Source organism: Pseudomonas sp. MF6767, from assembly GCF_016405475.1.
Classification (GTDB): Bacteria; Pseudomonadota; Gammaproteobacteria; order Pseudomonadales; family Pseudomonadaceae; genus Aquipseudomonas; species Aquipseudomonas paracarnis.
Genome location: NZ_JAEKCY010000001.1, coordinates 565912 through 622487, shown reverse-complemented (window position 1 = coordinate 622487; position 56576 = coordinate 565912). Strand labels below are relative to the sequence as shown.

General features: G+C 59.7%; 55 protein-coding genes (2 of these 55 only partly in view). 35 read left to right on the top strand and 20 right to left on the bottom strand.

Annotated features, from left to right (window positions below):
- Positions 1 to 680: the final stretch of a tRNA uridine-5-carboxymethylaminomethyl(34) synthesis GTPase MnmE gene (mnmE, locus tag JFT58_RS02830; protein WP_014720595.1), read on the top strand. It extends 691 nt beyond the left edge of the window; 680 of the gene's 1371 nt are visible here — the last part of the coding sequence; the start codon falls outside the window, past its left edge; its stop codon occupies positions 678 to 680.
- An 18-nt stretch (positions 681 to 698) separates the two neighbouring features.
- On the opposite strand, the gene JFT58_RS02825 is transcribed toward mnmE, so the two are convergent.
- The 3 genes from JFT58_RS02825 to JFT58_RS02815 form a co-directional block, all read right to left on the bottom strand.
- Entirely contained in the window at positions 699 to 3089 is a 2391-nt protein-coding gene (locus tag JFT58_RS02825; protein ID WP_371262602.1) for a TonB-dependent siderophore receptor, read from the bottom strand.
- Positions 3090 to 3224: 135 nt separating this feature from the next.
- A complete protein-coding gene (locus JFT58_RS02820) occupies positions 3225 to 4169 on the bottom strand; it encodes a FecR domain-containing protein (protein ID WP_054898309.1) in 945 nt (314 codons plus the stop codon).
- Positions 4169 to 4675 carry a sigma-70 family RNA polymerase sigma factor gene (locus tag JFT58_RS02815; RefSeq protein WP_054898308.1) on the bottom strand — a complete coding sequence of 169 codons (507 nt, stop codon included), beginning with the start codon at positions 4673 to 4675 and terminating at the stop codon, positions 4169 to 4171. Before JFT58_RS02815 ends, JFT58_RS02820 begins: the two co-directional genes overlap by 1 nt.
- A 541-nt stretch (positions 4676 to 5216) precedes the next feature.
- On the opposite strand from JFT58_RS02815, the gene mnmG reads away from it, so the two are divergent.
- The 17 genes from mnmG (at position 5217) to JFT58_RS02730 (ending at position 21489) form a co-directional block, all read left to right on the top strand.
- Positions 5217 to 7109, top strand: coding sequence for a tRNA uridine-5-carboxymethylaminomethyl(34) synthesis enzyme MnmG (gene mnmG / locus JFT58_RS02810; protein ID WP_054898313.1), 1893 nt, complete (start codon positions 5217 to 5219; stop codon positions 7107 to 7109).
- Positions 7106 to 7750 carry a 16S rRNA (guanine(527)-N(7))-methyltransferase RsmG gene (gene rsmG, locus JFT58_RS02805; protein ID WP_003195893.1) on the top strand — a complete coding sequence of 215 codons (645 nt, stop codon included), beginning with the start codon at positions 7106 to 7108 and terminating at the stop codon, positions 7748 to 7750. Before mnmG ends, rsmG begins: the two co-directional genes overlap by 4 nt.
- Positions 7751 to 7768: 18 nt before the next feature.
- Complete coding sequence (locus JFT58_RS02800; RefSeq protein ID WP_054898307.1) at positions 7769 to 8566, top strand: ParA family protein; 798 nt, start codon at positions 7769 to 7771, stop codon at positions 8564 to 8566.
- Positions 8567 to 8575: 9 nt separating this feature from the next.
- Positions 8576 to 9448 (top strand): ParB/RepB/Spo0J family partition protein, encoded by an 873-nt coding sequence (locus JFT58_RS02795; RefSeq protein WP_003195890.1) that lies wholly within the window; start codon positions 8576 to 8578, stop codon positions 9446 to 9448.
- Between the two features lie 148 nt (positions 9449 to 9596).
- Entirely contained in the window at positions 9597 to 10004 is a 408-nt protein-coding gene (locus JFT58_RS02790) for a F0F1 ATP synthase subunit I (RefSeq protein ID WP_010565865.1), read from the top strand.
- A gap of 16 nt (positions 10005 to 10020) precedes the next feature.
- Complete coding sequence (gene atpB, locus JFT58_RS02785) at positions 10021 to 10890, top strand: F0F1 ATP synthase subunit A (protein WP_003195886.1); 870 nt, start codon at positions 10021 to 10023, stop codon at positions 10888 to 10890.
- A gap of 133 nt (positions 10891 to 11023) precedes the next feature.
- Positions 11024 to 11281, top strand: coding sequence for a F0F1 ATP synthase subunit C (gene atpE, locus JFT58_RS02780; protein ID WP_002555987.1), 258 nt, complete (start codon positions 11024 to 11026; stop codon positions 11279 to 11281).
- 56 nt (positions 11282 to 11337) lie between these two features.
- Positions 11338 to 11808: a F0F1 ATP synthase subunit B gene (locus tag JFT58_RS02775; RefSeq protein ID WP_003195835.1), complete on the top strand. Its 471-nt coding sequence runs from the start codon at positions 11338 to 11340 to the stop codon at positions 11806 to 11808.
- A 12-nt stretch (positions 11809 to 11820) separates the two neighbouring features.
- A complete protein-coding gene (locus JFT58_RS02770; RefSeq protein WP_003195833.1) occupies positions 11821 to 12357 on the top strand; it encodes a F0F1 ATP synthase subunit delta in 537 nt (178 codons plus the stop codon).
- Between the two features lie 21 nt (positions 12358 to 12378).
- The gene (gene atpA, locus JFT58_RS02765) at positions 12379 to 13923 is read left to right on the top strand and encodes a F0F1 ATP synthase subunit alpha (RefSeq protein WP_003195831.1); all 1545 of its coding nucleotides are present in this window, start codon (positions 12379 to 12381) and stop codon (positions 13921 to 13923) included.
- Between the two features lie 50 nt (positions 13924 to 13973).
- Positions 13974 to 14834 (top strand): F0F1 ATP synthase subunit gamma, encoded by an 861-nt coding sequence (gene atpG, locus JFT58_RS02760; RefSeq protein WP_003233565.1) that lies wholly within the window; start codon positions 13974 to 13976, stop codon positions 14832 to 14834.
- Positions 14835 to 14861: 27 nt separating this feature from the next.
- Positions 14862 to 16238: a F0F1 ATP synthase subunit beta gene (gene atpD / locus JFT58_RS02755; RefSeq protein ID WP_003195827.1), complete on the top strand. Its 1377-nt coding sequence runs from the start codon at positions 14862 to 14864 to the stop codon at positions 16236 to 16238.
- A gap of 44 nt (positions 16239 to 16282) precedes the next feature.
- Positions 16283 to 16699: a F0F1 ATP synthase subunit epsilon gene (locus JFT58_RS02750; protein ID WP_003195825.1), complete on the top strand. Its 417-nt coding sequence runs from the start codon at positions 16283 to 16285 to the stop codon at positions 16697 to 16699.
- 123 nt (positions 16700 to 16822) lie between these two features.
- The gene (gene glmU, locus JFT58_RS02745) at positions 16823 to 18190 is read left to right on the top strand and encodes a bifunctional UDP-N-acetylglucosamine diphosphorylase/glucosamine-1-phosphate N-acetyltransferase GlmU (protein WP_054898304.1); all 1368 of its coding nucleotides are present in this window, start codon (positions 16823 to 16825) and stop codon (positions 18188 to 18190) included.
- Positions 18191 to 18428: 238 nt separating this feature from the next.
- On the top strand, positions 18429 to 19196 hold the full coding sequence (locus tag JFT58_RS02740) for a DeoR/GlpR family DNA-binding transcription regulator (protein ID WP_003195822.1): 768 nt from the start codon (positions 18429 to 18431) through the stop codon (positions 19194 to 19196).
- Positions 19197 to 19206: 10 nt separating this feature from the next.
- Positions 19207 to 21039, top strand: coding sequence for a glutamine--fructose-6-phosphate transaminase (isomerizing) (glmS, locus tag JFT58_RS02735; RefSeq protein ID WP_054898302.1), 1833 nt, complete (start codon positions 19207 to 19209; stop codon positions 21037 to 21039).
- A gap of 84 nt (positions 21040 to 21123) precedes the next feature.
- Positions 21124 to 21489 (top strand): hypothetical protein, encoded by a 366-nt coding sequence (locus JFT58_RS02730; RefSeq protein WP_054896099.1) that lies wholly within the window; start codon positions 21124 to 21126, stop codon positions 21487 to 21489.
- 168 nt (positions 21490 to 21657) lie between these two features.
- On the opposite strand, the gene JFT58_RS02725 is transcribed toward JFT58_RS02730, so the two are convergent.
- From JFT58_RS02725 to JFT58_RS02700, 6 genes are read right to left on the bottom strand one after another with little or no spacing between them, the layout of a single operon-like run.
- Complete coding sequence (locus tag JFT58_RS02725; RefSeq protein WP_034129176.1) at positions 21658 to 22590, bottom strand: phosphatidate cytidylyltransferase; 933 nt, start codon at positions 22588 to 22590, stop codon at positions 21658 to 21660.
- Position 22591: 1 nt separating this feature from the next.
- On the bottom strand, positions 22592 to 23212 hold the full coding sequence (locus tag JFT58_RS02720; RefSeq protein WP_034129175.1) for a lysophospholipid acyltransferase family protein: 621 nt from the start codon (positions 23210 to 23212) through the stop codon (positions 22592 to 22594).
- Between the two features lie 9 nt (positions 23213 to 23221).
- Positions 23222 to 23665 (bottom strand): hypothetical protein, encoded by a 444-nt coding sequence (locus tag JFT58_RS02715; RefSeq protein ID WP_054896098.1) that lies wholly within the window; start codon positions 23663 to 23665, stop codon positions 23222 to 23224.
- Positions 23655 to 24953, bottom strand: a complete 1299-nt coding sequence (locus tag JFT58_RS02710) for a phosphatase PAP2/dual specificity phosphatase family protein (protein ID WP_054896097.1) — start codon at positions 24951 to 24953, stop codon at positions 23655 to 23657. Before JFT58_RS02710 ends, JFT58_RS02715 begins: the two co-directional genes overlap by 11 nt.
- Before the next feature lie 2 nt (positions 24954 to 24955).
- Positions 24956 to 26704, bottom strand: a complete 1749-nt coding sequence (locus JFT58_RS02705; protein ID WP_054896096.1) for a bifunctional alpha/beta hydrolase/class I SAM-dependent methyltransferase — start codon at positions 26702 to 26704, stop codon at positions 24956 to 24958.
- A 10-nt stretch (positions 26705 to 26714) separates the two neighbouring features.
- Positions 26715 to 27335 carry a CDP-alcohol phosphatidyltransferase family protein gene (locus JFT58_RS02700; protein ID WP_014720578.1) on the bottom strand — a complete coding sequence of 207 codons (621 nt, stop codon included), beginning with the start codon at positions 27333 to 27335 and terminating at the stop codon, positions 26715 to 26717.
- Positions 27336 to 27765: 430 nt separating this feature from the next.
- Between JFT58_RS02700 and JFT58_RS02695 the strand changes: the two genes are divergently transcribed.
- The 9 genes from JFT58_RS02695 to cfaB all read left to right on the top strand — a co-directional run bounded on the left by JFT58_RS02695 (position 27766) and on the right by cfaB (position 39605).
- Complete coding sequence (locus JFT58_RS02695; RefSeq protein WP_052200009.1) at positions 27766 to 30288, top strand: RHS repeat-associated core domain-containing protein; 2523 nt, start codon at positions 27766 to 27768, stop codon at positions 30286 to 30288.
- 134 nt (positions 30289 to 30422) lie between these two features.
- Positions 30423 to 32348: a protease modulator HflK gene (gene hflK, locus JFT58_RS02690; RefSeq protein ID WP_054896112.1), complete on the top strand. Its 1926-nt coding sequence runs from the start codon at positions 30423 to 30425 to the stop codon at positions 32346 to 32348.
- Between the two features lie 9 nt (positions 32349 to 32357).
- On the top strand, positions 32358 to 33359 hold the full coding sequence (gene hflC, locus JFT58_RS02685) for a protease modulator HflC (protein WP_161793234.1): 1002 nt from the start codon (positions 32358 to 32360) through the stop codon (positions 33357 to 33359).
- On the top strand, positions 33356 to 34390 hold the full coding sequence (gene hflK, locus JFT58_RS02680; RefSeq protein ID WP_003195796.1) for a protease modulator HflK: 1035 nt from the start codon (positions 33356 to 33358) through the stop codon (positions 34388 to 34390). Before hflC ends, hflK (JFT58_RS02680) begins: the two co-directional genes overlap by 4 nt.
- Complete coding sequence (locus tag JFT58_RS02675) at positions 34387 to 36273, top strand: cation-translocating P-type ATPase (RefSeq protein WP_054896095.1); 1887 nt, start codon at positions 34387 to 34389, stop codon at positions 36271 to 36273. The genes hflK (JFT58_RS02680) and JFT58_RS02675 overlap by 4 nt, the downstream gene beginning before the upstream one ends.
- Before the next feature lie 116 nt (positions 36274 to 36389).
- A complete protein-coding gene (bufA2, locus tag JFT58_RS02670) occupies positions 36390 to 36641 on the top strand; it encodes a BufA2 family periplasmic bufferin-type metallophore (RefSeq protein WP_003195792.1) in 252 nt (83 codons plus the stop codon).
- A 67-nt stretch (positions 36642 to 36708) separates the two neighbouring features.
- On the top strand, positions 36709 to 37554 hold the full coding sequence (gene bufB / locus JFT58_RS02665) for an MNIO family bufferin maturase (protein ID WP_054896094.1): 846 nt from the start codon (positions 36709 to 36711) through the stop codon (positions 37552 to 37554).
- Positions 37545 to 38333, top strand: coding sequence for an HvfC/BufC N-terminal domain-containing protein (locus tag JFT58_RS02660; protein ID WP_054896093.1), 789 nt, complete (start codon positions 37545 to 37547; stop codon positions 38331 to 38333). Before bufB ends, JFT58_RS02660 begins: the two co-directional genes overlap by 10 nt.
- Before the next feature lie 87 nt (positions 38334 to 38420).
- Positions 38421 to 39605, top strand: coding sequence for a C17 cyclopropane fatty acid synthase CfaB (gene cfaB, locus JFT58_RS02655; RefSeq protein WP_014720571.1), 1185 nt, complete (start codon positions 38421 to 38423; stop codon positions 39603 to 39605).
- A gap of 134 nt (positions 39606 to 39739) precedes the next feature.
- Here cfaB and cls read toward each other — a convergent pair whose 3' ends face one another.
- Complete coding sequence (gene cls / locus JFT58_RS02650; RefSeq protein WP_034129166.1) at positions 39740 to 41179, bottom strand: cardiolipin synthase; 1440 nt, start codon at positions 41177 to 41179, stop codon at positions 39740 to 39742.
- A gap of 130 nt (positions 41180 to 41309) precedes the next feature.
- Here cls and JFT58_RS02645 point away from each other — a divergent pair, with 130 nt between their 5' ends.
- Positions 41310 to 41831: a DUF3617 domain-containing protein gene (locus tag JFT58_RS02645; RefSeq protein ID WP_198834287.1), complete on the top strand. Its 522-nt coding sequence runs from the start codon at positions 41310 to 41312 to the stop codon at positions 41829 to 41831.
- Here JFT58_RS02645 and JFT58_RS02640 read toward each other — a convergent pair.
- The 6 genes from JFT58_RS02640 to folE2 are packed head-to-tail and all read right to left on the bottom strand — an operon-like array spanning position 41828 to position 47036.
- Positions 41828 to 43165, bottom strand: a complete 1338-nt coding sequence (locus JFT58_RS02640) for a dihydroorotase (protein WP_054896091.1) — start codon at positions 43163 to 43165, stop codon at positions 41828 to 41830. The two genes, JFT58_RS02645 and JFT58_RS02640, sit on opposite strands and share 4 nt — an antisense overlap.
- A 3-nt stretch (positions 43166 to 43168) precedes the next feature.
- Positions 43169 to 43729 (bottom strand): gamma carbonic anhydrase family protein, encoded by a 561-nt coding sequence (locus JFT58_RS02635; protein ID WP_054896090.1) that lies wholly within the window; start codon positions 43727 to 43729, stop codon positions 43169 to 43171.
- Positions 43726 to 44604: a metal ABC transporter substrate-binding protein gene (locus tag JFT58_RS02630; protein ID WP_054896089.1), complete on the bottom strand. Its 879-nt coding sequence runs from the start codon at positions 44602 to 44604 to the stop codon at positions 43726 to 43728. Before JFT58_RS02630 ends, JFT58_RS02635 begins: the two co-directional genes overlap by 4 nt.
- 9 nt (positions 44605 to 44613) lie before the next feature.
- Entirely contained in the window at positions 44614 to 45480 is an 867-nt protein-coding gene (locus JFT58_RS02625) for a metal ABC transporter permease (protein WP_054896088.1), read from the bottom strand.
- Positions 45481 to 46149 (bottom strand): metal ABC transporter ATP-binding protein, encoded by a 669-nt coding sequence (locus tag JFT58_RS02620; RefSeq protein ID WP_054896087.1) that lies wholly within the window; start codon positions 46147 to 46149, stop codon positions 45481 to 45483. It lies immediately after the preceding gene.
- Positions 46146 to 47036 carry a GTP cyclohydrolase FolE2 gene (gene folE2 / locus JFT58_RS02615; RefSeq protein ID WP_054896086.1) on the bottom strand — a complete coding sequence of 297 codons (891 nt, stop codon included), beginning with the start codon at positions 47034 to 47036 and terminating at the stop codon, positions 46146 to 46148. Before folE2 ends, JFT58_RS02620 begins: the two co-directional genes overlap by 4 nt.
- Positions 47037 to 47164: 128 nt before the next feature.
- Between folE2 and JFT58_RS02610 the strand changes: the two genes are divergently transcribed.
- On the top strand, positions 47165 to 48376 hold the full coding sequence (locus JFT58_RS02610; RefSeq protein WP_054896085.1) for an N-acetylmuramoyl-L-alanine amidase: 1212 nt from the start codon (positions 47165 to 47167) through the stop codon (positions 48374 to 48376).
- Here the strand turns inward: JFT58_RS02610 and JFT58_RS02605 are convergent.
- Positions 48373 to 48741, bottom strand: a complete 369-nt coding sequence (locus JFT58_RS02605; protein WP_034129159.1) for a hypothetical protein — start codon at positions 48739 to 48741, stop codon at positions 48373 to 48375. The two genes, JFT58_RS02610 and JFT58_RS02605, sit on opposite strands and share 4 nt — an antisense overlap.
- Positions 48742 to 48867: 126 nt before the next feature.
- Here JFT58_RS02605 and dksA point away from each other — a divergent pair, with 126 nt between their 5' ends.
- From dksA to JFT58_RS02585, 4 genes are read left to right on the top strand one after another with little or no spacing between them, the layout of a single operon-like run.
- Complete coding sequence (gene dksA, locus JFT58_RS02600; protein ID WP_034129158.1) at positions 48868 to 49272, top strand: RNA polymerase-binding protein DksA; 405 nt, start codon at positions 48868 to 48870, stop codon at positions 49270 to 49272.
- Between the two features lie 27 nt (positions 49273 to 49299).
- On the top strand, positions 49300 to 50505 hold the full coding sequence (zigA, locus tag JFT58_RS02595) for a zinc metallochaperone GTPase ZigA (RefSeq protein WP_054896084.1): 1206 nt from the start codon (positions 49300 to 49302) through the stop codon (positions 50503 to 50505).
- Positions 50505 to 51149, top strand: a complete 645-nt coding sequence (locus JFT58_RS02590) for a DUF1826 domain-containing protein (protein ID WP_054896083.1) — start codon at positions 50505 to 50507, stop codon at positions 51147 to 51149. The genes zigA and JFT58_RS02590 overlap by 1 nt, the downstream gene beginning before the upstream one ends.
- 44 nt (positions 51150 to 51193) lie before the next feature.
- Positions 51194 to 52156 carry a CobW family GTP-binding protein gene (locus JFT58_RS02585; RefSeq protein ID WP_054896082.1) on the top strand — a complete coding sequence of 321 codons (963 nt, stop codon included), beginning with the start codon at positions 51194 to 51196 and terminating at the stop codon, positions 52154 to 52156.
- Here the strand turns inward: JFT58_RS02585 and JFT58_RS02580 are convergent.
- Positions 52150 to 52545, bottom strand: coding sequence for a DUF3301 domain-containing protein (locus tag JFT58_RS02580; protein ID WP_003195752.1), 396 nt, complete (start codon positions 52543 to 52545; stop codon positions 52150 to 52152). The two genes, JFT58_RS02585 and JFT58_RS02580, sit on opposite strands and share 7 nt — an antisense overlap.
- A 117-nt stretch (positions 52546 to 52662) precedes the next feature.
- Here JFT58_RS02580 and pdxY point away from each other — a divergent pair, with 117 nt between their 5' ends.
- A complete protein-coding gene (gene pdxY, locus JFT58_RS02575) occupies positions 52663 to 53535 on the top strand; it encodes a pyridoxal kinase PdxY (protein WP_198834286.1) in 873 nt (290 codons plus the stop codon).
- A gap of 133 nt (positions 53536 to 53668) precedes the next feature.
- Here the strand turns inward: pdxY and JFT58_RS02570 are convergent, their stop codons facing one another.
- Positions 53669 to 54154, bottom strand: coding sequence for an acyl-CoA thioesterase (locus JFT58_RS02570; RefSeq protein WP_003195747.1), 486 nt, complete (start codon positions 54152 to 54154; stop codon positions 53669 to 53671).
- Between the two features lie 282 nt (positions 54155 to 54436).
- Between JFT58_RS02570 and JFT58_RS02565 the strand changes: the two genes are divergently transcribed.
- Positions 54437 to 56197, top strand: coding sequence for a cation:proton antiporter (locus JFT58_RS02565; protein ID WP_054896081.1), 1761 nt, complete (start codon positions 54437 to 54439; stop codon positions 56195 to 56197).
- 82 nt (positions 56198 to 56279) lie between these two features.
- Here JFT58_RS02565 and JFT58_RS02560 read toward each other — a convergent pair whose 3' ends face one another.
- A protein-coding gene (locus JFT58_RS02560; RefSeq protein WP_034129154.1) for an SMI1/KNR4 family protein crosses the window boundary here: on the bottom strand, positions 56280 to 56576 show its 3' portion. 111 nt of this gene lie beyond the right edge of the window; only the last 297 of its 408 coding nucleotides appear in the window; its start codon lies off the right edge, out of view; its stop codon occupies positions 56280 to 56282.

The following is a 56576-nucleotide window of genomic DNA, read 5'->3' as shown; positions in this document are numbered from 1 at the left end:
GCCTACTCAATGCTCTGGCAGGGCGCGAGGCGGCCATCGTCACCGAGATCGCCGGCACTACCCGGGATATCTTGCGTGAACATATCCACATCGACGGTATGCCGCTGCACGTGGTCGACACCGCAGGTCTGCGCGATACCGACGACCAGGTGGAAAAGATCGGCGTGGAACGTGCGCTCAAGGCGATCAGCGAAGCCGATCGTGTGTTGCTGGTGGTGGATGCCACTGCACCTGAAGCTGTGGATCCTTTTGCCTTGTGGCCGGAATTTCTTGAACAACGGCCAGACCCGGCCAAAGTCACCTTGATTCGTAACAAGGCCGACCTTACGGGTGAAGCCATCGCCCTGGAAACCAGTGAAGATGGCCACGTCACTATCAGCTTGAGCGCGAAATCGGCCGGCGAGGGTCTGGAATTGCTGCGCGAGCACCTTAAAGCATGCATGGGCTACGAACAGACCTCGGAAAGCAGCTTCAGTGCGCGGCGCAGGCACCTGGAAGCGCTGCGTCATGCCAGCGCGGCCCTGGAGCACGGGCGGGCCCAGCTGACCTTGGCGGGGGCTGGGGAGCTGCTGGCTGAAGATTTGCGTCAGGCGCAGCAGCTGCTGGGTGAAATCACCGGCGCTTTCAGCTCGGATGATTTGCTGGGGCGGATTTTCTCCAGCTTTTGCATTGGCAAATAGCCGAGTTATCCACCTCGTCTACCAGTTGTAAGACACCGTACCGAGCAAGGTACGGCTGTCACCCCAATAGCAACGCCCCGCATCGTTGCAACCGGATACATATTCCTTGTCGAACAGGTTCTTGGCGTTCAGGTCCACCGACCAGTGTGGGTTGATCTGATAACCCAGTGCCGCATCCACCAAGGTGACGCTTCCTGCGTCCAGCTTCCCGTAGAGCGTAGGCGGGGTGTAGGAAAAGGTACTGTCGAAATAGCGCACCCCGCCGCCCAGGGAGAAACCCTTGAGTTGGCCGTCGAGAAAGCGATATTTGCCCCACACCGAAGCCTGGTTACGCGGCACGCCTGTCATCTGACGGCCTTCTACCAGCGAAGTGGCCGAATCCTTGGTTATCCGGGCGTCAGTGTAGGTATAGGCCGCCGTCACGTTGAAGTTGGAGCTGATGTTGCTGTTGACCTCGACTTCCACGCCCTTGGCGCGACTTTCACCGACTTGGCGATAGCTGTTGGTGGTGGCATCGAGGTAGGTATCGTCCTGCTTGCGCAGGTCATACACCGACACGGTCATCGCCGTATCCCAGCCGATCGGTTCGTACTTAACGCCCACTTCATATTGGCTGCTGGTGATCGGTTTCAACGGCGAGCCGGCGTTGGAGATCTGCTGCACGGGGACAAACGCGGTGGAATAGCTGACATACGGCGTAAGGCCGTTGTCGAACTGGTACATCACCCCGCCCTGGTAAGTGAATTTACGATCCTGTGAGTTGATATTGCTCGATGGCTTGACCTTGTCTCGGTAATTGCTGTCGACCCAATCCTGGCGGCCTCCGAGCAGAAAGAGCCAATGGTCGTATTTGCTTTGGATCTGTGCATAAACCCCTTTCATCTGCTGTTCAAGCAAAGTGTTTTGCACTGCCAGGGGAGTGAGCGGGTCGCGCAGGTACACCGGGTTATACACATCGATGGTGCCGGCGAAACCCGCATCCCAGTCTTGATTGAACGAGGTTCGGTCATAGCTGGCGCCCAATAGCACTGTGTTTTCCACACTGCCCAACTGGAACTTGCCTTCGAGCTGGTTATCCAGGGAATAGACCATCGATTTGTTGTAGCGGTCATAGGCGTTCATGTTCAGCCGGGTGCCGAAGCCACCGTTATTCAATGAGCCAGGCCAGGTTTCGTGCCGGTTGATGCGTGACTGCATATAGCGCGAGTTCTGACGGAACTGCCAGTCATCATTGAAGCTGTGGCTGAACTCATAGCTGGTGCTCCACGCTTCGCGTTCAAATGTGTTCCAGTCCGGATTGCCCAGTAGGGTGTGTTTGGACAGCTTCCCGTTGGGATTTGTAAGCAGCGTACCGGCGGCGGGTAGGCCAAGTTCCAGGTTGGTATGGTCTTTCTGGTAGTTGGCCAGCAGCGTCAGGGTGTTGTAGTCGTCGAAGTTCAGGGTCAGGGATGGCGCGATATATAGACGATCGTCCGGGACGTGATCGGTCTGTGTGTCGGATTTACGCCCCAGCATCACCACCCGGCCCAGAATATTGTCACTGTCGTTGAGCGGGCCCGAGATATCCACACCCAACTGGCGTCGATTATTCGAACCATAATTCACCTGCACCTCGCCTTGCGGGGTTGCAGTCGGGTGTTTACTCACCAGATTAACCAAACCACCGGGTGCGTTTTCACCGTAGAGCAGGGAAGACGGGCCGCGGAAAATCTCGACCCGTTCCAGGCCGTAGGGTTCGCTGGTGGTGTCGTATCGATTGCCTTGAACTCGCAGGCCATCTCGCAGCAGGCCGTAGCCGTAATCCGTGGCATTGAAACCGCGAATGAAAAACAGATCGCCTGCCAAGCCGTCGCCCGCAGCGAACGGTGGGGCGAAGATTCCCGGTACGTAGCCCAACACGTCTGTCAGGGTTTGAGATTTCTGGTCCTTGATACGCTGGCCAGTGACAACGGACACCGAACGCGGAGTCTCGGACAGCGGTGTGCTGGTCTTCGTGCCGATCCGGCTGTTCTGCGCCTTGTAGCCTACATCCCCGGCGATCTCTTGATTGAAGCCGCCCTGTTGATAAGTGCTCACAGTGGTGGGTGCCAACGTGAGTCGGCCAGCAGGGGCCGCCTGTAATACATAGCTGCCGGGAGCTTGTGCGACCGCCTGCAGGTCCGAGTTCTGCAGCAGCAGCGCAAAGCCCTGGTCCACCGAATAGTCACCTTGCAGCCCCGGCGTATTCAAACGCGCGGTTTGCTGGGGGGAGAAGGACAGAATCACATTGGCCCTGGCAGCAAACTGGCTCAACGCATTGTCCAGCGGGCCAGCGGCAATTGCATAGTATTGCGTTGCGCTGGCGGCCGTGACGGCGGTGGCTAACAACACACCGGTGGTAGCGGTGATGAACTGCAGACCGTAGGTCATGCTGTGGCAGGAAAGTCGTTTGCGGAGCGGGGTGGGAAGGCGCATAGGTGAGTAAGCCCTGAAGGTAGCGTCGTGATTACCTGTAGGGCCGCACCAGGTCAAAAAAAGATAACCCTCTGTGGATTATTTTTTCGATCAGCCGATTCGGGTGACCGACACCCAATAGCGCGTAAAGTATTTCACTTGAATCGGCAGGCTCGCTTGCAGGTTAGTGAGGACGGCATCGGTTGAGTCCAGACGGAAGGTCCCGGAAACGCGTAGGCCTGCAGAGGCTGGGTCGCAGTGCAATACGCCCGGCCGATAGCGCGCCAACTCATCGATAACTTCTTCCAGCCGAGCATCGAGCACGATCAGTTGGCCATCGACCCAGGCGGCCTGTACTCCGCCATATCGCTGGGCAGCGCGCACATTGCGCCGATCAAACTCTGCGCTCTCACCCGCGCCAATAGTGCGGCGAAGTTCGGGTTGGTCGCCGGGGGATATCTCAACCCGTTCTTCCAAGACACCAACCCGCGTGGCGTCCGGCAGTTGGCGCACAGTAAACCGAGTGCCCAGCGCCTGGACCCGGCCTTGGCGAGTTTCGACATAAAACGGTAAGTGCCCACCCCGTGTGCCGGTGTGGATAAGCACTTCACCCTCGCGCAGACGGATCAAACGTTGTCGCCCATCAAATGCCACATCGATAGCGGTATGAGTATTGAGATTGATCTGCGTGCCATCCGCCAGCTCGATGCGTCGCCTCTGGCCCACCGACGTGCGGTAATCAGCCCATATGTTGCCCAGCGACGTATGTTGCTGGACGTTCCACCCCAGATAGCCACTGCCGCCGAGCACCAGCATCCACTTGAGGACCTGGCGCCGCTGTTGCGTGGTGGACAACGCGCGGCGTGTGAGGTCAGGGGACAGGGCTCCAAGGCTGCGCTGCAACTGCTCCATCTGGTTCCAAGCCGCCTGGTGGGATGGGTCACGATTAAGCCACTGCTGCCAGGCTTGATGTTGTGCGGGCGTCGGTGGTTGCGACTGAAATTGCACGTACCAACTGGCAGCGGCCTCGAACGTCTTGCGGTCGGGGCTGACCATTACCGGCTGGCCATGATCAGGGAGCATTCGGTGAGGGCGCGGATCATGTGTTTCTTCACCGTGGTCAGCGATACCTGCAGTTGATCGGCGATCTTTTGATAAGTCAGCCCTTCAATCTGTGCGAGCACGAAAATTCGCCGTGCCCGCTCACCCAGGCCAGACAGCGCTTTATCCACAGCCACTAGGGTTTCGATGATGATTGCCTTGTCTTCTTCACTGATAGCTGTGGTTTCGGGACGCTCTGCCAGGGTTTGCCTGTAGGCCTGCTCGATGGCGTGCCGCCGATAGCGGTCAATCACCAGACCCCTGGCGATGGTCGTCAGATAGTCCCGTGGTTCACGGATCTGCGCTGCGTGACATCCACCGAGCATGCGCACGAACGTATCGTGGGCCACATCGGCTGCATCGCTGGCGTTATGCAATTTTCCCTTGAGCCATCCGCGCAACCACGAATGGTGCTGTTCATAGATGTGCTGGACCGCTGCGGTATGTGAGGAGGAAGGCATAGGCGCGACAAGGTAGGTTAATGATAATCGCTATTATTAACTGGCCCAGTGTTTTCCCACAATAGATCTGTTTTTGTCCCACCCGGGATTAATTCCCAGCTTTGCCGTGGACGAAATCGGCCGTTTCTGTGGATTAAGCCCTGTGAATAACCGCGGTTGTGCCCAGTTGATAACAGGGCCTGAAACCTGAGTAAAAACCCACCTGTGGATAACCAGTCGTTTAATCCACAGGCTTAAAGCACTTATCCAAGGGCCTCATCGACAGATGACCACAACGTTTTGAATCGCTGTACACATTGAAAATAAAGGCCTGCAGAGATCTATCCACAGAAATTTTGCTCAGTATAAATAAACATAAAAACAAAGATTTAATAAATTTCTCTCTTTTAATTTCTATTGTCTGTGATTCATCCACAGCTGGTTAAGTTTTGTGCAAAGGGTTCTTTAGGAAGGGCGAAGTCCCTATACTTGCCGCCAAAGCTGTAGAACCCTTTCAACAAACAATTCCTGATTACCTACATAAGCAGGCACGAGGTGCGTGGTGGATTTCCCTTCCCGTTTTGAAGTGATCGTCATCGGCGGCGGTCATGCCGGTACCGAGGCAGCACTGGCGTCAGCACGCATGGGCGTAAAAACCCTGTTGCTGACGCATAACGTGGAAACCCTCGGTGCCATGAGTTGCAACCCCGCAATTGGCGGGATTGGCAAAAGCCATCTGGTCAAGGAAATCGATGCCCTTGGCGGGGTAATGGCGATGGCCACCGACAAGGGTGGTATTCAATTTCGCGTGCTCAACAGCCGCAAAGGCCCGGCCGTACGTGCTACCCGGGCTCAGGCCGACCGCATCCTGTACAAGGCAGCGGTACGCGAAACCCTGGAAAACCAGCCGAACCTGTGGATATTTCAGCAGGCCGCCGATGACTTGATCGTCGAGCAGGACCAGGTACGCGGTGTCGTTACGCAAATGGGTCTGCGTTTTCATGCAGATTCGGTCGTACTGACCACGGGCACGTTCCTCGGCGGACTTATCCACATCGGTATGCAAAATTATTCCGGTGGTCGTGCCGGTGACCCGCCGTCGATTGCCTTGGCAAAACGTCTGCGTGAACTACCGCTGCGCGTCGGCCGTTTGAAAACCGGAACCCCGCCACGCATTGATGGGCGTTCTGTGGATTTCTCGATGATGACCGAGCAAGCCGGCGACACGCCGATCCCGGTCATGTCGTTCATGGGTTCCAAAGAACTGCACCCGAAACAGGTCAGCTGCTGGATTACCCACACCAACGCCCGAACCCACGAAATCATTGCCGCGAACCTTGATCGTTCGCCGATGTATTCCGGGGTGATCGAAGGCATTGGCCCGCGTTATTGCCCGTCGATCGAAGACAAGATCCACCGCTTTGCCGACAAGGAAAGCCACCAGGTCTTTATCGAACCCGAAGGCTTGACCACCCACGAGCTGTACCCCAACGGAATTTCCACTTCGCTGCCGTTCGATGTGCAAATCCAGATCGTGCAGTCGATTCGCGGTATGGAAAACGCGCACATCGTGCGTCCGGGCTACGCCATCGAGTACGACTACTTCGACCCGCGCGACCTGAAATACAGCCTGGAAACCAAAGTGATCGGCGGCCTGTTCTTCGCCGGCCAAATCAACGGCACTACCGGTTATGAAGAAGCCGGGGCCCAAGGTTTGCTGGCCGGGACCAACGCAGCATTGCGTGCACAAGGCAAAGACAGCTGGTGCCCGCGTCGCGATGAAGCCTACATCGGCGTATTGGTCGACGACCTGATTACCCTGGGTACCCAGGAACCGTACCGGATGTTCACATCTCGGGCGGAATACCGTCTGATCCTGCGCGAAGACAACGCCGACCTGCGCTTGACCGAAAAAGGTCGCGAGCTGGGCCTGGTCGATGACGCCCGCTGGGCGGCCTTCTGCAAAAAACGCGAAAGCATTGCGCTCGAAGAACAGCGTCTGAAAAGTACCTGGGTTCGCCCGGGCACGGAGCAAGGCGACGCCATTGCAGAAAAATTCGGCACGCCGTTGACCCATGAGTACAACTTGCTCAACCTGCTTTCCCGCCCGGAAATCGACTACGCTGGTCTGGTTGAAGTGACTGGCCAGGGCGCAGAAGACCCACAGGTTGCTGAACAGGTTGAAATCAAGACCAAATACGCAGGCTACATTGATCGCCAGCAGGACGAGATCGCCCGGCTGCGAGCCAGTGAAGACACCAAACTGCCTGTGGATATCGACTACAGCGGGATTTCCGGGTTGTCGAAGGAAATTCAAAGCAAGTTGGGGATAACTCGGCCGGAAACCCTCGGGCAGGCTTCACGTATCCCTGGCGTCACTCCGGCAGCCATCTCGCTGTTGATGATTCATTTGAAAAAACGCGGCGCGGGCCGTCAGTTGGAGCAAAGCGCTTGAGTTCGTTGGTCACCTCGCAACACGCCGAAGAGTTATCCACAGGAGCGCGTCAGTTGGGCGTAGCCCTGACCGAAGCCCAGCATGAGCTACTGCTGGGCTACCTGGCCCTGTTGATCAAATGGAACAAGGCTTACAACCTGACAGCAGTGCGTGACCCAGACGAGATGGTGTCGCGGCATTTGCTCGACAGCCTCAGCGTGATGCCGTTTATCGAAAATGGCCGTTGGCTCGATGTGGGCAGCGGCGGCGGCATGCCTGGCATCCCGTTGGCGATCCTGTTTCCCGAGTCCCACGTGACCTGCCTGGACAGCAACGGCAAGAAAACCCGCTTCCTGACCCAGGTCAAACTCGAACTCAAGCTGGATAACCTGCAAGTTATCCACAGTCGTGTCGAAGCATTCACGCCTGAACTGCCTTTCAACGGGATCGTGTCTCGGGCGTTCAGCAGCATGGAGAACTTCAGCAACTGGACACGCCACCTGGGCGACCGTGATACCCGCTGGTTGGCAATGAAGGGCGTTCATCCAAGCGACGAGCTGTTAGCATTGCCGGCAGACTTCCACCTCGATAGCGAACACGCCTTGGCCGTACCTGGTTGCCAAGGCCAACGCCATCTGCTGATACTGCGCCGCACGGCATGATTGGGAACACAAGCAAGAATGGCTAAGGTATTCGCGATAGCGAACCAGAAAGGTGGCGTGGGTAAAACCACCACCTGTATCAACCTCGCAGCATCCCTGGTCGCGACCAAGCGTCGGGTGCTGTTGATCGATCTCGATCCACAGGGCAACGCCACCATGGGTAGCGGTGTGGATAAACACGGCCTGGAAAACTCGGTCTACGATTTGCTGATTGGCGAATGCGACCTGGCCCAGGCCATGCACTATTCCGAGCACGGCGGTTACCAACTGCTGCCGGCCAACCGCGATCTGACCGCGGCGGAAGTGGTGCTGCTGGAAATGCAGATGAAAGAAAGCCGTCTGCGCAGCGCCCTGGCGCCCATTCGCGAAAACTACGATTACATTTTGATCGACTGTCCACCGTCGCTGTCGATGCTCACGCTTAACGCGCTGGTTGCCGCCGATGGGGTAATTATCCCCATGCAGTGCGAGTACTTCGCTCTCGAAGGCTTGAGCGACCTTGTGGATAACATCAAGCGAATTGCCGAGTTGCTCAACCCGAACCTGAAAGTCGAAGGCCTGCTGCGTACGATGTATGACCCGCGCCTGAGCCTGATGAACGATGTGTCGGCGCAGCTCAAGGAACACTTTGGCGATCAGTTGTACGACACCGTGATTCCACGCAACATCCGCCTGGCCGAAGCGCCAAGCTATGGCATGCCCGCGCTGGCGTACGACAAATCCTCGCGTGGTGCCATTGCCTACCTGGCATTGGCTGGCGAGATGGTTCGCCGCCAACGCCGTAATTCACGCACCGCTGCAGCCCAGCCAAATTAAGGAATCCCCATGGCCGTCAAGAAACGAGGTCTCGGACGTGGACTGGATGCACTGTTGAGTGGTCCGACCGTCACATCGCTTGAAGAACAAGCGGTGCAGGCCGACGAGCGCGAGCTGCAGCACTTGCCGCTGGACCTGATCCAGCGGGGCAAATACCAGCCACGTCGGGACATGGACCCCCAGGCCCTGGAAGAACTGTCCAACTCGATCAAGGCCCAGGGCGTGATGCAGCCCATCGTGGTGCGCCCCATTGGCGGTGGCCGCTTTGAGATCATCGCCGGGGAGCGCCGCTGGCGTGCCAGCCAGCAGGCCGGCAAGGAAACCATCCCGGCGATGGTGCGCGATGTGCCGGATGAAACCGCGATCGCCATGGCGTTGATCGAGAATATCCAGCGTGAAGACCTCAACCCGATCGAAGAAGCGATTGCGTTGCAGCGTTTGCAGCAGGAATTCCAGCTCACCCAGCAACAAGTGGCCGAGGCAGTGGGCAAGTCCCGCGTCACCGTGTCCAACTTGTTGCGTTTGATCGCGCTGCCGGAAGTGATCAAGACCATGTTGTCCCACGGCGACCTGGAAATGGGCCATGCCCGTGCGTTGCTCGGTTTGCCGGAAAATCAACAGGTTGAAGGGGCGCGACACGTTGTCGCACGAGGCCTGACCGTGCGTCAGACTGAAGCGCTGGTGCGCCAGTGGCTCAGCGGCAAACCTGCACCGGTCGAAACCGCCAAACCTGATCCCGATATCGCACGACTCGAGCAGCGCCTGGCCGAGCGCCTGGGCTCTGCGGTGCAAATTCGTCACGGCAAGAAGGGCAAAGGGCAATTGGTCATCGGATATAACTCCCTTGACGAGCTTCAAGGTGTCCTTGCCCACATCCGCTGAAACATTTGCTTATGTAGCGCGTGATCGGAAATCACTACCCGACAGTTGAATAGGGGCTGAACCGCCCCTATACTCTGCGCGCATTTTGTCGGCACAAATTATGCCAAGTTATTGATTTCCGGCAGCCGACCATTGAGGAGCAAGAGTGATGGAAACCCGCACGCCAAACACGTTGCCGTTCCATCGCTTGGCTGTTTTTCCGGTTCTACTGGCTCAATTTGTCATTTTGCTGATCGCCGCATTGGCGCTTTGGTATTGGCATGGAGTCGTAGCCGGGTATTCAGGACTCTGCGGAGGCCTGATAGCCTTGCTGCCCAATATGTATTTTGCTCACAGGGCCTTTCGGTTTTCCGGCGCCCGAGCAGCCCAGGCTATCGTCCGGTCTTTTTATGCCGGCGAGGCGGGGAAACTGATTTTGACGGCAGTGCTGTTTGCACTGACCTTTGCAGGTGTGAAGCCATTGGCGCCGCTGGCTGTATTCGGCGTCTTCGTGTTGACCCAACTGGTCAGCTGGTTCGCTCCCCTGCTAATGAAAACAAGACTTTCGAAACCTTAGGGCGTTTGAGGCAACCATGGCAGAAACAACCGCTTCGGGCTATATCCAGCACCACTTGCAGAACCTGACCTTCGGTCAGCTTCCTAATGGCGGCTGGGGCTTTGCCCACACCGCAGCAGAAGCCAAAGAAATGGGTTTCTGGGCTTTCCACCTGGATACTCTGGGTTGGTCGGTCGCATTGGGCCTGATCTTCGTTCTGATTTTCCGCATGGCGGCAAAGAAGGCGACTTCCGGTCAGCCAGGTGCTTTGCAGAACTTCGTTGAAGTATTGGTCGAATTCGTCGATGGCAGCGTGAAAGACAGCTTCCATGGCCGTAGCCCGGTGATTGCACCGCTGGCACTGACCATCTTCGTCTGGGTGTTCCTGATGAACGCCGTCGACCTGATTCCGGTGGACTGGATTCCTCAGTTGGCCATGGCGATCTCCGGCGACCCGCACATTCCATTCCGCGCCGTATCCACCACTGACCCGAACGCCACACTGGGCATGGCTCTGTCGGTATTCGCGCTGATCATTTTCTACAGCATCAAGGTCAAGGGCATCGGCGGCTTCATCGGCGAACTGACCCTGCACCCGTTCGGCAGCAAGAACATCTTCGTTCAAGCCCTGCTGATCCCGGTGAACTTCCTGCTGGAATTCGTCACCCTGATCGCCAAGCCGATTTCCCTGGCTCTGCGACTGTTCGGCAACATGTATGCCGGCGAGCTGGTGTTCATTCTGATCGCTGTGATGTTCGGCAGCGGTCTGCTCTGGCTTAGCGGCCTGGGCGTAGTTCTGCAGTGGGCGTGGGCTGTGTTCCACATCCTGATCATTACCCTGCAGGCCTTCATCTTCATGATGCTGACCATCGTCTACCTGTCGATGGCGCACGAAGAGAACCATTAAGACCAGTCTCGACTAGTCTGATGTCCTTCCCGGTCAAACGGGAAGGTGGCCCAACAGGGCTATGAAACGATTTGTTTTACCGCTTTAAAATCTAAAAAACCTAAACCATACGACGTAAAAGTCGGGAGGAAAGATGGAAACTGTAGTTGGTCTAACCGCTATCGCTGTTGCACTGTTGATCGGCCTGGGCGCCCTGGGTACTGCCATTGGTTTCGGCCTGCTGGGCGGCAAATTCCTGGAAGGCGCAGCGCGTCAGCCAGAAATGGTCCCAATGCTGCAAGTTAAAATGTTCATCGTCGCCGGCCTGCTCGACGCCGTGACCATGATCGGCGTTGGTATCGCACTGTTCTTCACCTTCGCGAACCCCTTCGTTGGTCAACTCGCTGGCTAATCACTCGACTTTTCGAGTGATTGGGGTGATGGACAACGAATGAGCGAGGTGTTGGCGTGAACATTAATGCAACCCTGATTGGCCAATCCGTTGCGTTCTTCATTTTTGTAGTGTTTTGCATGAAGTTCGTGTGGCCTCCGGTCATCGCGGCTTTGCACGAACGTCAGAAGAAGATCGCGGATGGTTTGGACGCTGCCAGCCGTGCAGCTCGCGACCTGGAGTTGGCCCACGAGAAAGTGGGTCAGCAACTGCGCGAAGCTAAAGCACAGGCAGCCGAGATCATTGAGCAAGCCAAGAAACGCGGTAACCAGATCGTCGAAGAGGCTGTTGAAAAAGCCCGCGTCGAAGCTGACCGTGTGAAGGCTTCGGCTCATGCCGAGATCGAACAGGAACTGAACGGTGTCAAAGACGCGCTGCGTGCCCAACTGGGTGCTCTGGCCGTTGGCGGTGCTGAGAAGATCCTCGGTGCCACAATCGATCAAAACGCGCACGCGGAGCTGGTTAACAAACTGGCTGCTGAAATTTAAGCGAGGGCGATCATGGCAGAACTGACCACGTTGGCCCGACCTTACGCTAAGGCAGCCTTCGAGCACGCCCAGGCCCACCAGCAGCTGGCCTCTTGGTCAGCCATGCTCGGCCTGGCTGCAGCAGTGTCGCAAGACGACACCATGCAGCGCGTGCTCAAGGCCCCGCGCCTGACGAGCGCAGACAAGGCCGCCACTTTTATTGAAGTGTGCGGCGACAAGTTTGATGTGAAGGTGCAGAACTTCATCCACGTCATTGCCGAAAACGACCGTCTCCCGCTATTGCCGGAGATCGCCGCTCTGTTCGACCTGTACAAGGCCGAAGCAGAGAAATCGGTAGACGTTGAAGTGACCAGTGCTTTCGCATTGAACCAAGAACAGCAAGACAAACTCGCCAAGGTTCTCAGTGCACGACTCAATCGGGAAGTGCGCCTGCAAGCTTCGGAGGACGCATCGCTTATTGGTGGTGTTGTTATCCGTGCCGGCGACCTGGTTATCGATGGCTCGATTCGCGGCAAAATCGCGAAACTTGCCGAAGCATTGAAATCTTGAGTTTGAAGGGGCAGCAGAGCAATGCAGCAACTCAATCCTTCCGAAATAAGTGAAATTATCAAGGGCCGCATCGACAAGCTCGATGTGACCTCCCAAGCCCGTAACGAAGGCACTGTCGTCAGCGTATCTGACGGCATCGTGCGGATTCACGGTCTGGCCGACGTAATGTACGGCGAGATGATCGAGTTTCCGGGCGGCGTCTACGGTATGGCCCTCAACCTGGAGCAAGACTCCGTAGGTGCCGTTGTATTGGGCGCGTACACCAGTCTGGCTGAAGGCATGAGCGCCAAGTGCACAGGCCGCATCCTGGAAGTTCCGGTTGGTAAGGAACTGCTGGGTCGCGTAGTCGACGCACTGGGTAACCCTGTTGACGGTAAAGGTCCACTGGGCAACACCGAGACCGACGCGGTCGAGAAAGTTGCTCCAGGCGTGATCTGGCGTAAGTCGGTAGACCAGCCTGTACAGACTGGCTACAAGGCTGTCGATGCCATGATCCCAGTCGGCCGTGGCCAGCGTGAGCTGATCATCGGTGACCGTCAGATCGGTAAAACCGCTCTGGCGATCGACGCGATCATCAACCAGAAAGACAGCGGCATTTTCTGCGTCTACGTAGCCATCGGTCAGAAGCAATCGACCATCGCCAACGTAGTTCGCAAGCTGGAAGAAAACGGCGCCCTGGCCAACACGATCATCGTGGCTGCCAGTGCTTCGGAATCTCCTGCGCTGCAATTCTTGGCACCGTACTCCGGCTGCACCATGGGTGAATTCTTCCGCGACCGCGGTGAAGACGCGCTGATCGTTTATGACGATCTGTCCAAGCAAGCAGTGGCCTATCGCCAGATTTCCCTGCTGCTGCGCCGTCCACCAGGCCGTGAAGCTTACCCAGGCGACGTGTTCTATCTCCACTCCCGTCTGCTGGAGCGCGCATCCCGCGTTTCCGAAGAGTACGTAGAGAAGTTCACCAACGGCGCAGTGACCGGCAAAACCGGTTCCCTGACCGCACTGCCGATCATCGAAACCCAGGCTGGCGACGTTTCCGCGTTCGTTCCGACCAACGTGATTTCCATCACTGACGGTCAGATCTTCCTGGAATCGGCCATGTTCAACTCGGGCATCCGCCCTGCAGTGAACGCCGGTGTTTCGGTATCCCGTGTGGGTGGTGCCGCTCAGACCAAGATCATCAAGAAGCTCTCCGGTGGTATCCGTACCGCTCTGGCTCAGTATCGTGAACTGGCGGCATTCGCCCAGTTCGCTTCTGACCTGGACGAAGCGACCCGTAAGCAACTTGAGCATGGTCAGCGCGTTACCGAGTTGATGAAGCAGAAGCAATACGCCCCAATGTCGATCGCTGACATGGCGTTGTCGCTGTATGCCGCTGAGCGTGGGTTCCTGACCGACGTTGAAATCGCCAAGGTCGGCAGCTTTGAACAAGCGCTGATTGCTTACTTCAACCGCGATCACGCCGAATTGATGGCGAAGATCAACGTGAAGGGTGACTTCAATGACGATATCGACGCTGGCATGAAAGCCGGTATCGAGAAGTTCAAGGCCACCCAAACCTGGTAAGCCGCAGCGGGAGCCGCAAGGCTCCCGCTTGCTAACCTGATAGGTGTTACATGGCAGGCGCAAAAGAGATTCGCAGTAAGATTGCGAGCATCAAAAGCACGCAAAAAATTACCAGCGCCATGGAAAAAGTGGCGGTCAGCAAAATGCGCAAGGCACAAATGCGCATGGCTGCTAGCCGTCCTTATGCGGAGCGTATCCGCCAGGTAATTGGGCATCTGGCCAACGCCAACCCGGAATACCGCCACCCGTTCATGATCGACCGCGCCGTCAAGCGTGTGGGTTATGTGGTAGTGAGCAGTGACCGTGGTTTGTGCGGTGGTCTGAATACCAACCTGTTCAAGGCCCTGGTCAAGGACATGGCGGTAAACCGCGAAAACGGCGTCGAGATTGATCTGTGTGTTGTTGGTAGCAAGGGTGCGGCCTTTTTCCGCAACTTCGGCGGTAACGTCGTTGCAGCTATCAGCCACCTGGGTGAAGAGCCGTCGATCAATGATTTGATCGGCAGTGTGAAGGTGATGCTGGATGCGTACCTGGAAGGCCGTATTGACCGCCTCTCCGTGGTATCCAACAAGTTCATCAACACCATGACCCAGCAGCCAACCGTGGAGCAATTGATTCCACTGGTGGCGACTCCGGATCAGGAACTCAAGCACCACTGGGACTACCTCTACGAACCAGACGCCAAAGAGCTGCTTGACGGCTTGATGGTGCGCTACGTGGAGTCGCAGGTGTACCAGGCGGTGGTCGAGAACAACGCAGCTGAACAAGCGGCGCGGATGATCGCGATGAAAAACGCTACCGATAACGCCGGTGATCTGATCAGCGATTTGCAGCTGATCTACAACAAGGCGCGTCAGGCTGCGATCACCCAAGAGATCTCGGAAATCGTCGGCGGCGCTGCCGCGGTTTAACGGTTCAAATATTCAGAGGATCCAGCTATGAGTAGCGGACGTATCGTTCAAATCATCGGCGCCGTTATCGACGTGGAATTTCCACGCGACAGCGTACCGAGCATCTACAACGCGCTGAAAGTACAAGGCGCGGAAACTACCCTGGAAGTTCAGCAGCAGCTGGGCGACGGCGTAGTTCGTACCATTGCGATGGGTTCCACCGAAGGCTTGAAGCGCGGTCTGGACGTTGTCGACACTGGCGCTGCCATCTCCGTACCGGTCGGTAAAGCGACTCTGGGCCGGATCATGGACGTACTGGGCAACCCTATCGACGAAGCTGGCCCGATTGCCACCGAAGAGCGCTGGGGCATTCACCGCGCAGCACCTTCGTTCGCAGAACAAGCGGGCGGCAACGACCTGCTGGAAACCGGCATCAAGGTCATCGACTTGGTTTGCCCGTTCGCCAAAGGCGGTAAAGTCGGTCTGTTCGGTGGTGCCGGTGTTGGCAAGACCGTAAACATGATGGAACTGATCCGTAACATCGCCATCGAGCACAGCGGTTATTCCGTGTTCGCAGGTGTTGGTGAGCGTACTCGTGAGGGTAACGACTTCTACCACGAGATGAAGGACTCCAACGTTCTGGACAAAGTGGCACTGGTTTACGGTCAGATGAACGAGCCGCCGGGAAACCGTCTGCGCGTAGCCCTGACTGGCCTGACCATGGCCGAGAAGTTCCGTGACGAAGGTAACGACGTTCTGCTGTTCGTCGACAACATCTACCGTTACACCCTGGCCGGTACTGAAGTATCCGCACTGCTGGGCCGTATGCCTTCGGCAGTAGGTTACCAGCCGACCCTGGCTGAAGAGATGGGCGTTCTGCAAGAGCGTATCACTTCGACCAAGGAAGGTTCGATCACCTCGATCCAAGCGGTATACGTACCTGCGGATGACTTGACCGACCCGTCGCCAGCCACCACCTTCGCCCACTTGGACGCCACCGTTGTTCTGTCCCGTGACATCGCTTCCCTGGGTATCTACCCAGCGGTCGATCCACTCGACTCGACTTCGCGCCAGCTGGACCCGAACGTGATCGGCCAGGAGCACTACGACACCGCTCGCGGTGTTCAGTACGTGCTGCAGCGTTACAAAGAACTGAAGGACATCATTGCGATCCTGGGTATGGACGAGCTGTCGGAAGCCGACAAGCAGTTGGTAAACCGTGCTCGTAAGATCCAGCGTTTCTTGTCGCAGCCGTTCTTCGTGGCTGAAGTCTTCACCGGTGCCTCGGGTAAATACGTTTCCCTGAAAGACACCATTGCTGGCTTCAAAGGCATCCTCAACGGTGACTACGACCACCTGCCAGAACAAGCGTTCTACATGGTCGGCGGCATCGAAGAAGCGATCGAGAAAGCCAAGAAACTGTAATCCTGGCGCCCGGAAACGGGCGCTCATCAGGTTGAGGCAATCAGATGGCTATGACAGTCCATTGCGATATCGTCAGCGCGGAAGGAGAAATTTTCTCCGGTCTGGTCGAGTTTGTAACAGCGCACGGTGACCTGGGTGATCTTGGTATCGCCATGGGTCACGCCCCGCTGATCACAAGCTTGAAGCCAGGTCCGATCACTCTGACCAAGCAAGGCGGGGAACGTGAGGTGTTTTACATCTCCGGTGGTTTCCTCGAGGTTCAGCCGAACATGGTCAAGGTACTTGCCGACACCGTGCAACGTGCTGGCGACCTGGATGAAGCCTCCGCTCAGGAAGCCGTCAAGGCTGCCGAGAAGGCGCTGAACGAAAAAGGCGCAGACTTCGACTACAGCGCTGCTGCAGTCCGTCTGGCCGAGGCCGCAGCCCAGCTGCGTACTCTCCAGCAGATCCGCAAGAAGTAAGCGGCGTCGCCGTTTTGTTTCATGCGTGATTGATTAAAAAGGGTAGCCTCGGCTACCCTTTTTCTTTTTTTGCAAAACACTTCTTTGGTCTGAACCCGGACCGCCCAGGATTGGTAGCCATTCATGTCTCTTGAAATCGTCATTCTCGCCGCAGGCCAGGGCACCCGCATGCGTTCAGCCCTGCCCAAGGTACTGCATCCGGTTGCCGGCAACTCCATGCTGGGCCATGTTATCCACAGTGCCCGCCAGTTGGACCCACAACGTATTCATGTGGTGATTGGCCACGGTGCCGACGTGGTCCGTGAGCGTCTGGCTGCGGACGATCTGAATTTCGTATTGCAAGACAAGCAACTGGGCACCGGCCACGCGACCGCGCAGGCTGTGCCTTTCATCACTGCGGACACGGTATTGATCCTCTACGGCGATGTCCCGCTGATTGAAGTGGAAACCTTGCAACGCCTGCTCAAGCACGTGGTGCCTGGCCAGATGGGCCTGCTGACCGTTGAGCTGGATGACCCTACGGGCTACGGCCGCATTGTGCGCAACGCCGACGGCAAGGTGGCTGCCATCGTTGAACACAAAGATGCCAGCGAAGCCCAGCGCGCGATTACTGAAGGCAATACCGGCATTCTCGCCGTGCCTGCCAACAAGCTCGCCGACTGGATGAGCCGCCTGTCCAACAACAACGCTCAGGGCGAGTACTACCTCACCGACGTCATCGAGATGGCCGTCAGCGATGGCCTGCTGGTCGCCACCGAGCAGCCCCACCATCCGATGGAAGTGCAGGGCGCCAACGACCGCAAACAACTGGCAGAGCTGGAACGTCACTATCAACTGCGCGAAGGCCTGCGCCTGATGGCCCAGGGCGTGACCCTGCGAGACCCGGCGCGTTTCGATGTACGTGGCGAAGTCACGGTGGGCCGCGACGTCCTGATCGATATCAATGTGATCCTCGAAGGCCGCGTGATCATTGAAGACGGTGTGGTCATCGGTCCGAACTGCGTGATCAAGGACAGCACCTTGCGCAAAGGCGTGGTGGTCAAGGCCAACAGCCATATCGACGGTGCCGTGATGGGTGAGGGCAGCGATGCCGGGCCGTTTGCGCGCTTGCGTCCGGGTAGTGAGCTGGGGGCCCAGGCCCATGTGGGTAACTTTGTCGAACTGAAAAACGCTCACCTCGGCGAAGGCGCCAAAGTCGGCCACCTGACTTATCTGGGGGATGCCGTCATCGGCGCACGCACCAACATCGGCGCTGGCACCATCACCTGCAACTATGACGGTGCCAACAAGTACCAGACCACCATTGGTGAAGACGTGTTCATCGGGTCCAATAACTCGCTGGTTGCTCCCGTGACCATCGGTGATGGTTCCAACACCGCAGCGGGCTCGACCATCAACCAGGATGTGGATAAGTCCCAACTGGCCGTTGCCCGCGCCCGCCAACGCAACATCGACGGCTGGAAACGCCCGGTCAAGATCAAAAAGAGCTGAGTTATCCACAACTCGATAGGTTGAGACTCACTCCTGTGGAAGCTGGCTTGCCTGCGATAGCGGTCTGACATTCATCATGATGTCGCCTGACACGCAGCTATCGCAGGCAAGCCAGCTCCCACAGTTGTTTAGTGGCATGTCCGAAAGCTCTACAAAAATGCCTTCCGCCTCTTGACGATCTTTCCCCAATAGGTTTTGATTGCCTTCGTTATCTTTCGAAACGAAACTTATCACTACCATGTCGAAACGAAACACCCCCCAGCGACGCCACAATATCCTCACCTTGCTCAACGAGCAGGGCGAAGTCAGCGTGGACGAGTTGGCCAAACATTTCGAAACTTCGGAAGTGACCATCCGCAAGGACCTTGCTGCCCTCGAAAGTAACGGCTTGCTCCTGCGTCGCTACGGCGGTGCAATCACTATGCCCCAAGAGCTGGTGGGCGACGCTGCCCAGCCCATCTCGGCCTACAAGCGCGCCATCGCCCGTGCGGCCGTGAAGCGTTTGCGTGAACATGCGCGCATCATCATCGACAGCGGCAGCACTACCGCCGCGATGATCCCCGAACTGGGCCATCAGCCGGGCCTGGTGGTGATGACCAACTCCCTGAACGTGGCCCGCGCCTTGAGCGAATTGGAACACGAGCCGGTGCTGTTGATGACCGGGGGTACCTGGGACCCACATTCGGATTCGTTCCAGGGCCAGGTCGCTGAGCAGGTGCTGCGTTCCTATGACTTTGACCAGCTGTTCATCGGTGCCGATGGCATCGACCTGCAGCGCGGTACCACTACCTTCAACGAACTGCTGGGCTTGAGCCGTGTGATGGCCGAGGTCGCCCGTGAAGTGGTGGTGATGGTCGAATCCGACAAGATCGGCCGCAAGATTCCCAACCTGGAACTGCCCTGGAGCAGCGTCCATACCCTTATTACCGATGATCGCCTGCCGCTCGAGGCCCGCGACCAGATCCAAGCCCGCGGCATTACGCTGATATGCGCGGCAATCATCTAGGAGAAACACCATGTGTGGAATTGTTGGCGCAGTCGCCGAACGTAACGTTACTGCCATCCTGATCGAAGGCCTCAAGCGCCTCGAATACCGCGGCTACGATAGCGCCGGTGTGGCCGTCTTCACCAACGCCGGCAAGCTGGAGCGCATGCGCCGCCCGGGTAAGGTCAGCGAACTGGACCAAGCCCTGGCCGGTGAGCCGCTGGCAGGCCGCCTGGGCATTGCCCACACCCGTTGGGCCACCCACGGTGCACCGTGCGAGCGTAACGCTCACCCGCACTTCTCCGGCGACCTGGCCGTGGTGCACAACGGCATTATCGAAAACCATGAAGTGCTGCGTGAACAACTCAAGGGCCTGGGCTACGTCTTCACCTCGGACACCGACACCGAAGTGATCGCCCACCTGCTCAACCACAAGCTCAAGGATCAAAGCGACCTGACCACCGCCCTCAAGGCCACGGTCAAGGAACTGCATGGCGCCTACGGCCTGGCCGTGATCAGCGCCAGCCAGCCTGACCGCCTGGTTGCCGCACGCAGTGGCAGCCCATTGGTGATCGGCCTGGGCCTGGGCGAGAACTTCCTTGCCTCCGACCAACTGGCCCTGCGCCAAGTGACCGACCGCTTCATGTATCTGGAAGAAGGCGACATTGCCGACATCCGCCGTGAAAGCGTGCAGATCTGGGATGTGAATGGTCAGTCCGTCGAGCGCGAAGCCGTGCAATACCGCGACGGTGCCGAAGCCGCCGACAAAGGCGAGTTCCGCCACTTCATGCTCAAGGAAATCCACGAGCAGCCGTCCGTGGTACAGCGCACCCTGGAAGGTCGCCTGAGCCAGAACCAAGTATTGGTGAACGCTTTCGGCCCGCAAGCCGCCGAACTGTTCGCCAAAGTGCGCAATGTGCAAATCGTCGCCTGTGGCACCAGCTACCACGCCGGTATGGTGGCGCGTTACTGGTTGGAAGAACTGGCCGGCATCCCCTGCCAGGTCGAAGTCGCCAGCGAGTTCCGCTACCGCAAGGTGGTGGTGCAGCCCGACACCCTGTTCGTGACCATCTCCCAGTCCGGTGAAACCGCCGACACCCTGGCTGCCTTGCGCAACGCCAAGGAGCTGGGCTTCCTCGGCAGTCTGGCGATCTGCAACGTCAGCATCAGCTCCCTGGTGCGTGAATCCGACCTGACCCTGCTGACCCAGGCCGGTCGCGAAATCGGCGTGGCCTCCACCAAAGCCTTCACCACCCAACTGGTGGGCCTGTTGCTGCTGACCCTGTCCTTGGGCCAAGTGCGCGGCACCCTCGCCGAAGGTGTCGAAGCCACCCTGGTGGAAGAACTGCGTCGCCTGCCGACCCGCCTGGGTGAAGCCTTGGCCATGGACAGCACCGTGGAAAAAGTCGCCGAGCTGTTCGCTGACAAGAACCACACCCTGTTCCTGGGCCGTGGCGCGCAATACCCGGTGGCGATGGAAGGCTCGCTGAAACTCAAGGAAATCTCGTACATCCACGCCGAAGCCTACCCGGCCGGCGAGCTGAAGCACGGCCCGTTGGCCCTGGTGGACGACGACATGCCGGTGGTTACCGTGGCGCCGAACAACGAACTGCTGGAGAAGCTCAAATCCAACCTGCAGGAAGTACGCGCCCGTGGCGGCCAACTGATCGTTTTCGCAGATGAAAAAGCCGGCATGACCAACGGTGAAGGCACCCACGTCATCAACATGCCGCATATCCACGACACGCTGTCGCCGATCCTCTACACCATCCCGCTGCAGTTGCTGTCGTACTACGTGGCCGTGCTCAAAGGCACCGACGTTGACCAGCCGCGTAATCTGGCGAAGTCGGTGACGGTGGAATAAGCCTTACTGACGTACCCAATAGGGGCTGTTTTAAACAGCCCCTTTTTTTCGTTCTGGATTCGCTCAATTCAAGGATGCGTATTGATGCAAAGCCCTTCTGCTACCGTCCACGCACGTCTGCACAATCGTCGGTTTGTGGTCGCGAATAACGCGCAAGGCTTGTCCGGTACCGGCACCGTGTTTCATTACAAAGTCGAAGACGGGGTGATTTCGAGCATTTATCAGGGTGGCCGAATTCGCCTGGGAACGCAGGTCGGGCGGGTCACCGGCCCAGATACTATCGAGCTGCTTTATCAGTGCGTCACCCTGGACGGGGAGCTGCTCGCAGGGTGGTCACGAGGCACGGTAGGTGTTGATCACGCAGGGCGCACTACCCTGAGTTTCGTTTGGGGCTGGCTATCGGGTGCGACCGGAGGCGGAGAGTCTAGCTATATCGAGATCACTGGCTAGAGGCATTGAAAGCACCATAAAACCTACAGGCAGGCGCATATCCCCTGTGGGAGCGGGCTTGCCCGCGAAGGCGGCGTGTCAGTCGCTGCATCTGTTACTGCACTACCGCTTTCGCAGGCAAGCCAGCTGCCACATTTTGATCTCCATCGGGTTTGAGAAAGGTGTGGGTCAGGTCCACCAGTAGCGCACGAGATGAAAGAAGATCGGCGCCGCAAAGCACACCGAATCCAGCCGATCCAACATCCCGCCGTGTCCTTCGATCATGTGCCCCCAGTCCTTCACACCGCGGTCACGCTTGATCGCCGACATCACAATCCCTCCCGCAAACCCCAGCAAGTTGATCAGCAGCGCGATCAGAAACGACTGCCAGGGATTGAACGGTGTGGTCCACCACAGCGCCGCGCCGATCAAGGAGGACAGCAGAATTCCGCCCACAAACCCTTCCACGGTTTTCGATGGCGACAGGTTGGGCGCGATCTTGCGTTTGCCGAACAGCTTGCCGCACACGTACTGCAATACGTCCGACAGTTGCACCACGATCACCAGATAGGCGATCAGCAGCAGGTTGCGGCCTTCGTAGCCCGGTATGTCCAAGGTCAGTAGTGCCGGGACGAAAGACACGCAGAACACGGCGATCATCAGCCCCCATTGCACCTTCGATGCCCGTTCCAGAAAGTGCGTACTGTCGCCGCCCAGGGAGGCGAGGATCGGCAGCAGCAGGAACACGTACACCGGGATGAAGATCGAGAACAGCCCGTACCAGTCGGCGTAGATCAGCAGGTATTGCAGCGGCAGGGCCAGGTAGAACGCGGCCACCAGGGCCGGGTAGTCGCTGCGTCGGGTGGGCGTGAGGGTGAGGAACTCGCGCAGGGCGTAGAACGACACCGCGTAGAACAGCAGGATCACCGCGCCGGTGCCGAGCCAGAACGCGATGCCGATCACCACCACCATCACCCACCAGGCGTTGATGCGGGCGTTGAGGTTGTCGATCACGGCATTCGGGCTGCCACGGGTGCGCAGCTTGAGGATCAGGCCGATCAGCGAGGCGATGACCAGGATCGCGCCGATGCCGCCAAATAACATCAGGGTTTGGCTATCCATCTCAGGAATGCTCCGGGGCAAGGGCGAGCAGGGCGTCGCGGCTGCGGGCAAGGAAGTCGGCTTTGTCTTCGCCTTCTTCCAGTTGCAGGGGGGCACCGAAGCTGGTGGTGCATAACAAGGGCAGTGGCAATACGCGGCCCTTGGGCATAACCCGGTTCAGGTTGGCTATCCACACCGGGACCAGCTCGGCCTGTGGGTAACTCTTTGCCAGGTGGTACAAACCGCTTTTGAACGGCAGCAAGCCATCCTCCAGATTGCGCGTGCCTTCGGGAAAAATGATCAGCGAATCGCCGCCCTCCAACGCCGCAAGCATGGGCTGCAATGGGTTGTCCACAGGGTCCTTGCGCTCACGGTCGATCAGCACGCCATTGAACACTCGATTGATGATGTAGCGGCGCAGCGCACTCTTGTTCCAGTAATCACTGCCAGCCACCGGGCGTGTGAATTTGCGCAGGTTCTGCGGCAGTGATGCCCACACCAGGACGAAGTCGCCGTGGCTGCTGTGGTTGGCGAAGTAGATCCGCTGCACCGGGACCGGCGCGCACCCCAGCCACAGGCTGCGGGCGCCAGTGACGGTGCGGGCCATGGAAGTAATCAGCGTGGCGACCACGGGTTCGAACATGGGAATTCCTTATCCGGCGAAAGGTAGCCAAGGGCTGGCGAGAATGACGCCCAGGGTCAACAGCGCTTGCGCGCCCAGCAGCCAGGCTTGTTTACGCAGCAGTTTGAGGGCGCCGCGACGGCGTTCAGTCCATGGCCGACCGGCTCGCTTGGGCGATTGCAGGCCAAGGGTTTGCAGGGCCTGGTCCAGGTCTGGCGTGCGGGTGGTGTCGCGAGCGAGCAGGGCGAACAGGTCGGCGTCGAAGGCCACCCGCAGCGCCCAATACTTTTGCAGCAGGCCCAGCACGATCATCCACAGGGCCAACAGCAGACAAATGGTGGAAATGCTGGCCAACAGCAGCTGGGCGAGGCCAAACAGCACGCCTAGCAACGTCAGGCCTGTGGATAACTGATCCAGGGAGCGGCCGCGGCGCAACAGGCTGGCGACGACCTGGAGTTCCATATCAGCAGGCATTTGGCAAACCCTCCAATGCTTGACGGTGTTCGGGGTGCAGGACCACATCGGCCCGCGCTGTACGAATAATAGCCAGCGCTTGCTCAACCGTGGTGGCTCGCCCCGTGTTCAACAGCCAGGCGGCGACGGCGGTGGCGCTGCGTGAGTAACCTAGGGCACAGCACACCAACAGGGGGCCGCTCGCTTGCAGGCGTTCAATGGTGTGGGCCGCTTTCAAGCATTCGTCGTGGGTTGGGGCGATCAGGTCCAACACGGGCACGCAGGCGTAAGCACGGCCTTGTGGATTAATCGGCAGTTCGGCGCATAAGTCGACAATGGCCTTGAATGAACCCAGCTCGCGGGTGGCAGGAATACGCCCGAGCCAGACGTTATCCACAATCGGATCGGCCTGAGGATGTTTGCGCGTCCACAGCCGCGAATTGATCCAGGCGCCCGCTAGATAAGGTGCATATAACCAGCGTGCCGCAGGCGTAAGGTGGCCATCCTCACGTTTTTGAAAGCCCGACGCGCCGAGTACGAGGTAGTTGGCCGTGATCAACCCCAGAGAAACCGCAGGCCATAGCAGCCACAGCCAAGCGCCACCGCATACGCAGGCCAGCACTGTCAGTATCACTGCGCCCAGCCCATAGCGTATCCCTAGCCGCCATCGTTGGTTATCCCGCGTCAGCCGTGCATTCAGTAAGGGGCTCGGGTGCTCCACCGGCCATAACCACACGCACAACCACCCCGCGAGGGCGCCTGTGGGTAAGTCGATAAAGTGATGTTGATAAGTGGTCAGCACCGAAACCCCGATTAGCGCGAACCAGCCGTGCACCACCCAACGCCAGAATCCTTGAGTATGCCGTTGGTACATCACCCACAGGATCACCAGCAGAGCGATATGCAGCGAAGGCGCCTGGTTGAAGGGTTTGTCAAAACCGGCCAGCACCGCAAACAACCAACCGAACACACCGTCCAGTTCCGGCCGCTCAAACGTGAAGCGCAGTGGCCAGATCAGGAAGCAACTCACGGCTATCACCTGCGCACTCAGCAGGCGCAGCGCATGCTGTTTGAGCTCATGACGCGTGTTGGGTAGCAGCAACGAGAAGCCGTAAAGCAGGTCGATGGACCAGTAGGGCACGATTGTCCATGCCCAGAACGGCATGTGTGTTTCCCAGCCGAACACCAGGGTGCCGACGTCGCTGCGCTGGCTGGTGACCCAGGTGGCGAAGCCGTAGGTGCTGAAAAACAGCGGCGCCAACAGCAGCAGCCAAAGCACCGCAGGTTTCAATAAACCGGTTTCGCGCATGTTCAGATCTTCTGTGCCAGGGACACGGTGAAAATGCCCCACTCATCCACGCGCTGGGTGATCTTGCGAAAGCCCGCTGCTTCGACGAGTTGGTCCATTTCCGGCTGGCTGCGCCGGCGCATCACCCAAGCCTGACCCTGACGGTGGCTGGTAAGCGCACGGGCAATCAGCTCCAACTGCGGGTGCCAAGGTTGGCCGGTGTAGACCAGGTAACCACCTGGCTCCACGGCTTCGGCCAGGCCCGCCAGTGAACCGCCGACCATGGCGTTATCGGCGAACAATTCGTACAGGCCAGACACCACGGCCAGGGACGGCTTGGGGTCGAGGGCGGCCAGGTCGGCGCGGTCGAACGCGTCGCCTTTGACGAACTGGGCGATGTCCCCCAAACCCTTTTCGCGAATCAGCGCGCCACCGTCGCGCACATTGATATCGCTGTAGTCGCGCAGCAGGATCGACTCCGGCAACGGCGAGACGCCCTGCAAGGCTTCAAGAATGTAACGGCCGTGGCCGGCGGCGATATCGACGATACGGACTTCGCGGTGATCATCACGCAGCTTGGCCATGGCCAGGCGCAGCAGCTCTTCGACGTTCAGCTTGCGCTGGCGAATACCACGCCAGCCGATGGAGTTGAGGTAGTTGGTATCGATCATCCGCCCCAGCCCGCCCTTGCCGGTAGGCTTATTGCGATACACGTAGTCCAGGGTGCTGCCGGAATCGAAGCCGGTGTCGAAGCCCAGCTTCACCCCATCCGACAGGTTCTTGCCCAGGCCCATGCTGGCGCGGGTCATGCGCCAGTACAGGTCGCGCAGTGAATTGCGTGGCAACGGCGCGGCGAGGGATTCGGATTCGGCGCACGTGGCGCCAAGTTTGTCTGCATCCAGTAAAGAAGCGCGGTCCAGCGGGTGGGCGAAGTTCTGCAAGATAAAGCGCTTGGCGCTGGTCACCGCCACGACGCGATCACGTTCGCCGAGGGTGTCGTGAAAAAAGCCGGGGAGGATATGCAGCTCTTTTTTAAGGCTGCCGAGGCGGTCGAAGAACTGCTGCTGGGGTTTACGGTGCACCACAAAGTCGGAGCCCGAAATAAGCAGTTGGGTCGGCACCTGGATCGCCTGGGCGTCGGCGACAACCCGGTCGGCCGCTTCGTAAAGGCCCAGCAGCACATTCACCGAAATGGCCTTGGTGATCAGTGGATCGCTGTCGTAGGACGCCACGCGTTCGGGGTCATGGCTGAGGAACTTGGCCTTGACGTAGCTGTTGACGAAAAAGTTGCCACGAAACTTGCGCATCAGTGCCAGGCCGGGGCGGGCGAAGGGCACGTACAGCTTGACCTTGAAGGCTGGCGAGGCGAGCACCAGGGCGCGGATTTTTGGCGCGTAATCATGAACCCAGGTGGCCGCGATCACCGCGCCGACGCTTTGGGCGATGACGGCGATGCCTTCCTCCTCGATGCCGTAGGTGGCATTGATGTGGTCACAGAAAGTCTGCACATCGCGGGCGCTGGTGGCAAAGCTGGGGCTGTCGCCGCGCTCGCCTGGGGATTGGCCGTGGCCACGGGCGTCCCAGGCGAAGAAGTCGAATTCAGGCAGGCCCAGTTCATCCACCAGGTGGGCAATACGCCCCGAGTGCTCATGGCCGCGATGGAACAACAGGATCGCCTTGCGCGGCCCGACACCTGCCGTGGCCGGCCAGTGCCGATAGAAAAGCTCGACGCCATCATGGGTACTGAAGGTGTGCTGTTGCTGTTCGCGCATCGCAAAATCCTTATGCAGAAGGGAGAGATTGTTGTTCTTTGAGGCCCTGACGCACCCGGTTGACCAAGGTATAGGCGAGCAGGGCGGCGACCAGCCACATCACCGCCTCCACCCAACCGGCGCCGAGCCAGCCCAGCGCCACGCCCGTGGCCAGCACCCCGAGCACGAACGCCCGATCACTCTTGCCCATGGGCCCGTCATAACGGCGCGACGCGCCCACCATCGGCCCCAGCACTCCGGCGTATTCGCTGAATACCGCAAGCAGCGTCACCAGCAGCACCGGCGCCAGGCTCACATCGGGGATCAATGCAAAGGGCAGGATCAGCGCACTGTCGGCGATCACATCGCACAATTCATTGAGGTAAGCACCGAGGCGCGACTGTTGGCCGAATTCCCGGGCCAGCATGCCATCGATGGCATTGAGCGCCATGCGCACAATCATCCACAGCGGGATCAGTGCAAACAGCCAGAGGTGTTGGGCAAAGCCCGCGATCAACAGCCCCACCAGCAGGGAAACAACCCCGGCCAGCACGGTGATCTGGTTGGCGGTGGTGCCGTTGTCATAAAGGCGCTGCACGAGAGGCCGCAGCAGGTTTTGAAAACGCGGCTTGAGTTGGTAGATGGAAATCATGGGGGGGCGCTTCCTTGTCCGTGAACCCGCGAAAAACTGTCTGAAGTGTGCCGACTAATCGCAGCCGACACCAGTGATGGCTCGTGTTTATAGGGGATTAGTCACGCTCTTGAGCATAATCAATCACCGCTTGTGGGAGCGTCCTATGGGCCTCAACAGCAGGTGATCGAGTTCGTGTCTATAGTTACATCTCTACACACGCAGAGGGTCGCAAATGTCTTCGACTTTGCACCGACAGACACCGACTCTGAGGGTGACAGACGCGCGTAGGTTGCAAGTAGCGGTCGTTGCGTATCACCGACAGACATTAGACGAGGCACTGCAGGCACGTACCGAAAGGTATTCGCGCGATGTCCTTGGTCGAGTGCATGCACAATGGGACACGCGATTGTGGGCAACGGGTGGTGAAACAGGGGAGCCCAACCAAGTTATGACCCATAGTCTGTCGGGCCAGCTGTTGCGTGTTGAAAGCGTAGATGCGGGCTGGCGTGTCAACCTTGTGGGCGACGCAGCTCAAACGCTGCATAGTTGGGATGGGCGGGGTACTGTCCGGCGGGTGTGCTATGACTCCCAAATACGTCAGGTTAGTGTGAGCGAAGAGTCAGCGACCACTCTCCAGACCTTCGTCGAGCGGCTGACGTACGGATCATCGACTGAAATGGGCAATCGTTGCGGTCGGCTGGTTCGGCATGACGATGGGGTCGGCAGCCAGGTTTTTGTCGATTACGGTTTGCTGGGGCACGTTGCAGGCCAGACTCAACAGTTTCTCAAGGCATTGGTACCCGCGGATTGGCCTGAGTCTTTGGATGAGCGCGACGCGTTATTGGAGACAGATCACCAAGGCGCGGCAATGCGGTATCTCACGCAATGGCATCACGATGCGTTGAATCAGTTGCTCCGCCAAACCGATGCGTTGGCGAATGTGCAGAGCCATTGCTACAACGTGGCGGGTGAACTGGTTCAATCCAGTCTGACTGAGGATGGAAAACCGGAGCAATTGCTGCTCAGCGCGGTCCGCTATAACGCTTGTGGTCAAGTCGAATCCCAGCTGGCGGGTAATGGTGTCATTTCCCGGCCCGGCTACGACGCCCGCAGTGGGCGACTATTACGACTGAACACAATCCGGCAGGATAAAGTACTCCAGGACCTACATTATCAGTGGGACCCCGTGGGTAACCTGCAATGCTTGGAGGACCGGGCACAACCAACCCAATGGTTTGATTCTCAACGAATTGTCCCCGTTAGCACTTATCGCTACGACACGCTTTACCATTTGATTGAGGCCACCGGACGGGAAAGCGTCCTGGCCGGCATTCAGCCTGGCCTGCCCGGTGTTGTACTACCAGGAGGAGGTGACGCGAGTCGGTTGCGTAACTACACGCAGGTTTACACCTATGACCTCGGCGGAAATCTAATCACGCTCAAGCATGGCAGCGAACCCTTGCGCATGATGAAGACAGCCGAGCGTAGTAATCGAAGCATGTACATGGCCGATGAGATGAATCCACCGGATTTAGCCAATGGGTTTGATGCAAACGGCAATTTGTTGATGTTGGACGGCGCGCAGAGGATGACATGGGACGCCCGTAATCAATTGCACCAAGTCACCCAGGTGCTGCGCAAGGCGGGGCCTGCGGATAACGAACGGTATTTCTACCATGGCACTGGGCAGCGTGGACGCAAGGTACGAGTGTGGCAGGCAAAGTCTGTTGAGCATGTGGCCCAGGTCATGTATCTGCCGGGTTTGGAGATACACAGCGATACGGCGACGGGAGAAGTCCTGCATGTCATCAGCGTGGCGTTAGGGCGCAGTCAAGTTCGACGGTTAAACTGGCGAGCGAACGGTCGCAAGAGACTACCTGTCCCACAGTGGCGCTACAACGTTGATGACCATCTGGGCAGCGTTGCGTTGGAACTCGATGAATATGGTGACGTGATCAGTCATGAGGGGTATTACCCCTTCGGTGGTACAGCGTGGTGGGCGGCCAGAAGTCAGACTCATGTTAATGGCAAGACCATCCGTTATTCAGGCCAAGAGCGGGATGCGACCGGATTGTACTATTACGGTTCGCGTTACTATGCGCCATGGCTGATGCGCTGGATCAACCCGGATCCCTCGGGCGAAATCGATGGGCTGAATCTGTATCGAATGGTCCGAAATAATCCGCTCCGGTATCGAGACCACGATGGCAGGGCTCCGGAAGTCGCCGACGACTATTCGGATAATTCCTCCAGTGCCCATGTTCCGGCTTATCGACAGAATCCAGAGACATTCCGGCGTCGTGACGTGGATGCTCACGTCGCCGCCGAGCGCCGGGACGCCGTGGAGAGGAGCATGACTCACCGTATGTATGGCGAGCACCGCGTTGAGTCTACTTACACGTCTGCTTCAATCCCAGGCAGGTATCGGTTCAGAAACGAATTCTTGCCCGGCCGCTGGCGCTTGATGGAAAACTACCGTGCGCCAGTAGAGGGGCCCAATGCTACCGACGTTACCTGGCATCAGTATGAAATGATTTCAAGGCATAACAATTTTTACGGTGTTTTACCGCAAGCCATTGTGCGCTGGAACGTTCAAAACAATGAGGCTCTGCTTGCTACGCAGCAGCAGGAAGGCATGCTGGAGCGGTTTTTGGCCAGTGAGGGCAATGGCCGTTCAACTCAGAGAATCATGACTGCTTTCGGCCTGCGTGCTACGGGTATCACGCGACAGGAAGTTTACGATTATCAACTGGGGGCGGACGTTGACATCATAGAGGTTCATGTCGAGCCTCAGCCTGTTCTCGAACCCGCTCCGATGGTTAGGAGCCCGTCCCTGGAGGCTTTGACTCGAGCAGTAGAGCGAGACTTGCGCCGTGCGGCGCGCAACCCTGTCTCACGGGTTGCCCATCGTGTTTGGCGAAACATGCGTAGAGTCATTCAAGGTAGCAGTGCCCGACGTGCCCTGAGGTAACTCTGTGAAGGCCGGACAGCCGACGGATATTTTGCGAGTGCTCCTCGACCTAAATGTGCGAACGGGGTTGAGAACAAAAATTTCACGCTTCGTGTTATATCGTAACGAATTGTGTACAAGTGGGCGTTGAGCAGATGCAAGTGGATCTAGAGGCTGACGGGGCTTCGGTTGAAGGCCTCGCGCGTTTTCAGCAGGGGCTGTTCCACGCCCGTCGATTGCGCCAGGCCGGTATCGGCCTGACAACCCTGGCCCTCAGTGGTTGGATATTGGCGCTGTTCGTAGCGTTGTTTGCACCCGTGTCGATCTGGCCGGTGGTATTGATCAACTGCGCGTCGGCCTTGCTGCTGCTGGTGGCCGGCTTGCAGTCGGCCTGGTGGGTGGCCGATTGGCGTGCCCAGGCGCTGGAAGTGCCGCGCGGCGAAGCGGTCGAACAATCCATCGAGCCCACACCCTGGCATAAGGGCCTGATCAACCGGTTCGGCAACGGCCTGTTGGCGCAGATTGGCGCACCGGTGCTGTGGTTGGGCGGCTGGTCGTTGCTGGCACTGGTCAGCATCCTGCAGTTCTGGAACCTGGGCTTGCCCGCTGCTGCCATCGGGCAATCGGCAAGTATTGGCGCAGCGCTCGCATTGGCCCTGGCGTTTGGCCTGCTGGTATTCGAACGCCGCCTGGCCCAGGAAACTGCCGCCCAATGGCCGGAAGCCTCGCAACTGGCGCAGTTGAGCCGGATGGCAATTATCTGCCTGGTGCTCAGCGCGATCTGCCTGCTGTTTGCCAATGCGGAGTCGGTCTGGCCGCTGCGCCTGGCCACCTTCATCGGGCTCCTGCCGGCGCTGGTCGCGCTGGAATTCCTGCTCAGGGGCGTGCTCTCGCTGTTCAGCCCGCGCCAGCCGCGTCTCGAACCGCGCCTGATGGCGCAGAGTTTTATCGCCGGCCTGCTGCGTTGGCCGCCGCAACCCTTGCTGGCGTTGCAGCATGAACTGCACAACCGTTTTGGCATCGACCTGCGCCAGATCTGGGCCTTCACTTACATGCGCCGAGCGTTTTTCCCGGTGTTGCTGGTGGTGCTGGCGGTAGGTTGGGCGCTGACCGGTGTGCATGAAGTGCCCCTGCAAGGCCGTGGGATTTATGAGCGTTTTGGTAAACCGGTTGAGGTGTTCGGCCCCGGGCTGCATGCGGGTTTGCCGTGGCCGTTGGGCCGCGTACTGAACGTGGAAAACGGCGTGGTGCATGAGCTGGCGACCAGCGTCAGTGACGCCGCCACACCGCAGTTGGCCGCAGCCGAAGGCCCGGCGCCGTTGATCGCCAACCGCCTGTGGGACGCCAGCCATGTGAATGACAAATCCCAGGTTATTGCCAGCAGCAGCGGCGACAAGCAGGGCTTCCAGATAGTCAATATGGACGTGCGCTTTGTCTACCGCATCGGCCTCACCGATCAGGCTGCGCTTGCCGCCACCTACAACAGCGCGGATATCCCGACCCTGATCCGCAGCACCGCCAGCCGCATCCTGGTGCACGATTTTGCCTCGCGCACCCTGGATGAACTACTCGGGGAGGAGCGCACCAGCCTCGCCGACGAGATTGGTCGCAGCGTGCAAGCCGACCTGCAAACCCTCGACAGCGGTGTGGAAATCCTCGCCACGGTGGTCGAGGCGATCCATCCGCCGGCCGGGGCCGCCAACGCTTATCACGGTGTGCAAGCCGCGCAGATTGGCGCCCAGGCTTTGATCGCCCGTGAACGCGGTGCCGCCAGCGAACAGACCAACCAGGCGCTGCTTCAAGCCAGTACCGCCCGCGATCAGGCCCAGGCCAGTGCCCGCGAAGTGAATGCCGGCGCCCAAGCAGCGAACCTGCGCTTTGCCGCCGAACAAAAAGCCTACGCCGCTGCGGGCCAAGCCTTCGTGCTGGAACAGTACCTGGGCCAACTGAGCCAGGGCCTGGCCCAGGCCAAGCTGCTTATTCTGGATCATCGTTTGGGTGCCGACAGTGCGCCGACGATCGATCTACGTTCTTTTACCTTGCCCGCCGACCCGTCGGCGCCGCGCAAAGCCGTTCAATAAGGAGTTCGTCTGTTGAGCGCTCATTCCCACGATCATGATCACGGTCATCACCACCATCACGGCCACCACCATCACCATCACGGCGATGAGCAGGCGACCGGGCCTTTTCCCTGGCGGCGCATGGCGTGGGCGGTGTTGCTGGTGCTGTTTGCCGTGGCAGCGGCGAGCCTGGTGCAAGTGCGTTCCGGCGAGGCCACGGTGATTACCCGCTTCGGCAACCCTGCGCGCGTGCTGCTGGAGCCGGGCCTGGGCTGGCGCTGGCCGGCACCGTTCGAAGCAGCGATCCCGGTGGACCTGCGCCTGCGCACCACGTCCAGCGGCTTGCAGGATGTGGGCACCCGCGATGGCTTGCGGATTATTGTGCAGGCCTATGTGGCGTGGCAGGTGCAGGGCGATGCCGACAACGTGCAGCGTTTTATGCGTGCGGTGCAGAACCAGCCGGATGAGGCGGCGCGGCAGATTCGTACCTTCGTCGGCTCGGCGTTGGAAACCACGGCGGCCAGTTTTGACCTCTCCAGCTTGATCAATACCGACGCCAGCCAAGTGCGCATTGCCGATTTTGAAGCGCAGTTGCGCCAGCAGATTGATCAACAATTGCTCACCACCTATGGTGTGCGCGTGGCGCAGGTCGGTATCGAGCGCTTGACGTTGCCGTCGGTGACCCTCACCGCCACGGTTGACCGCATGCGCGCCGAGCGTGAAACCATCGCCACCGAACGCACCGCCGTGGGCAAGCGCGAAGCGGCGCAGATCCGCTCCGCTGCCGAGCGTGATGCGCGCATCATGCAGGCCGATGCCACTGTGAAAGCCGCCGACATCGAAGCGCAGTCGCGGGTTGAAGCCGCGCAGATTTATGGCCGCGCCTACGCTGGCAATCCGCAGCTGTACAACCTGCTGCGTTCGCTGGATACCTTGGGCACGGTGGTCACGCCGGGGACCAAGATCATCCTGCGCACCGACGCCGCGCCGTTTCGCGCCCTGGTGGATGGGCCGAAGGACCTGCAGCCATGAGCGAGCCTGAAAGCCCGGACAGCCCGTGGATCCAGGCCGGGCGCCTGACGTTCCTGGCACTGTACGCGGTCACCGTATTGGCGGCGTTGGCCTGGGCCTTTTCCAATGTGCGCCAGATCGACCCGCAGAATCGCGCCGTGGTCCTGCATTTTGGCGCCCTCGATCGCATTCAGAACGCCGGATTGTTGCTGGCTTGGCCGCAGCCTTTCGAACAAGTCGTCCTGCTGCCAGCGGCCGACCGGGTGATCGAACGGCGGGTGGAAAACCTGCTGCGTTCCGATGCGGCGCTGCAGGCCGATCGCGTGGCCAGTTTCGCCACCCCCTTGAGCGATGCCCTGGCCGGCTCCGGCTACCTGCTGACCGGCGATGCCGGGGTGGTGCAGTTGGACGTGCGGGTGTTCTACAAGGTGACCGAACCCTACGCCTTTGTGTTGCAGGGCGACCACGTGCTGCCGGCCCTGGATCGGTTGGTGACACGCAGCGCCGTGGCCCTCACCGCAGCGCGGGATCTGGACACCATCCTGGTAGCACGCCCGGAACTGATCGGCAGCGACAATGGCGCCGCCGAACGGCGTGAGCGGCTGCGCGGCGACCTGGTGCAAGGCATCAACAAACGCCTGGCGGAGTTGGCGGCCAGCGGCTTGGGGCTGGGTATCGAAGCCACCCGCGTCGATGTGCAATCGAGCCTGCCAGGGCCTGCGGTGAATGCGTTCAACGCGGTACTGACCGCCAGCCAGCAGGCTGATAAAGCCGTGGCCAACGCCCGCACTGAAGCGGAAAAACTCACCCAGACCGCCAACCAGGAGGCTGACCGCCAGGTGCAAGTCGCCCATGCCCAGGCCAGCGAGCGCTTGGCCAATGCCCAGGCGCAGACCGCTACCGTTGCCAGCCTCGCCCAGGTCAAAGACCCCGGTTTGCTGTTGCGCCTGTACCGCGAACGCTTGCCGAAAATTCTCGGCCAGGCCGGTTCCGTGACCACCGTCGATCCCAAAGACGACTCCCGTTTGATCATCCAGGGAGCCGAGCAATGAGCGCACCCATGCTGACCTCAGCCGAGCAGCGCAGCGCTGCCCGGCAATTGACCTTGGCGATGCTCGCCCTGGGCTTGCTCGTGCTGGGCCTGGTGTGGCGCTGGCTCGCGCCCGACCAGAGCGGCGTCAGCCAGCTGCTGCTTGGCGTGGCATCCCTGTTGGTGGCGGTGCCGGTGATGCGTTCGGCCTGGTACAGCCTGCGCTTTCCGAGCCTGCACGGCATCACCGACCAATTGATCGCCCTGGCCATGCTCGGCGCCTGGGCCACCGGTGATCTGCTCACCGCCGCGTTGCTGCCGATCATCATGATCTTTGGCCATGTGCTGGAAGAGCGCAGCGTGATTGGCTCCCAGGAAGCGATCCATGCCCTGGGCAAACTCACCCGCAGCCACGCCCGCCTGGTGCAGGCGGACGGCAGCATCACCGAAGTGGATAACGGCACCTTGAACACCGGCGATATCGTCGAAGTGCGTGCCGGTGACCGCGTGCCGGCCGATGGCGTGGTGTTGTCCGGCCAGGCGAGCCTGGACACGGCGCCGATCACCGGCGAGTCGGTGCCGTTGGAAGCCAGCGTGGGCGTGCAGGTGTTTGGTGGGGCGATCAACCTCGATGGCCTGCTGCGCCTTGAGGTCACGCGTACCGGCAACGAATCGACGTTGGGCAAAGTCATTGCGCTGATGCAGAACGCCGAGCGTTCCAAGCCGCCGATCACCCGGCTGCTGGAGCGCTACGCCGGCAGCTATATGGTGTTGGTGCTGTTGCTGGCGGCGGTCACCTGGTTTGTCACCAACGATGCGCAGGCGATGCTGGCGGTGTTGGTGGCGGCGTGTCCGTGCGCTTTGGTGCTGTCGGCGCCGGCCACCGCTATTGCGGGGATCGCCGTGGCGGCGCGCCATGGCATTCTGATTCGCAGCTCGGCGTTCCTGGAAGAACTGGCCGACCTGACATCACTGGTGGTCGACAAGACCGGCACCCTGACCTTTGGCACCCTGCGTTTGCAGTCCATCGAGACCGCCGCGCCGGATCGCCAAGCGCTGCTGAACCTGGCGGCCAGCCTCGGTTCGGCAAGCAGTCATCCGGTCAGCCGAGCGTTGGCGGGGTTGGCGACCCAGGAGCAGATGCTGGTGCTTAGCGACATCCGCGAGCGTCAGGGCCTGGGCGTGGTCGCCCAGACCGAGCAGGGCGAAGCGGCGCTGGGACGGCCGGAGTTGTTTGAACAGTTGGGCATCGTCACCACCGCCGTGCCCACCCATGATGGCCCGATTGCCGGGCTGGCGTTGAACGGCGAGTTCCTCGCCTGGCTGCTGTTGGCCGACAGCGTCAAACCCGAAGCGCGCCAGGCCCTGCAAGAGCTGCGTGACTTGGGCCTGGGCCGCCAACTGCTGCTGACCGGCGACCGCCAAAGCGTGGCCGACAGCCTGGCGCTGGACGTGGGCATCAGTGATGTCGAAGCCCAAGCGCTGCCGGAAGACAAGCTCAACCGCGTGCTGGGCGAAATCAGCAGTGGTTTCAGGCCAATGGTGGTGGGCGACGGCATCAACGACTCCCTGGCGCTCAAGGCCGGCGTGGTCGGCGTGGCCATGGGCGCGGGCGGTGCGGACATCGCCCTGGCCTCGGCGGACGTGGTGTTGATCGGCAGCGACTTGCGCCGCCTGGGCACCTGTGTGCGCTTGAGTCGCCAGTGTCGGCAGACGTTGCAGGTCAATGTGATCATTGGCTTGGGCTGGACACTGGCCATTGTGGTGTTCGCCGCATTTGGCTGGCTGGGGGCGGCGGGCGCGATGATCGCGGCGGTGCTGCATAACCTCAGCACCTTGCTGGTATTGGGGAACGCCGGGCGTTTACTGCGCTTCCAGGAGCCGCTGTTGAAACTCGACGAATAATTTCAGAAATATTTGCTCACGGCTGTAACGCCGACAGGAGGCCTCACTCTAGTGCTGTGTCGAGACTGAACAATCCGTTCGGACCGGCTCCACTACTGATCATGAGGAATACAACAATGAGCATTAAATCCGCTGCTGCTGGTGCCGCCCTCGCAATGGCCGCTGCTTCTCTGTTCGCGGGTGTGGCCACCCAGGTACAAGCGGCAGACGCCACCGTTCACTGCTACGGCGTGACCTCCTGCAAAGGTATGAACGACTGCAAAACCAAGGACCACGCGTGCAAGGGCCAGGGCGAGTGTAAAGGGATGGGCTTCAAGGCCATGACCAAATCGGCCTGCGACGCTGCTGGCGGTAAAGTCGGCGAGTAACCGGCAAACAAGTGCAACCGCGGCGGCTGCCTGCTACCGCTGCGGACACTTTGCCCTGGAGTGAGTCATGTCCGCGTCCCTTCCAAGTCTGGGTTACGGCCTGGGTTTACGCAGTGAGTACTACCACCAGATCCTAGAACAGTCGCCGGCCGTGGATTGGTTCGAAGTGATCTCCGAGAATTACCTGGTACAGGGCGGCAAGGCCTTGTACTACCTGGATGCGATAGCCGAACGTTACCCCTTGGTGATGCACGGTGTGTCGTTGTCCATCGGCGGGCCACATGCCCTCGATACGGATTACCTGAACCACATCAAACAGCTCGCAGAGCGCATTCAGCCGGCGTGGATTTCCGATCACCTGTGCTGGAGCCGCGGCAGCGCGCATCAGTTACATGATTTGTTACCCCTGCCTTACACCGAAGAAAGCCTCTACCACGTGGCCGGCCGCGTGCGTCAGGTGCAGGACGTGTTGCAGCGCCCGCTGGTGCTGGAAAATGTCTCAAGCTACGTGCGTTCCAAGGCGGATGAATTCACCGAGTGGGAGTTCCTCAACGCCTTGGCCCACCTGAGCGGATGCCAGTTGCTGCTGGACGTCAACAACGTCTACGTCAGCGCACGCAACCATGGCTTTGATGCCTGGACGTTCATTCGTAACCTGCCAGCCGAAAGCATTCGCCAACTACACTTGGCGGGGCATATGGACTATGGCGACTATGTGGTCGATACCCATGACCATCCAGTGTGCGACCCGGTGTGGGCGCTGTATCAGCAAACTTTGGAGCATTTGGGCCCGGTGTCGACTTTGTTGGAACGCGATGACCATTTTCCGCCCTTCGAAGAGTTGCTCACCGAGTTGAACAAAGCCCGTGAGTTGGGTGCCAGCGCCTTGGCCCGGAGAGCGTTATGCGCCTGATCGACTGGCAGTTGGCGTTTGAACAGCATCTATTATCCGAAGCGCCCGCGGCCAGCAGTGGCTTTGCCGCCACCTTGCTGGGAGGGCCGACGTTGGATGTGGACACCGGCCTGGCGATTTACCACAACGCCTATCTGTCGCGACTGCAAGAGGTGCTGCGCCATGACTTCGGTGCCATCTGGTATTGGCTGGGAGATGAGCAGTTTTGCTCACTGACCGAGGCCTACATCCGCCGTTATCCGTCGGCCCATTACAGCGTGCGCTGGTTGGGCGAGCGCTTTGCGATGTTTATCGTTGAGCATTTGATGGCTGCGCAAAGTGCGCCTTTGGCTGAGTTGGCACGCCTGGAGTGGGCGTTCACCTTGGCGTTTGACGCCGCCGAAGGGGAGCCGCTGACCTTGAATGACATGGCGCATTTGGCGCCTGAAGACTGGCCCACCTTGCAGGTTGCGCTGGCGCCTTCGGTGCAGCAGCTGCTTTGCCGTTTCAACACGGTGGCGATCTGGCGAGCCAGCAAGGATGAGTCGGATTTCCCCGGCAGCCAGGCGCTGGAACCGGCGCAAATCTGCCTGGTGTGGCGCAACCAGAACCGCTGCCACTACCGCAGCCTGGAAGCCGCTGAAGCCTGTGCGCTGTCGGGCATGGTGACCATGGGCTGGAACTTTTCAGAACTGTGTATTGAGCTGGCGGTCACTTATTCAGAGGGGGCGTCGCTGCAAGCGGCCACTTGGCTGAAACAGTGGGTCCAGGAAGGTTTGCTCGAGCGCCGAGCGCCATAGAAGGGGGGCTATTCATTCGATAGCTTCCTACTTTGTTTGGCATGGTCTACCCTCACAGCAGACGTCTGAAACAAGGGGGGACTACTCATGCTCGCGCAACTTCCACCGGCCTTACAGAATCTTCAGCTACCGCTGCGTCTTCGACTCTGGGACGGCCATGAATTCAACTTGGGCCCCGAGCCCAGCGTCACCATCGTGGTCAAGGATCCCACGGTTGTATCCAGGCTGACCCATCCAACGCTCGACTCACTGGGCGAAGCCTTCGTCGAGGGCAAGCTGGAGCTGGAAGGCTCCATCACCGAAGTGATCAGGGTATGTGACGAGTTGAGTCACGCCTTGGTCGATGACGACGAGGAGAGTCGTCCGGTGCGCTCGATTCACGATAAGGCCACCGACGCCGCGGCCATTTCCTACCATTACGACCTGTCCAACGAGTTCTACCAGCTATGGCTGGACCAGGACATGGCCTACTCTTGCGGTTATTTCGAAACCGGCAGCGAGTCGATCGACCAGGCCCAACAAGACAAATTCCGCCACCTGTGCCGCAAGTTGCGGCTGCAGCCGGGTGAATATCTGCTGGATGTGGGCTGCGGCTGGGGCGGGCTGGCGCGCTATGCCGCGCGGGAGTTCGGGGTCAAGGTGTTCGGCATCACCTTGAGCAAGGAACAACTGGCGCTGGCCAAGGAGCGGGTGAAAGCCGAAGGCCTGGAAGACCAGGTCGACCTGCAATTACTCGACTACCGCGACCTGCCCCAGGACGGCCGTTTCGACAAAGTGGTGAGCGTGGGCATGTTCGAACACGTCGGCCACGCCAACCTGGCGCAGTACTGCCGGACCCTGTTCGGCGCAGTGCGTGAAGGTGGTCTGGTGATGAACCATGGCATTACCGCCAAGCACACCGATGGCCGCCCCGTAGGCCGAGGCGCCGGCGAGTTTATCGAGCGCTACGTGTTCCCTAACGGCGAACTGCCGCACCTGGCCATGATGACCGCCGAGATCAGTGAAGCAGGGCTGGAAGTGGTCGATGTCGAAAGCCTGCGTATGCATTACGCCCGCACATTGGACCATTGGAGCGAACGTCTGGAAGACAACCTGGAAGCAGCGGCGAAGATGGTACCGGAACAGGCGCTACGCATCTGGCGGCTGTACCTGGCTGGCTGCGCTTATGCGTTTGCCCGAGGCTGGATCAATCTGCACCAGATACTGGCAGTGAAACCCCATGCCGATGGCGGGCATGAACTGCCGTGGACGCGGGAAGACCTCTACCGCTGATCACGCTCAAAACCGTAGGAGCGAGCTTGCTCGCGAAAAACGTCAACGATAACGCGTACTAGCTGAATGAACGCGGCGCCTGTGAGTTTTTCGCGAGCAAGCTCGCTCCTACATTATTGGTTGTGTGTTGGCGGTTAGAGGATGGGTGAGATCAAGCGCGCAATGCGCATCCCCAGTTGTTGCAGGCGACGGGTCTCGCGGCTTTCTTCCTGACTGACTTCATGGGCCAGGGCAAAGTCGTCCAGCAGCATCTGCTCAACCTGGCTGGCGAAGGCTTCATCCACCGTCAGCAGCATCACTTCAAAATTCAGCCGGAACGAACGGTTGTCCATGTTGGCACTGCCAATTGCGCTGATTTCGCTGTCCACCAACACCACCTTTTGATGCAAAAAGCCCGGCGTGTAGCGAAACACCCGCACGCCCGCTCGCACCGCTTCGTTGGCATACAGGCTGGACGCGGCATATACGATGCGGTGGTCGGGCCGTGACGGCAGCAGCAGGCGCACATCGACTCCGCGCAATACCGCCAGGCGCAGGGCGGCAAATACCGCCTCGTCGGGGATGAAGTAGGGGCTGGTGATCCACACGCGCTCGGTCGCCGCATGGATGGCCTCGACGAAAAACAGCGAGCAGGTTTCATAAGGGTCCGCTGGCCCACTGGCGAGCAACTGGCAGAGCACGCCGTCTTCCGGGTAGGCATCCGGCAGGATCAGCGGCGGCAGTTCCCGTGCGGCCCAGAACCAGTCCTCGGCAAACGACTCCTGCAGGCAAGCCACCACCGGGCCTGTGACCTGCACATGGGTATCGCGCCATGGCGCCAGGGGCGGTTTTTTACCCAGGTATTCATCGCCTACGTTATGCCCGCCGACAAAACCGGTGATGCCGTCCACCACGACGATCTTGCGATGGTTACGGAAGTTGACCTGGAAGCGATTGAGCCAGCCACTGCGGGTGGCGAATGCCTTGACCTGCACGCCTGCCTCACGCAGCGCTTGCACATAACGATGGGGCAGGGCGTGGCTGCCGATGCGGTCGTACAGGACGTAAATGGCCACGCCCTGAGCGGCTTTTTCCTTCAACAGGGCCTGCAATTGGCGGCCCAGTTCATCATCGTGAATGATGAAAAACTGGAACAGCACGGCGGTCTTTGCGTTACGAATAGCCTCGAAGATCGCGCCGAAGGTGGCATCGCCATTGATCAACAGGCGCACTTCGTTGTTGGCCAGGCAGGGCATGCGGCCCAGCTTGGGCATGGCGCGCAAGGAGGCGTAGGCGCTGGAGTTGCGCGCCGCAAGCGCTTCCTCCACCCACGGGCGCCAGTTCAGTTCGGTGATGGCCGTGTGCATTTCCTGGTTGGCCTGGCGACGGGCCTGGATGTACGCGTCGAAGGTGCTGCGGCCAAAAATCAGGTAGGGGATCAGCGTCAGGTAGGGCATGAACATCAGTGACAACGCCCAGGCAATCGAGCCTTGTGCGGTGCGCACGGTCAGTACTGCGTGGATCGCGGCGAGCGTTCCGAGAAAGTGCAGCGTGGCAATGACGTAGGCGAGCAGGTGCGGGCCAAAGAAATCCATGAACGACGTAACTCCAGGCAGTCCAGTGCGTAACAGACCATGAACGGCTGTGAATGTCGCTATTTTATTTGCCATGCAACACTGGCTGCTTTGCGACGTCTAACGCCCACAATTACCCAGGAGTTACCCGATGAATGCTCGTCTGCTTGGTTTGGCCATGGTTGTTGGTTTGTCGCTGCCTGTGGCGGCGCAGGCGCAGATGCTGGCGCCGGGCTTGTGGGAATTGACCACCGGCAATATGAAAGTCGATAACCAGGACCTGCCGGACTTGTCGCTGATCCTCGGTCAACTCAAGCAACAGATGACCCCTGAACAGCGCGCCATGCTCGAAAAGCAAGGCATCAACATGGCCGGTAAAGGCGTACAGGTGTGCCTGACCCCGGCTCAGGTGGCCTCCGATTCGATCCCCCTGACCGACCCTCAATCGGGCTGCAAACAGGAAATCACCGACAAGAGCGGCAACCAGTGGAAATTCCGTTTCAGTTGCCCCAAAGCCCAGGGCACTGGGGTGGCAACGTTCCAGAGCCAGAAAGAATTCACCACCAGCGTCAACGGTACCTTCAATGCCACCGGGATCCAGCAGAAGGGTAGCCTGGACAGCCACGCCCAGTGGCTGGGCAACGATTGCGGTTCGGTCAAACCCCGCGCCTAACGCCCGAACTGCAGGGGCAAGCCCTGGCAACTGTTGACCACCTGGCCGTTGTGCCAGGCCAGGTGGCCGCTGACCAGTGTGGTACTCACGCTGTGGCGAAAGCTGCGTTCTGCAAAGGGTGTCCAGCCGCAGCGGGCGAGAATAGGCTGGCTGTTGACCGGCTTGCCAGCAGGCTCCGGTTTGATCAGTACCAGGTCGGCCCAGTAGCCCTCGCGCACGTAGCCGCGATCAGCAATGGCAAACAGGTCGGCCACGCGGTGGCTGGTCTTGGCTACCAGAGTGGTCAGGGGTAAATGCCCGTCGGCCACCAACTCCAGCAACGCCGGCAGGGCATGCTGCACCAGGGGCAAGCCCGAGGGTGCTTGCCGATAGTCCAACTGTTTTTGCGCCCAGGTATGCGGCGCATGGTCGGTGCCAATCACATCCAGACGATCACTCAATAACGCCAGGCGCAGCGCGTCGCGGTCGGCGCGGGTCTTGATCGCCGGGTTGCATTTGATCTGGTGGCCGAGGCGGTGGTAATCGCGGTCATCGAACAGCAGGTGGTGCAGGCAGACTTCGGCGGTGATGTGCTTGTCGGCCAGGGGCTTGTCTTCGAACAGCGCGAGTTCGCGAGCGGTGGTCAGGTGCAACACATGCAGGCGCGTGCCATGGCGTTTGGCCAATTCCACGGCAAACGATGACGAGCGATAACAGGCCTCGGCATCACGGATCAGCGGGTGGGCGACGGCGGGAATATGCTCGCCGAAGCGTTCGCGCAGGCGCTGCTCGTTGGCCAATATGCTGGGCGTGTGTTCGCAGTGAGCGAGCAGGATGGTCGGCGCCTCGGCAAATAGGCGCTCCAGAATGCGTGGGTTGTCCACCAGCATATTGCCGGTGGAGGCGCCCATGAACACTTTGACTCCAGCTACTTCACGAGGAGCGAGGGCCGCGACGGTGTCGAGGTTGTCGTTGCTCACGCCAAAATGGAAGCCGTAGTTGGTCACTGAATGCAGTGCGGCACGGCGCTTTTTATCGGCAAGGGCTTCCAGGTTCAGCGTGGCCGGGTGGGTGTTGGGCATGTCCATGAAGCTGGTGATACCACCGGCCACCGCCGCGCGGGATTCGCTGTAGAAACTGCCTTTTTCCGGTGCGCCGGGTTCGCGAAAGTGCACCTGATCGTCGATCATCCCTGGCAGTAGCCACTGGCCGTTGGCATCGATTTCCACCGGTTCGTTATCGCCTTGAATGCTGGCGGCAATTTTCTCGATACGACCATTGGCGATCAGTACGTCGGCGTCGAATACCTGGCCCTCGTTGACCAGTCGGGCGTTGCGGATCAGCAGGCGGCTCATGGTTCAGAACTCGTTTTGCAGGGCTTTGTAGCCGCGCACCAGGTCGACGTTGGTGCGTGCCACATCCTCGGAAAACTCCGAGGCGCTGACACTCACCGGCGGGAATTGCGACAAGTCGGTGTTGGGGCCGATACGCGTGGTAGAGGGCACGTAGAAAGCGGTGGGCAGGTCACGGCCGTCGACCACCGAGTTGTGGCGCACCACGCACCCATCGCCCACGGCGCAATTGAACAGCACGCTGTTGAAGCCAATAAACACGCGGTTGCCCACTGTACAGGGGCCGTGGACGATGGAGCGGTGAGCGATGGAGGTGAATTCGCCGATGGTCACCGCTGCGCCGGACTTGGAGTGGATGACCACGCCGTCCTGGATGTTGGAGTTGGCGCCGATGGTGATCGGGTCCATGGCGCCGCTGGCATCCACTTCGTCGGCGCGGATCACGGCGTAAGGGCCGACGAACACGTTCTCACCGATGATAACTTTGCCGCAGATGATCGCGGTCTTGTCGACGTAGGCCGATTCGGCAATCACCGGCAGGTCGCCGGAAGGATTTTTGCGGATCATGGCTGGCTCAGTGCGGCGCACAGGGTGTTGAGGTTGTATTCGAACAGCCCGATAAAGGTGCTGGCCGGGCCTTCTGCAGCGAGAGCGTCGGAGTACAGCGTGCCGCCGATCTGTGCGCCGCTTTCGTCAGCAATCTGCTTGAGCAGGCGTGAGTCCTTGATGTTTTCCATGAACACGGCTTTGACCTTGTCCTTGCGAATCTGAGTGATCAGCGCGGCAACTTCAGCGGCCGAAGGGTCACGTTCGGTGGACAAGCCCTGGGGCGCGAGGAACTGGATGCCATAGGCCTGGCCCAGGTAACCGAAGGCGTCATGGGAAGTGACGATGCGGCGGTTTCCCGGTGGCAGGGCGCCGAACTTGGCCTTGGCCTCGTCCAGCAGGCTATGGATTTGCTTGAGGTAGGCCTGGCTGTTGCTCAGGTAGGCGGTCTTGTTGGCAGGGTCGGCGGCTACCAGCGCTTTGGTGATGTTGCTCACATAAATCTCGGCGTTGGCCAAGTTGTGCCAGGCGTGCGGGTCGGGAATGGTTTCGCCATCCTCGTCCATGGTGTGGGAAATCACGCCTTTGCTGGCGGTGACCACCGTTGCCTTGGTTTCGGTGCTGGTAACCAGGCGGTCCAGCCACGGCTCGAAACCGAGGCCGTTCTTAATGATCACCTTGGCCTTGAGCAATGCCTTGGCGTCATCCGGCGTGGGTTCATAGGTATGGGCGTCGGCGTCCGGGCCGACCATGTTGCTGATCTGGATATGCTCGCCACCGATCTGGTGGGTGATGTCATTGAGAATACTGAAGCTGGTGACTACTTGGAGTTTGTCGGCGGCGTGGGCCATCGAAAGCGGCAGCAGCAGACTGAACAGCACGAGTAGAGCGCGCATCGGAACACCTCATTGGGATGTGAGCAAAGGCGGGCGGCGCAACAAACCGTGCACCGGACCGAACACCACGGACAACAAATACCCAGCGCCCGCCACCAGCACGATCGCCGGGCCGCTGGGCAGTGAGTAGTAGAACGACAGCAGCAGACCCAACCACACCGACAGGCAGCCCAGCATCGCCGATACCGCAATCAGCACCGGCAGGCGTCGGCTCCAGAAGCGTGAGGCGATGGCCGGCAACATCATCAAGCCAACCACCATCAACGCGCCGATGGCCTGGAAACCGATCACCAGGTTCAGCACCACCAGGGTCAGGAACACGCCATGGGCGAGGGGGCCGAGGCGGCTGACGGTTTGCAGGAACAGCGGGTCGAGGGTGTCCAGCAGCAGCGGTTTGTAGATCAGCGCCATGGCGATCAGGCTGAAACCCGAGACCCATAGCATGCCGGTCAGTGTGGTTTGATCCACGGCCAAGGCGGAGCCGAACAGCAGGTGCAGCAGGTCCAGACGCTTGCCGGCAAGGCCCAGGATCAGCACGCCGGCGGCCAAAGAGATGGGGTAGATGGCGGCGAGGCTGGCGTCTTCGCGCAGGCCGGTGCGGCGAGTGATCCACGCGGCCAGGCCGGCCATGCTCAGGCCCGCACCCAGGCCGCCGAGGGTCAGCGCGGGCAGGCTCAGCCCGGCGAACCAGAAACCCAGGGCTGCGCCGGGCAGGATGCCGTGGGCCACCGCATCACCGATCAGGCTCATGCGCCGCAGGATCAGAAACACTCCTAGCGGCGCGGTGCTGCAAGCCAGTACCAAACCGCCGATGAGTGCGCGGCGCATAAAGACGAACTCATGAAACGGCAGCCACAAGTGGGCAGTGAAGTGCATTCAGGCCACCTGCATCTGCGGTTGCGGGCGGATCAGCTCTTTGCTGGAGCCGAATACGCAGCCGGTGTTTTTGATCTGCAGTACGTGCTGGGTGTGGTGACGCACGGAGGCCAGGTCATGGCAGACGATCACCAAGGTGCGGCCTTCGTTGTGCCAAGCGTGGATGTGTTTCCAGCACAGCGCCTGACCGTCCTCATCGAGGGCTGCGTGAGGTTCGTCGAGCAGCAGGACGGATGCGTCGGCCAGGCTCATGCGTGCCAGCAGGGCGCGCTGCAATTCGCCTCCGGACAATGCCATCAACGGTCGGTGTTCCAAGCCAGTCAGGCACCAGTCTTCGAGTACCGCGTGCAGGCGTTGGCTGCGTTGTTGCGCGGTGTGTTGGGTGCCCCAGAAACCGGCAGCGACCAGCTCTTGCAGGCTGATGGGGAACTGGCGGTCCAAGTGTTGCTGCTGGGGCAGGAATGCCAGGCCGCCACGGCGTGGAACATCCACAATGACCTTTCCCGCCAGCGGCTTTTGCAGGCCGGCGATGACTTTGAGCAGGCTGCTCTTGCCTGTGCCATTGGCGCCGATGATGCCGGTGAGGCTGCCTTTTTCCAGGGTCAAATCCAGTGCCGGGGTGAGCGGTTGCCCAGGGGCACCCCAGCGCAAAGAGTTACAGGTGATCATGCAAAGTCTCTCGTCCAGCGGCTTTCAGCCACGGCATCGTGCGCGTGCAGGCTTTCGGCGTGGATCACTTTGAGGTGGAAGGCTTTGATGGCATCCGAGCGTTTCAAGGCGAGGTTCAGGCGGCGAGCGGCGTCTTCGCAGAACATCAGGTTCTGCCCGTTGGCCAGGGCGAAGGCTTGTTCGTCTGCGCGTTTCACCGCGGTTTGTACGGCGGTACCGAGCGCGGCTTCGGCAGCGTTGATCAAGTCGATTATCGGCAGGTCAGTACCTTGCAACTGAACGTGCAACTGCGCGCTGCTGCGTTGGCTATGGGGTGTGGCGACGATGCCGTTGGCACTGCCGAGCCAGGTCAGCAGCGCTTCGTGCTGCAACGGCGTGTTGGCGAAATCATCCACAAATTGCTGCTGAATCAACTGCCTGGCGAGGGCGGCGGAGCAAGGGCAGGTTGAGGAATAAGTAACGTCAATTTTTAGTTCCACGTGGAACATCTGGTTTTCCAGACGCGCTTCGATGCTCACCGGGTAGCTCTTCCAGCCGGCTAGCGGACTGACCAGGGCGGGTCGTTTAAGCAGCAACTGGGTGTTGATGCGCAAGTAAGCGTTCTTAGATAAACCTTCATGTGTGTCGAGAAAACGCTGCAGTACATTACGCAGCAGTGCAGGTGTCAGCGGGTGTTGATCGAGCATTTCCAGAGCCAGGTACAGGCGTGACATATGAATGCCACGGGCCGTGCCGTCGTCCAGGCTTACGCCCGCATCAGCGGTGGCGGCCAGGCGTTGACCGTCAATCTGGATCGGCAAGGCGATGCCGCACATCCCCACCCAGTCGAGTGGCAAGGCTTGGCGTGAAGCCTGCGCGGCGATATCCGGCAGAGTCAGCGCATTCATAAGCAGGTCCATCGTTGGAAATAATTCGACATGTTATAGTATAACAATACGAGCTACGATGAATTTTCTGCTCCAGCCTTTGTTCAGTCATATCGAGTAGGGACACTCCTTTATCTGCGGTATATGCCATGCACCGACGTCAGCTCCTCAACCTGCTGCTGGTCAGCCCCTTGTTCGCCTTGCCTTTGGGGGCTTACGCCACGCAGATTCGCAATGCACGCCTGTGGCGCTCGGAGGACAAGCTGCGCCTGGTGTTCGACCTCAGCGGCCCGGTGCAATACAAGACCTTTTCCCTGACCTCACCGGACCGCTTGATCATCGACTTGAGTGGCGCCGGGCTCAGCGGCGACTTTTCCCAATTGGCGTTGGAGAATAGTGGGATTACCTCGATCCGTTCCGGGCATTTCGGCAAGAGCGATACGCGCATCGTGCTGGACCTGATCGAGCCCATGCAGCTCAACAGCTTCGTGCTGCCGCCCCAGGATGGCCAAGGCCATCGCCTGGTGTTGGACCTGACCAACGCGACCCGTGTGCCCCGTCAAATCGCCGCTGAGACGGCACCCTTGGTAACTCCGGTAGATAAGGCGCATCCCAAGCGCGACATCATCGTGGTGGTCGACCCCGGCCATGGCGGCAAAGACCCAGGTGCCATTGGCTCCAAGGGCCAGCGCGAAAAAGATGTGGTGCTGTCGATTGCCCAGTTGTTGGCTAAACGCTTGAAGCGCGAAAAGGGTTTTGACGTAAAACTGGTGCGCAACGACGACTTCTTCGTGCCGCTGCGCAAGCGCGTGGACATCGCCCGTCAGCACAAGGCCGATATGTTTATCTCAGTGCATGCCGACGCCGCGCCACGGCTGACCGCGTCGGGCGCCTCGGTGTATGCGTTGTCGGAAGGGGGCGCCACTTCGGCTACGGCACGTTTCATGGCCCAGCGCGAAAATGGCGCCGACTTGCTGGGCGCCACCACCTTGCTCAATCTGAAGGACAAGGACCCGATGCTGGCCGGGGTCATTCTCGACATGTCGATGAATGCGACCATCGCCTCCAGCCTGCAACTGGGTGGCTCGGTATTGGGCAGCCTGCAAAACATCACCAGCCTGCATCAGAAACGTGTGGAGCAGGCGGGGTTCGCCGTGCTCAAGTCACCGGACGTGCCTTCGATCCTGGTGGAGACGGGTTTCATTTCCAACCCTCGGGATGCCCAGCGGCTGGTGACGGCGCGCCATCAACAGGCGGTGGCGGATGGCCTTTTCGAAGGACTCAAGCGTTACTTCCAGAAGAACCCACCCATGAACAGCTACATGGCCTGGGTGCAGGCGCAGAAAAACAGCCAGGTCTAACAGCCGGTCATTCGGCTGCAAGTGAACTTGGCGCTGGCGCCCCCTGAGCTGGAAAACCGGTTGATGGTGGTCCAGCCCACGCGCCGCGTGTAGCCAACCCACGCCTCGCCATCCGATGCCAACCCGGTAAAAAACGTCAGTTGCCCATAACGGCTGTTGGTCTGCGCCCAATAGCGTTTGCCGATCACTTCGAAACCGCGCAGATACGTAGTGCTGCCGACGGTCGCCACGCTATAGGCATTGCCCAACGGGTCTACACAAGCGAGCAGGTTGGCGCTGCGTGTGCAGTTGGCCAACAGGCTGGGTGCCTGGGCGCAGGCAGGCCCGGCGACTGCCAATAGCAGCGCGCACAGCAGGTATTTCATCGAGGTTCTCGACATAGGCAGGTGACCCAGCATTGCGCCCTTCGTCGCGGCGAGCAAGAGGGATTGGCTTATTTGTATTGTTATACTATAACATAAAAGCACAGCCCGACCCGCGAACCGCTTCCCATGACCGAACACGATCTTTTGGCCCAACCAGCGGCCGACTACATGAATGAGGCCCAGCAGCGCTTCTTCCGCGAACTGCTGCTGGCTCAGCGCGATGACCTGCAAGCCCGTATCGACGCAGAGTTCCAGGCGCTGCGCGAGCAGGAAACCAACAGCGATCTGGCGGATATCGGCAGTGCCGAAGAGCAACGCCAATGGCAACTGCGCCTGCTGGAGCGTGAAAAGAAGCTATTGGACAAGATCGACGACGCCTTGGAGCTGCTGGCTCGTGGCGAATACGGCTGGTGCCGTGAAACCGGCGAACCCATCGGCCTGCAACGCCTGCTGCTGCGTCCCACCGCCACCTTATGTATCGAAGCCAAAGAACGTGAAGAGCTGCGCGAACGCCATAGACGGGCAGTTTGACCGGCCAACCTTGATGAGGAATACCTGATGCCCAATCGTCTCCCTGTGACCGTGTTGTCCGGCTTTCTCGGTGCCGGTAAAAGCACGCTGCTCAACTATGTCCTGCGCAACCGCGACAACCTGCGGGTGGCGGTGATCGTCAACGACATGAGCGAAATCAACATCGACGGCAGCGAGGTGCAGCGTGATGTCACGCTCAATCGTTCGGAAGAAAAGCTGGTGGAGATGAGCAATGGCTGCATCTGCTGCACCTTGCGTGAAGACTTGCTTGAAGAGGTGGGAAAACTCGCCAAAGAAGGTCGTTTCGATTACCTGCTGATCGAATCCACCGGTATTTCCGAACCTTTGCCCGTGGCCGAAACCTTCACTTTTCGCGATGAAAACGAGCAAAGCCTGGCCGACATTGCACGCCTGGACACGATGGTCACTGTGGTCGACGGTATGAATTTCCTGCTCGACTACCAGGCCGCCGAAAGCCTGGCTTCACGGGGCGAAACCCTCGGTGAGGAGGATGAACGTTCCATCACCGACCTGTTGATCGAACAGATCGAATTCGCCGACGTCATCCTGATCAGCAAGATCGACCTGATCAGCAGCCGTGAGCGCGAAGAACTGATGGCCATCCTCGAGCGCCTCAACGCCCAGGCGGAAATCATCCCGATGGTTATGGGCGAAGTGCCGCTGAACAAAATCCTCAACACTGGCCGTTTCGACTTCGAACGCGCCGCCCAGGCCCCGGGCTGGTTGCAGGGATTGCGCGGTGAGCATGTGCCGGAAACCGAAGAATACGGCATAGCGTCCACTGCTTACCGTGCGCGCCGGCCATTCCATCCACAGCGGTTTTTCGACTTTATCGACCGCCCCTGGGTCAACGGCAAGCTGTTGCGCTCCAAGGGTTTCTTCTGGTTGGCCAGCAAACATCAGGATGCGGGCAGTTGGTCCCAGGCGGGCGGGTTGATGCGCCATGGGTTTGCCGGGCGTTGGTGGCGCTTTGTGCCGAAAAGCCAGTGGCCTCAGGACGAAGAAAGCGTGGCGGCGATCATGGCTAACTGGCAGTTGAGCACGGGTGACTGCCGTCAGGAACTGGTGTTTATCGGGCAAAACATCGACTTTGCCCAGATGCGTACCGAGTTGGACGCCTGCTTGCTCACCGATGAAGAAATGGCCCTGGATGTCGAAGGTTGGCGCCAGCTACCCGACCCGTTTGGCCCTTGGTACGAGCAGGTCGCCTGATGCTGGCCCCGGTCATTCCCCTGCGCCCTGTCATCCGCCAAAGCTGTGGAGAAACGCCGCTGGCGCTGTCCGACATCCTCAATGATGGCGTCAACCTGGCGATCTGGCAGCGCCAATTGCCCCTGCATATCGCCGAGTTTGGCGCTTTGCTGGTGGCGCTCAATGAACCGTTGGCCGAGTCCTTGGTGGTCGAGTTGGCTAGCGAAGACGCCGTGCCGAACTTGCAAGGTTTTGCGTCCAGCTGTCGCGATCTTGAAGGCTACGATGGGTTTATCGCCGATGTGTCGTGGCTGGTCAGTGCATTCGCCTGCCTGTTGGGCGCCAAGCGCATCGGCGTGCGTTTACGGCTATTGGACAAGGCCATGTGTCCGCGTTTTCACGTTGATCACGTGCCGGTTCGGCTGATCACCACCTACGCCGGTATCGGAAGCCAATGGTTGCGCGAAGGCGTTATGGACCGGCGCAGATTGAGCCAGGCGGATGCCGAGCCCACTGAGCGCATCGAGCAGATCCATTGCGGTGAAGTGGCGCTGCTTAAAGGCACCAAATGGCACGGCAATGAAGGACATGGGCTGATCCACCGCTCGCCAGCGCTCAAGGCCGATGAGCGACGGTTGATCCTGACGCTGGATTGGCTGGCATAACCGCGTAGGATCAAACGCTCTACACGGCCTGAACGATGCCTCTCATGTTGCAGAACATTCCTACCCATGTGATTGCAGGGCCCTTGGGCGCCGGCAAGACCAGCCTGATCAAGCACCTGCTTGCCCAGCGCCCGGCCAACGAGCGCTGGGCGGTGCTGATCAACGAGTTCGGCCAGATCGGCCTGGACGCAGCCCTACTCACACAAGACGATGACGGCATCGCCCTGGGCGAGGTGGCTGGCGGCTGTTTGTGCTGTGTGAACGGTGCACCGTTCCAGGTAGGGCTGGGCCGCTTGTTGCGTAAGGCTAAGCCGGACCGGTTGTTTATCGAGCCCTCAGGCTTGGGCCATCCGGCGCAATTGCTCAAGCAACTGCGGCACGCACCATGGCAAGACGTGCTGGCCGTGCAGCCTTGCGTGCTGGTACTCGATGCCCAGGCGTTGGCGGCGGGCAGGCCGTTGCCGCAGGCACAACAGGAGGCGTTGGCCAGTGCCGGTCTGCTGCTGTTGAACAAGGACGAGACGCTGACTGCGGTGCAACGTCAGGCGATTGAAGCGCAATTACCCGATTGCCCGCTCCATTGGACACGCCAGGCGCGATTGCCACTCGACCAGTTGCCTGGTTTGAAAGCGCAGGCCCAAGTAGCGGTGGATAATCTCGGCGTGCCTGAAGCGGTGGGGCAAATGCCGGCGATCTGGAGTGACCCTGGGTTGCCGATCTGTCTGAGTCAGGGCCAGGAGGGCGGCTGGAGCATTGGCTGGCGCTGGCACCCAAGCCAGCGATTCGATGTCAGCCGTCTGCATCAGTGGCTATCGAGTATCGACTGGCGCCGTGCCAAATTGGTCATCCACAGCGTTGACGGTTGGGTGTCCGCCAACGCTGTGGATAACAGCCCACTGCACTGGCAACCCAGCGCTTGGCGGCGCGATTCACGTGTTGAGTTGATCTTCAGCGCACCACAGGACGTGGCCGCATTGCAAAGCGCCCTGGCAGCCTGCCGTTACTGATGTTTCTTGCTGGCGTGGTCCTGGCGCCACTGGCTCAATTCGATGATCTCGGCGCTGGGCAGCGGCTCCTTGGTTTCGAACGGGTAGGGCGCCAGTTCGATCTGCGCGCTGTGGGCGCCGAATTGGGTGATGACCCCGGCATGCCGGGTTTCGCCGGTCACCGTGAACTCGAAATTATAGATACGCGCCAGGCGTCGGCGGCCATTGGCATCCTTGACGAAACCGATGCGTTTGAGCGCCACGGCACCGTCAAGCAGCTCGATATCGAGCTTGGCGCAATGCTGCTTGACCCGCGCCAGCGCCCGTTCGCGCAGGCCGTGGTTGTGCCAAACCCAGGCGGCGCCGGTGGCCAGCAGCATCAAGACGAAGATGTTTCCCAGGGTCAGCATTCCATGAACTCCAACAAAGTGAGCGCAGCTTAACTGTGTCGCCGGTCTGTCGTACAGGCTGCGTTTAGTCGCATACTGCTCGGCCAGAAATTCAACGGTTTTACGGAAATCTCCCGCATGAAACGTACACCTCACCTGCTTGCGATCCAGTCTCATGTGGTCTTCGGCCACGCCGGAAACAGCGCCGCCGTGTTCCCTATGCAGCGGGTCGGGGTGAACGTCTGGCCGCTCAACACGGTGCAGTTCTCCAACCACACACAGTATGGACAGTGGGCGGGCGAAGTGCTGGCGCCGCAGCAAATTCCTGCGCTGGTGGAGGGTATTGCCGCGATTGGCGAGCTGGGCAACTGTGATGCGGTGCTGTCCGGTTACCTGGGCAGTGCCGACCAGGGCCGCGCCATCCTCAGCGGTGTGGCGCGCATCAAGGCGATCAACCCCAAGGCGCTGTACCTGTGCGACCCGGTGATGGGCCACCCGGAAAAGGGTTGCATCGTGCCGCAGAAGGTCAGCGATTTCCTCTTGGATGAAGCCGCCGCCATGGCGGACTTCCTGTGCCCCAACCAACTGGAGCTGGATAGTTTTGCCGGGCGCAAGCCGCAATCGCTGTTCGATTGCCTGGCGATGGCCAAGGCCTTGCTGGCGCGCGGACCCAAAGCGGTGTTGGTCAAGCACCTGGATTACCCAGGCAAACTGCCAGAAGGGTTTGAAATGCTGTTGGTGACGGCTGATGGCAGTTGGCACTTGCGCCGGCCCCTGCTGGCGTTTCCGCGTCAGCCAGTGGGCGTGGGCGACCTGACGTCGGGCCTGTTTCTGGCGCGGGTGCTGTTGGGTGATAGCCTGGTGGCTGCCTTTGAATTCACCGCCGCGGCCGTGCATGAAGTGCTGCTGGAAACCCAGGCTTGCGCCAGTTATGAACTGGAACTGGTGCGGGCCCAGGACCGTATTGCCCACCCTCGTGTGCGCTTCGAAGCCACACCGATCAGCCTGTAAGCACAAAGAACCCAATGTGGGAGCGGGCTTGCCCGCGATGGCGGAGTCTCGGTCAAAGCGATGTCGACTGAACCACTGCTATCGCGGGCAAGCCCGCTCCCACACGTTTTTGAGTTGAGTCGCCGCTTGGAGTTTACGGCGCGTCGGCTTTGATCTCCCGGTAGCGCTTTTCCAGTTCCTGACGAATCTGCCGACGCTGCTGAGCCTGCACAAAGCGGCGCTTGTCTTCGCTGTTCTGCGGCTGCAACGGCGGTACGGCGGCAGGTTTGCGCTGGTCGTCCACGGCCACCATGGTGAAGAAGCAGCTGTTGGTATGGCGCACCGAGCGTTCACGGATATTCTCGGTCACCACCTTGATGCCCACTTCCATCGACGTATTGCCGGTGTAGTTGACTGACGCCAGGAAGGTCACCAGCTCACCGACATGAATCGGCTCGCGAAAGATCACCTGATCTACTGACAGCGTGACCACATAACGACCGGCATAACGGCTGGCGCAGGCATAGGCCACTTCGTCGAGGTACTTGAGCAGCGTGCCGCCGTGCACATTGCCAGAGAAGTTGGCCATGTCAGGGGTCATCAGTACCGTCATCGACAGCTGGGCGTTTCCGGGTTCCATAGCACACTCACGGGTTGTAGGCATTGGTTGGGGGGAGGCACCTCTGCGGGTACTCAAAGTCTTTGCAGCGCCATCCCTAACGGGACGCCGTCAGGCGGCTTGCCGTCACGCGCGCAGCGATCTGTTTCCATATATTGCACCGGCTTTCCAGCAGAAGTCCCGGTGTTACCCTTCAAAAGCCCTTCTCAGGGCTTTTCTTACGATCAAGGCAGACTTTTCCGACCCTTCAAAGGCGAGGCCGGAAGTGGGAAAAGCGCCGGCACCCTCAAGGAGCCCCTCGCCATGCACGCCATCAGCTTTATCCAGGACTTGGCCGTGATCATGCTGGTGGCAGGGGTGGTCACCATCCTGTTTCACCGCTTCAAGCAGCCGGTGGTGTTGGGCTACATCGTCGCCGGCTTCATTATCGGCCCCCACACCCCGCCGTTTGGCCTGATCCACGATGAAGACACGATCAAGACCCTGGCGGAGTTGGGAGTCATCTTCCTGATGTTTTGCCTGGGCCTGGAATTCAGCCTGCGCAAGCTATTCAAAGTCGGGGCCACGGCGTTTATCGCGGCGTTCCTGGAAATCGTGCTGATGATCTGGATCGGCTACGAGATCGGCCGCTGGTTCGACTGGAGCACCATGGACTCGCTGTTCCTCGGCGCGATCCTGGCAATCTCCTCGACCACCATTATCGTCAAGGCTCTCAACGACCTGAAGATGAAAGACCAGCGGTTCGCCCAGCTGATTTTCGGTGTGCTGATTGTCGAGGACATCCTGGGTATCGGCATCATTGCCTTGCTGTCGAGCATCGCCGTGAGTGGCACGGTCAGCTCCGGCGAGGTGTTCTCCACAGTCGGCAAGCTCTCGCTGTTCATGATCGTTGCGCTGGTGATTGGTATTTTGCTGGTGCCGCGCCTGCTGGCTTATGTGGCCAAGTTTGAAAGCAACGAGATGCTGCTGATCACGGTATTGGGGCTGTGCTTTGGTTTCTGCCTGCTGGTGGTGAAGTTGGAATACAGCATGGTGCTCGGGGCCTTTTTGATCGGCGCGATCATGGCTGAATCCCGGCAGTTGATTAAGATCGAACGCCTGATCGAACCCGTTCGCGACATGTTCAGCGCGATTTTCTTCGTGGCGATTGGCTTGATGATCGACCCGCAGATCCTGTTGCAATACGCCTGGCCCATTGCGGTGATCACCGTGGCCGTGGTGCTGGGCAAGATGCTGTCTTGCGGGCTGGGTGCGTTTATCGCCGGCAATGATGGTCGCACCTCGCTGCGGGTGGGTATGGGGCTGTCACAAATTGGCGAGTTTTCTTTCATCATCGCGGCGCTGGGGATGACCCTGCAGGTCACCAGCGACTTTCTGTATCCCGTGGCGGTGGCCGTTTCGGCGATCACCACGCTGCTGACGCCCTACCTGATTCGTGGCGCGGACCCACTGTCATTGAAGATCGCGGCGGTGATGCCCAAGCGTATGAGCCGAGTGTTCGGCATGTATGGCGAATGGCTGCGCAGCATTCAGCCCCAGGGCGAGGGGGCGATGTTGGCCGCGATGATCCGCAAGATCATCCTTCAAGTCGGGGTAAACCTGGCATTGGTGATCGCAATCTTCTTTGCCGGCAGCTTTTTCGCAGGGCGCATCGGTGGGTATCTGGAAGGCTGGGTCAGCGATCAAAGCTGGCAGAAGGCGTTGATCTGGGGCGGGGCGCTGCTAGTGTCGTTGCCGTTTCTGATTGCGGCGTATCGCAAGCTCAAGGCGCTGTCGATGCTGCTGGCGGAGATGAGCGTGAAGCCAGAGATGGCCGGGCGTCATACCCAGCGTGTGCGAAGGGTGATTGCGGAGCTGATCCCCCTCTTGTCGCTGCTGGTGATCTTCCTGCTATTGGCAGCCTTGTCGGCCAGTATTCTGCCGACCAACAAGTTGCTGGTGTTGATTGCCGTGGTCACGGCGGCGGTGGCTGCAGTGCTCTGGCGCTGGTTTATCCGTGTGCATACGCGGATGCAGGTTGCGTTGCTGGAGACGCTGGATAACCACAAGGATACGGAACACTGACTGGCGTTGGCGGGGGCTGCTTTGCAGCCCAGCGGGAGCAAGCTCCCTCGCCACAAAAGCCGGTTGCCAGAGGTCAGGGGATTCAGCTTTCCAGCCAGACGTCCCGTGCCCAGTGCCACACCGATTCCCAGGTTTCTTCAGTAACCAGTTCTTCCTCACCGGACCACAGCACGACGGTGCCGTCTTCTTCGACGCAATAGTAGTCGTCGCCGTCCTGGCAGATAGGGATCAGGCTGCGATCAACACCGGCATCCCAGGCGTTGGCGGCAACGTCTGGCAGGTAAGTGTGGGACTGTGGGTCGGTGACGGTCACCGGCTCCAGGCTGCCGTAGACCACGTCACTGACGGTCAGCAAGAATTCACGGAAGACAAAGGGGAT

Coding starts and splice junctions, on each gene's coding strand:
- JFT58_RS02705 (WP_054896096.1), bottom strand. CDS start 26,704: ATGCGCGAACAGCAACAGCACACCTTCAGTACCCATGATGGCGTCGAG.
- glmS (WP_054898302.1), top strand. CDS start 19,207: ATGTGTGGAATTGTTGGCGCAGTCGCCGAACGTAACGTTACTGCCATC.
- JFT58_RS02800 (WP_054898307.1), top strand. CDS start 7,769: ATGGCTAAGGTATTCGCGATAGCGAACCAGAAAGGTGGCGTGGGTAAA.
- JFT58_RS02795 (WP_003195890.1), top strand. CDS start 8,576: ATGGCCGTCAAGAAACGAGGTCTCGGACGTGGACTGGATGCACTGTTG.
- atpA (WP_003195831.1), top strand. CDS start 12,379: ATGCAGCAACTCAATCCTTCCGAAATAAGTGAAATTATCAAGGGCCGC.
- JFT58_RS02620 (WP_054896087.1), bottom strand. CDS start 46,149: ATGATCACCTGTAACTCTTTGCGCTGGGGTGCCCCTGGGCAACCGCTC.
- JFT58_RS02770 (WP_003195833.1), top strand. CDS start 11,821: ATGGCAGAACTGACCACGTTGGCCCGACCTTACGCTAAGGCAGCCTTC.
- atpB (WP_003195886.1), top strand. CDS start 10,021: ATGGCAGAAACAACCGCTTCGGGCTATATCCAGCACCACTTGCAGAAC.
- bufB (WP_054896094.1), top strand. CDS start 36,709: ATGTCCGCGTCCCTTCCAAGTCTGGGTTACGGCCTGGGTTTACGCAGT.
- atpD (WP_003195827.1), top strand. CDS start 14,862: ATGAGTAGCGGACGTATCGTTCAAATCATCGGCGCCGTTATCGACGTG.
- JFT58_RS02825 (WP_371262602.1), bottom strand. CDS start 3,089: ATGACCTACGGTCTGCAGTTCATCACCGCTACCACCGGTGTGTTGTTA.
- JFT58_RS02725 (WP_034129176.1), bottom strand. CDS start 22,590: ATGGATAGCCAAACCCTGATGTTATTTGGCGGCATCGGCGCGATCCTG.
- JFT58_RS02710 (WP_054896097.1), bottom strand. CDS start 24,953: ATGCGCGAAACCGGTTTATTGAAACCTGCGGTGCTTTGGCTGCTGCTG.
- JFT58_RS02675 (WP_054896095.1), top strand. CDS start 34,387: ATGAGCGCACCCATGCTGACCTCAGCCGAGCAGCGCAGCGCTGCCCGG.
- JFT58_RS02715 (WP_054896098.1), bottom strand. CDS start 23,665: ATGCCTGCTGATATGGAACTCCAGGTCGTCGCCAGCCTGTTGCGCCGC.
- JFT58_RS02610 (WP_054896085.1), top strand. CDS start 47,165: ATGCACCGACGTCAGCTCCTCAACCTGCTGCTGGTCAGCCCCTTGTTC.
- JFT58_RS02820 (WP_054898309.1), bottom strand. CDS start 4,169: ATGGTCAGCCCCGACCGCAAGACGTTCGAGGCCGCTGCCAGTTGGTAC.
- hflK (WP_054896112.1), top strand. CDS start 30,423: ATGCAAGTGGATCTAGAGGCTGACGGGGCTTCGGTTGAAGGCCTCGCG.
- bufA2 (WP_003195792.1), top strand. CDS start 36,390: ATGAGCATTAAATCCGCTGCTGCTGGTGCCGCCCTCGCAATGGCCGCT.
- JFT58_RS02630 (WP_054896089.1), bottom strand. CDS start 44,604: ATGCGCGCTCTACTCGTGCTGTTCAGTCTGCTGCTGCCGCTTTCGATG.
- atpE (WP_002555987.1), top strand. CDS start 11,024: ATGGAAACTGTAGTTGGTCTAACCGCTATCGCTGTTGCACTGTTGATC.
- JFT58_RS02815 (WP_054898308.1), bottom strand. CDS start 4,675: ATGCCTTCCTCCTCACATACCGCAGCGGTCCAGCACATCTATGAACAG.
- hflK (WP_003195796.1), top strand. CDS start 33,356: ATGAGCGAGCCTGAAAGCCCGGACAGCCCGTGGATCCAGGCCGGGCGC.
- JFT58_RS02740 (WP_003195822.1), top strand. CDS start 18,429: ATGTCGAAACGAAACACCCCCCAGCGACGCCACAATATCCTCACCTTG.
- JFT58_RS02585 (WP_054896082.1), top strand. CDS start 51,194: ATGTTGCAGAACATTCCTACCCATGTGATTGCAGGGCCCTTGGGCGCC.
- JFT58_RS02750 (WP_003195825.1), top strand. CDS start 16,283: ATGGCTATGACAGTCCATTGCGATATCGTCAGCGCGGAAGGAGAAATT.
- atpG (WP_003233565.1), top strand. CDS start 13,974: ATGGCAGGCGCAAAAGAGATTCGCAGTAAGATTGCGAGCATCAAAAGC.
- glmU (WP_054898304.1), top strand. CDS start 16,823: ATGTCTCTTGAAATCGTCATTCTCGCCGCAGGCCAGGGCACCCGCATG.
- folE2 (WP_054896086.1), bottom strand. CDS start 47,036: ATGAATGCGCTGACTCTGCCGGATATCGCCGCGCAGGCTTCACGCCAA.
- cls (WP_034129166.1), bottom strand. CDS start 41,179: ATGGATTTCTTTGGCCCGCACCTGCTCGCCTACGTCATTGCCACGCTG.
- JFT58_RS02570 (WP_003195747.1), bottom strand. CDS start 54,154: ATGGAACCCGGAAACGCCCAGCTGTCGATGACGGTACTGATGACCCCT.
- JFT58_RS02730 (WP_054896099.1), top strand. CDS start 21,124: ATGCAAAGCCCTTCTGCTACCGTCCACGCACGTCTGCACAATCGTCGG.
- JFT58_RS02605 (WP_034129159.1), bottom strand. CDS start 48,741: ATGAAATACCTGCTGTGCGCGCTGCTATTGGCAGTCGCCGGGCCTGCC.
- JFT58_RS02640 (WP_054896091.1), bottom strand. CDS start 43,165: ATGAGCCGCCTGCTGATCCGCAACGCCCGACTGGTCAACGAGGGCCAG.
- JFT58_RS02625 (WP_054896088.1), bottom strand. CDS start 45,480: ATGCACTTCACTGCCCACTTGTGGCTGCCGTTTCATGAGTTCGTCTTT.
- JFT58_RS02565 (WP_054896081.1), top strand. CDS start 54,437: ATGCACGCCATCAGCTTTATCCAGGACTTGGCCGTGATCATGCTGGTG.
- JFT58_RS02720 (WP_034129175.1), bottom strand. CDS start 23,212: ATGTTCGAACCCGTGGTCGCCACGCTGATTACTTCCATGGCCCGCACC.
- JFT58_RS02580 (WP_003195752.1), bottom strand. CDS start 52,545: ATGCTGACCCTGGGAAACATCTTCGTCTTGATGCTGCTGGCCACCGGC.
- JFT58_RS02590 (WP_054896083.1), top strand. CDS start 50,505: ATGCTGGCCCCGGTCATTCCCCTGCGCCCTGTCATCCGCCAAAGCTGT.
- JFT58_RS02645 (WP_198834287.1), top strand. CDS start 41,310: ATGAATGCTCGTCTGCTTGGTTTGGCCATGGTTGTTGGTTTGTCGCTG.
- JFT58_RS02695 (WP_052200009.1), top strand. CDS start 27,766: ATGACCCATAGTCTGTCGGGCCAGCTGTTGCGTGTTGAAAGCGTAGAT.
- zigA (WP_054896084.1), top strand. CDS start 49,300: ATGCCCAATCGTCTCCCTGTGACCGTGTTGTCCGGCTTTCTCGGTGCC.
- JFT58_RS02790 (WP_010565865.1), top strand. CDS start 9,597: ATGGAAACCCGCACGCCAAACACGTTGCCGTTCCATCGCTTGGCTGTT.
- cfaB (WP_014720571.1), top strand. CDS start 38,421: ATGCTCGCGCAACTTCCACCGGCCTTACAGAATCTTCAGCTACCGCTG.
- dksA (WP_034129158.1), top strand. CDS start 48,868: ATGACCGAACACGATCTTTTGGCCCAACCAGCGGCCGACTACATGAAT.
- JFT58_RS02635 (WP_054896090.1), bottom strand. CDS start 43,729: ATGATCCGCAAAAATCCTTCCGGCGACCTGCCGGTGATTGCCGAATCG.
- JFT58_RS02700 (WP_014720578.1), bottom strand. CDS start 27,335: ATGATTTCCATCTACCAACTCAAGCCGCGTTTTCAAAACCTGCTGCGG.
- pdxY (WP_198834286.1), top strand. CDS start 52,663: ATGAAACGTACACCTCACCTGCTTGCGATCCAGTCTCATGTGGTCTTC.
- JFT58_RS02660 (WP_054896093.1), top strand. CDS start 37,545: ATGCGCCTGATCGACTGGCAGTTGGCGTTTGAACAGCATCTATTATCC.